This is a genomic window from Pseudoduganella rivuli (genome assembly GCF_009674485.1).
Lineage (GTDB): Bacteria > Pseudomonadota > Gammaproteobacteria > Burkholderiales > Burkholderiaceae_D > Rugamonas > Rugamonas rivuli_B.
In genome coordinates, this window is the sequence record NZ_WKJJ01000001.1 from 569,428 (window position 1) to 625,962 (window position 56,535).

62 protein-coding genes (1 of these 62 only partly in view) are annotated in these 56,535 nt (G+C 56.0%); 41 read left to right on the plus strand and 21 right to left on the minus strand.

Annotated elements, in window-relative coordinates; all coding sequences use genetic code 11:
* Positions 1-39 precede the first annotated feature (39 nt).
* From GJ700_RS02320 to GJ700_RS02340, 4 genes are all read right to left on the minus strand, one after another.
* Entirely contained in the window at positions 40-339 is a 300-nt protein-coding gene (locus GJ700_RS02320; protein WP_154371021.1) for a hypothetical protein, read from the minus strand.
* Between the two features lie 119 nt (positions 340-458).
* On the minus strand, positions 459-662 hold the full coding sequence (locus GJ700_RS02325) for a helix-turn-helix transcriptional regulator (protein ID WP_154371022.1): 204 nt from the start codon (positions 660-662) through the stop codon (positions 459-461).
* 303 nt (positions 663-965) lie between these two features.
* Positions 966-2,084 carry a hypothetical protein gene (locus tag GJ700_RS02330; RefSeq protein WP_154371023.1) on the minus strand — a complete coding sequence of 373 codons (1,119 nt, stop codon included), beginning with the start codon at positions 2,082-2,084 and terminating at the stop codon, positions 966-968.
* Positions 2,085-2,774: 690 nt separating this feature from the next.
* On the minus strand, positions 2,775-3,611 hold the full coding sequence (locus tag GJ700_RS02340) for a DUF1845 domain-containing protein (protein WP_154371025.1): 837 nt from the start codon (positions 3,609-3,611) through the stop codon (positions 2,775-2,777).
* A gap of 561 nt (positions 3,612-4,172) precedes the next feature.
* Between GJ700_RS02340 and GJ700_RS02345 the strand changes: the two genes are divergently transcribed.
* The 29 genes from GJ700_RS02345 (at position 4,173) to GJ700_RS02485 (ending at position 32,308) form a co-directional block, all read left to right on the plus strand.
* Entirely contained in the window at positions 4,173-4,721 is a 549-nt protein-coding gene (locus GJ700_RS02345; protein WP_154371026.1) for a hypothetical protein, read from the plus strand.
* Between the two features lie 131 nt (positions 4,722-4,852).
* Positions 4,853-5,872 carry a DUF7146 domain-containing protein gene (locus GJ700_RS02350; RefSeq protein ID WP_154371027.1) on the plus strand — a complete coding sequence of 340 codons (1,020 nt, stop codon included), beginning with the start codon at positions 4,853-4,855 and terminating at the stop codon, positions 5,870-5,872.
* A 133-nt stretch (positions 5,873-6,005) separates the two neighbouring features.
* Complete coding sequence (locus tag GJ700_RS02355) at positions 6,006-7,073, plus strand: DUF932 domain-containing protein (RefSeq protein WP_154371028.1); 1,068 nt, start codon at positions 6,006-6,008, stop codon at positions 7,071-7,073.
* A gap of 190 nt (positions 7,074-7,263) precedes the next feature.
* Complete coding sequence (locus GJ700_RS02360; RefSeq protein WP_154371029.1) at positions 7,264-7,707, plus strand: hypothetical protein; 444 nt, start codon at positions 7,264-7,266, stop codon at positions 7,705-7,707.
* Positions 7,708-7,718: 11 nt separating this feature from the next.
* A complete protein-coding gene (locus GJ700_RS02365; RefSeq protein ID WP_195763751.1) occupies positions 7,719-8,288 on the plus strand; it encodes a FlhC family transcriptional regulator in 570 nt (189 codons plus the stop codon).
* Positions 8,289-8,416: 128 nt separating this feature from the next.
* The gene (mobH, locus tag GJ700_RS02370; RefSeq protein WP_154371031.1) at positions 8,417-10,186 is read left to right on the plus strand and encodes a MobH family relaxase; all 1,770 of its coding nucleotides are present in this window, start codon (positions 8,417-8,419) and stop codon (positions 10,184-10,186) included.
* A gap of 2 nt (positions 10,187-10,188) precedes the next feature.
* Positions 10,189-12,078 carry a conjugative transfer system coupling protein TraD gene (gene traD / locus GJ700_RS02375; RefSeq protein ID WP_154371032.1) on the plus strand — a complete coding sequence of 630 codons (1,890 nt, stop codon included), beginning with the start codon at positions 10,189-10,191 and terminating at the stop codon, positions 12,076-12,078.
* The gene (locus GJ700_RS02380; RefSeq protein ID WP_154371033.1) at positions 12,078-12,692 is read left to right on the plus strand and encodes an IncC plasmid conjugative DNA transfer DtrJ family protein; all 615 of its coding nucleotides are present in this window, start codon (positions 12,078-12,080) and stop codon (positions 12,690-12,692) included. The genes traD and GJ700_RS02380 overlap by 1 nt, the downstream gene beginning before the upstream one ends.
* 105 nt (positions 12,693-12,797) lie before the next feature.
* Positions 12,798-13,322 (plus strand): hypothetical protein, encoded by a 525-nt coding sequence (locus tag GJ700_RS02385; protein ID WP_154371034.1) that lies wholly within the window; start codon positions 12,798-12,800, stop codon positions 13,320-13,322.
* A 16-nt stretch (positions 13,323-13,338) separates the two neighbouring features.
* A complete protein-coding gene (locus GJ700_RS36235; protein ID WP_371867797.1) occupies positions 13,339-13,860 on the plus strand; it encodes a lytic transglycosylase domain-containing protein in 522 nt (173 codons plus the stop codon).
* A gap of 631 nt (positions 13,861-14,491) precedes the next feature.
* Positions 14,492-14,845: a hypothetical protein gene (locus GJ700_RS02395; protein ID WP_229506740.1), complete on the plus strand. Its 354-nt coding sequence runs from the start codon at positions 14,492-14,494 to the stop codon at positions 14,843-14,845.
* A gap of 33 nt (positions 14,846-14,878) precedes the next feature.
* Complete coding sequence (traL, locus tag GJ700_RS02400) at positions 14,879-15,184, plus strand: type IV conjugative transfer system protein TraL (protein ID WP_154371036.1); 306 nt, start codon at positions 14,879-14,881, stop codon at positions 15,182-15,184.
* Positions 15,185-15,199: 15 nt separating this feature from the next.
* Complete coding sequence (gene traE / locus GJ700_RS02405) at positions 15,200-15,808, plus strand: type IV conjugative transfer system protein TraE (RefSeq protein WP_371867789.1); 609 nt, start codon at positions 15,200-15,202, stop codon at positions 15,806-15,808.
* Entirely contained in the window at positions 15,756-16,547 is a 792-nt protein-coding gene (locus GJ700_RS02410) for a type-F conjugative transfer system secretin TraK (protein WP_154371037.1), read from the plus strand. Before traE ends, GJ700_RS02410 begins: the two co-directional genes overlap by 53 nt.
* A 3-nt stretch (positions 16,548-16,550) precedes the next feature.
* Positions 16,551-17,912 carry a TraB/VirB10 family protein gene (locus GJ700_RS02415; protein WP_154371038.1) on the plus strand — a complete coding sequence of 454 codons (1,362 nt, stop codon included), beginning with the start codon at positions 16,551-16,553 and terminating at the stop codon, positions 17,910-17,912.
* Positions 17,899-18,663 (plus strand): DsbC family protein, encoded by a 765-nt coding sequence (locus tag GJ700_RS02420; RefSeq protein ID WP_195763752.1) that lies wholly within the window; start codon positions 17,899-17,901, stop codon positions 18,661-18,663. Before GJ700_RS02415 ends, GJ700_RS02420 begins: the two co-directional genes overlap by 14 nt.
* 3 nt (positions 18,664-18,666) lie before the next feature.
* Complete coding sequence (locus GJ700_RS02425; RefSeq protein ID WP_154371040.1) at positions 18,667-19,275, plus strand: TraV family lipoprotein; 609 nt, start codon at positions 18,667-18,669, stop codon at positions 19,273-19,275.
* A 17-nt stretch (positions 19,276-19,292) separates the two neighbouring features.
* The gene (gene traC / locus GJ700_RS02430) at positions 19,293-21,860 is read left to right on the plus strand and encodes a type IV secretion system protein TraC (RefSeq protein WP_154371041.1); all 2,568 of its coding nucleotides are present in this window, start codon (positions 19,293-19,295) and stop codon (positions 21,858-21,860) included.
* On the plus strand, positions 21,857-22,204 hold the full coding sequence (locus GJ700_RS02435) for a hypothetical protein (RefSeq protein ID WP_154371042.1): 348 nt from the start codon (positions 21,857-21,859) through the stop codon (positions 22,202-22,204). The genes traC and GJ700_RS02435 overlap by 4 nt, the downstream gene beginning before the upstream one ends.
* Complete coding sequence (gene traF, locus GJ700_RS02440; protein WP_154371043.1) at positions 22,201-22,722, plus strand: conjugative transfer signal peptidase TraF; 522 nt, start codon at positions 22,201-22,203, stop codon at positions 22,720-22,722. The genes GJ700_RS02435 and traF (GJ700_RS02440) overlap by 4 nt, the downstream gene beginning before the upstream one ends.
* Positions 22,723-22,731: 9 nt before the next feature.
* Positions 22,732-23,058, plus strand: a complete 327-nt coding sequence (locus GJ700_RS02445; RefSeq protein WP_154371044.1) for a hypothetical protein — start codon at positions 22,732-22,734, stop codon at positions 23,056-23,058.
* A gap of 2 nt (positions 23,059-23,060) precedes the next feature.
* The gene (traW, locus tag GJ700_RS02450; protein WP_154371045.1) at positions 23,061-23,687 is read left to right on the plus strand and encodes a type-F conjugative transfer system protein TraW; all 627 of its coding nucleotides are present in this window, start codon (positions 23,061-23,063) and stop codon (positions 23,685-23,687) included.
* The gene (gene traU / locus GJ700_RS02455) at positions 23,684-24,694 is read left to right on the plus strand and encodes a conjugal transfer pilus assembly protein TraU (protein WP_154371046.1); all 1,011 of its coding nucleotides are present in this window, start codon (positions 23,684-23,686) and stop codon (positions 24,692-24,694) included. The genes traW and traU overlap by 4 nt, the downstream gene beginning before the upstream one ends.
* A gap of 259 nt (positions 24,695-24,953) precedes the next feature.
* Complete coding sequence (gene trbC, locus GJ700_RS34915; protein WP_195763753.1) at positions 24,954-25,373, plus strand: type-F conjugative transfer system pilin assembly protein TrbC; 420 nt, start codon at positions 24,954-24,956, stop codon at positions 25,371-25,373.
* Between the two features lie 2 nt (positions 25,374-25,375).
* Positions 25,376-26,689, plus strand: coding sequence for a conjugal transfer protein TraN (gene traN, locus GJ700_RS02465; protein ID WP_371867790.1), 1,314 nt, complete (start codon positions 25,376-25,378; stop codon positions 26,687-26,689).
* Positions 26,683-27,057, plus strand: a complete 375-nt coding sequence (locus tag GJ700_RS02470) for a hypothetical protein (RefSeq protein WP_154371048.1) — start codon at positions 26,683-26,685, stop codon at positions 27,055-27,057. Before traN ends, GJ700_RS02470 begins: the two co-directional genes overlap by 7 nt.
* A 2-nt stretch (positions 27,058-27,059) precedes the next feature.
* Positions 27,060-27,890: a conjugal transfer protein TraF gene (traF, locus tag GJ700_RS02475; protein ID WP_371867791.1), complete on the plus strand. Its 831-nt coding sequence runs from the start codon at positions 27,060-27,062 to the stop codon at positions 27,888-27,890.
* A 9-nt stretch (positions 27,891-27,899) separates the two neighbouring features.
* Positions 27,900-29,318, plus strand: a complete 1,419-nt coding sequence (locus GJ700_RS02480) for a conjugal transfer protein TraH (protein ID WP_154371049.1) — start codon at positions 27,900-27,902, stop codon at positions 29,316-29,318.
* Positions 29,319-29,332: 14 nt separating this feature from the next.
* Positions 29,333-32,308, plus strand: a complete 2,976-nt coding sequence (locus GJ700_RS02485; protein ID WP_154371050.1) for a conjugal transfer protein TraG N-terminal domain-containing protein — start codon at positions 29,333-29,335, stop codon at positions 32,306-32,308.
* Between the two features lie 9 nt (positions 32,309-32,317).
* Here the strand turns inward: GJ700_RS02485 and GJ700_RS02490 are convergent, their stop codons facing one another.
* The gene (locus GJ700_RS02490) at positions 32,318-32,611 is read right to left on the minus strand and encodes a hypothetical protein (protein ID WP_154371051.1); all 294 of its coding nucleotides are present in this window, start codon (positions 32,609-32,611) and stop codon (positions 32,318-32,320) included.
* A 47-nt stretch (positions 32,612-32,658) separates the two neighbouring features.
* On the opposite strand from GJ700_RS02490, the gene GJ700_RS02495 reads away from it, so the two are divergent.
* The 3 genes from GJ700_RS02495 (at position 32,659) to GJ700_RS02505 (ending at position 35,448) form a co-directional block, all read left to right on the plus strand.
* On the plus strand, positions 32,659-33,234 hold the full coding sequence (locus GJ700_RS02495) for a hypothetical protein (RefSeq protein ID WP_154371052.1): 576 nt from the start codon (positions 32,659-32,661) through the stop codon (positions 33,232-33,234).
* Between the two features lie 33 nt (positions 33,235-33,267).
* On the plus strand, positions 33,268-34,281 hold the full coding sequence (locus tag GJ700_RS02500; protein ID WP_154371053.1) for a S49 family peptidase: 1,014 nt from the start codon (positions 33,268-33,270) through the stop codon (positions 34,279-34,281).
* A 78-nt stretch (positions 34,282-34,359) separates the two neighbouring features.
* Positions 34,360-35,448, plus strand: coding sequence for a hypothetical protein (locus tag GJ700_RS02505; protein ID WP_154371054.1), 1,089 nt, complete (start codon positions 34,360-34,362; stop codon positions 35,446-35,448).
* A gap of 121 nt (positions 35,449-35,569) precedes the next feature.
* Here the strand turns inward: GJ700_RS02505 and GJ700_RS02510 are convergent, their stop codons facing one another.
* The 5 genes from GJ700_RS02510 to GJ700_RS02530 form a co-directional block, all read right to left on the minus strand.
* Positions 35,570-36,103 carry a PD-(D/E)XK nuclease family protein gene (locus GJ700_RS02510; RefSeq protein WP_154371055.1) on the minus strand — a complete coding sequence of 178 codons (534 nt, stop codon included), beginning with the start codon at positions 36,101-36,103 and terminating at the stop codon, positions 35,570-35,572.
* Complete coding sequence (locus tag GJ700_RS02515; protein WP_195763754.1) at positions 36,100-36,624, minus strand: CFI-box-CTERM domain-containing protein; 525 nt, start codon at positions 36,622-36,624, stop codon at positions 36,100-36,102. The genes GJ700_RS02510 and GJ700_RS02515 overlap by 4 nt, the downstream gene beginning before the upstream one ends.
* Entirely contained in the window at positions 36,584-36,853 is a 270-nt protein-coding gene (locus GJ700_RS02520; RefSeq protein ID WP_154371057.1) for a hypothetical protein, read from the minus strand. Before GJ700_RS02520 ends, GJ700_RS02515 begins: the two co-directional genes overlap by 41 nt.
* 8 nt (positions 36,854-36,861) lie before the next feature.
* The gene (locus GJ700_RS02525) at positions 36,862-37,923 is read right to left on the minus strand and encodes a PRTRC system protein D (protein ID WP_154371058.1); all 1,062 of its coding nucleotides are present in this window, start codon (positions 37,921-37,923) and stop codon (positions 36,862-36,864) included.
* A gap of 357 nt (positions 37,924-38,280) precedes the next feature.
* Positions 38,281-38,586 carry a hypothetical protein gene (locus GJ700_RS02530; protein ID WP_154371059.1) on the minus strand — a complete coding sequence of 102 codons (306 nt, stop codon included), beginning with the start codon at positions 38,584-38,586 and terminating at the stop codon, positions 38,281-38,283.
* Between the two features lie 499 nt (positions 38,587-39,085).
* Here GJ700_RS02530 and GJ700_RS02535 point away from each other — a divergent pair, with 499 nt between their 5' ends.
* Positions 39,086-40,165: an integrase domain-containing protein gene (locus GJ700_RS02535; protein ID WP_195763755.1), complete on the plus strand. Its 1,080-nt coding sequence runs from the start codon at positions 39,086-39,088 to the stop codon at positions 40,163-40,165.
* Positions 40,166-40,317: 152 nt separating this feature from the next.
* A complete protein-coding gene (locus GJ700_RS02540; protein ID WP_195763756.1) occupies positions 40,318-40,848 on the plus strand; it encodes a restriction endonuclease in 531 nt (176 codons plus the stop codon).
* On the opposite strand, the gene GJ700_RS02545 is transcribed toward GJ700_RS02540, so the two are convergent.
* Genes GJ700_RS02545 through GJ700_RS02565 form a run of 6 tightly spaced genes read right to left on the minus strand, consistent with a single transcriptional unit; the run spans position 40,841 to position 44,322 of the window.
* Positions 40,841-41,611, minus strand: a complete 771-nt coding sequence (locus tag GJ700_RS02545) for a PRTRC system ThiF family protein (RefSeq protein WP_154371062.1) — start codon at positions 41,609-41,611, stop codon at positions 40,841-40,843. The genes GJ700_RS02540 and GJ700_RS02545 overlap by 8 nt on opposite strands.
* 1 nt (position 41,612) lies before the next feature.
* Entirely contained in the window at positions 41,613-42,368 is a 756-nt protein-coding gene (locus GJ700_RS02550; protein WP_154371063.1) for a PRTRC system protein B, read from the minus strand.
* Between the two features lie 27 nt (positions 42,369-42,395).
* A complete protein-coding gene (locus tag GJ700_RS02555) occupies positions 42,396-43,502 on the minus strand; it encodes a PRTRC system protein F (protein ID WP_195763757.1) in 1,107 nt (368 codons plus the stop codon).
* Positions 43,403-43,624, minus strand: coding sequence for a hypothetical protein (locus GJ700_RS34920; RefSeq protein WP_195763760.1), 222 nt, complete (start codon positions 43,622-43,624; stop codon positions 43,403-43,405). Before GJ700_RS34920 ends, GJ700_RS02555 begins: the two co-directional genes overlap by 100 nt.
* Before the next feature lie 7 nt (positions 43,625-43,631).
* The gene (locus GJ700_RS02560; RefSeq protein WP_154371065.1) at positions 43,632-43,838 is read right to left on the minus strand and encodes a PRTRC system protein C; all 207 of its coding nucleotides are present in this window, start codon (positions 43,836-43,838) and stop codon (positions 43,632-43,634) included.
* Positions 43,839-43,851: 13 nt separating this feature from the next.
* The gene (locus GJ700_RS02565; protein ID WP_154371066.1) at positions 43,852-44,322 is read right to left on the minus strand and encodes a PRTRC system protein E; all 471 of its coding nucleotides are present in this window, start codon (positions 44,320-44,322) and stop codon (positions 43,852-43,854) included.
* Between the two features lie 153 nt (positions 44,323-44,475).
* Between GJ700_RS02565 and GJ700_RS02570 the strand changes: the two genes are divergently transcribed.
* Positions 44,476-45,618 carry a hypothetical protein gene (locus tag GJ700_RS02570; protein WP_154371067.1) on the plus strand — a complete coding sequence of 381 codons (1,143 nt, stop codon included), beginning with the start codon at positions 44,476-44,478 and terminating at the stop codon, positions 45,616-45,618.
* Between the two features lie 741 nt (positions 45,619-46,359).
* Positions 46,360-46,950 (plus strand): hypothetical protein, encoded by a 591-nt coding sequence (locus GJ700_RS02575; protein ID WP_154371068.1) that lies wholly within the window; start codon positions 46,360-46,362, stop codon positions 46,948-46,950.
* Here GJ700_RS02575 and GJ700_RS02580 read toward each other — a convergent pair.
* The gene (locus GJ700_RS02580) at positions 46,932-47,144 is read right to left on the minus strand and encodes a hypothetical protein (protein ID WP_229506741.1); all 213 of its coding nucleotides are present in this window, start codon (positions 47,142-47,144) and stop codon (positions 46,932-46,934) included. The genes GJ700_RS02575 and GJ700_RS02580 overlap by 19 nt on opposite strands.
* Positions 47,145-47,327: 183 nt before the next feature.
* On the opposite strand from GJ700_RS02580, the gene GJ700_RS02585 reads away from it, so the two are divergent.
* From GJ700_RS02585 to GJ700_RS02595, 3 genes are read left to right on the plus strand one after another with little or no spacing between them, the layout of a single operon-like run.
* Positions 47,328-47,654, plus strand: a complete 327-nt coding sequence (locus tag GJ700_RS02585) for a hypothetical protein (protein ID WP_154371069.1) — start codon at positions 47,328-47,330, stop codon at positions 47,652-47,654.
* A complete protein-coding gene (locus GJ700_RS02590) occupies positions 47,641-48,012 on the plus strand; it encodes a hypothetical protein (protein WP_154371070.1) in 372 nt (123 codons plus the stop codon). The genes GJ700_RS02585 and GJ700_RS02590 overlap by 14 nt, the downstream gene beginning before the upstream one ends.
* The gene (locus GJ700_RS02595) at positions 47,993-48,262 is read left to right on the plus strand and encodes a hypothetical protein (protein ID WP_154371071.1); all 270 of its coding nucleotides are present in this window, start codon (positions 47,993-47,995) and stop codon (positions 48,260-48,262) included. The genes GJ700_RS02590 and GJ700_RS02595 overlap by 20 nt, the downstream gene beginning before the upstream one ends.
* Positions 48,263-48,493: 231 nt before the next feature.
* Here the strand turns inward: GJ700_RS02595 and GJ700_RS02600 are convergent, their stop codons facing one another.
* The 4 genes from GJ700_RS02600 to GJ700_RS02615 form a co-directional block, all read right to left on the minus strand.
* Positions 48,494-48,826, minus strand: coding sequence for a hypothetical protein (locus GJ700_RS02600; protein ID WP_154371072.1), 333 nt, complete (start codon positions 48,824-48,826; stop codon positions 48,494-48,496).
* 139 nt (positions 48,827-48,965) lie between these two features.
* Positions 48,966-50,330: a recombination directionality factor gene (locus tag GJ700_RS02605; RefSeq protein WP_154371073.1), complete on the minus strand. Its 1,365-nt coding sequence runs from the start codon at positions 50,328-50,330 to the stop codon at positions 48,966-48,968.
* 110 nt (positions 50,331-50,440) lie between these two features.
* The gene (locus GJ700_RS02610) at positions 50,441-51,670 is read right to left on the minus strand and encodes a DUF1173 family protein (RefSeq protein ID WP_154371074.1); all 1,230 of its coding nucleotides are present in this window, start codon (positions 51,668-51,670) and stop codon (positions 50,441-50,443) included.
* Between the two features lie 11 nt (positions 51,671-51,681).
* Positions 51,682-52,599, minus strand: coding sequence for a tyrosine-type recombinase/integrase (locus GJ700_RS02615; RefSeq protein WP_154371075.1), 918 nt, complete (start codon positions 52,597-52,599; stop codon positions 51,682-51,684).
* A 331-nt stretch (positions 52,600-52,930) separates the two neighbouring features.
* On the opposite strand from GJ700_RS02615, the gene GJ700_RS02620 reads away from it, so the two are divergent.
* Both GJ700_RS02620 and GJ700_RS02625 read left to right on the plus strand, forming a co-directional pair.
* Positions 52,931-54,928 (plus strand): ATP-dependent nuclease, encoded by a 1,998-nt coding sequence (locus tag GJ700_RS02620; protein WP_229506742.1) that lies wholly within the window; start codon positions 52,931-52,933, stop codon positions 54,926-54,928.
* On the plus strand, positions 54,928-56,535 hold the 5' portion of the coding sequence (locus GJ700_RS02625; protein ID WP_154371076.1) for a UvrD-helicase domain-containing protein. Its footprint extends 297 nt past the window's final position; the window shows 1,608 of its 1,905 coding nt (coding positions 1-1,608); it begins with the start codon at positions 54,928-54,930; its stop codon lies off the right edge, out of view. Before GJ700_RS02620 ends, GJ700_RS02625 begins: the two co-directional genes overlap by 1 nt.

The following is a 56,535-nucleotide window of genomic DNA, read 5'->3' on the forward strand; positions in this document are numbered from 1 at the left end:
AGCGACTAAGCACTGGCCGGGATGCTGTTTCTCGTTCCGTCACTCGATGGCGATATCTTCCAATACCATCGCATTGCCATGGATATGTAAGTCTTTTACGTCCATTTGCTTCTTACGCGGCCAGGCACGGTAGATTTCGGTAGCGGCGCGATTGATTGGCAGGCTAAGTGCAATACCGTTCTCGTTGACGAGCATGCACGTGCGCTTACCCTCATACATTACCCATACGAACTCCCGGCCGCCTTGCAAAAAATCCTCGCAAGCGCTGTAGTCGGGAACAGTATCAGCTGCTTCGATGCGGTTCGCGCCGTAAACTGATAAATAGTGAATTCGTCCCATATTAGATCCTTACGCCGGCTCTCGACCGGCTATTGTGCGTCTGGCCCGACGCAGTTCTTCCTTTTGGCTGTTGGTACTGCGACTGCCGCCAATTGGTAATTCTGGCGGTTTACATGCCATCACCGCGCAGCCATCCTTTCCTTCACCCAGGCGTCAATCTCTGCCCGAACCCAACCTGAGGAACGACCGGAAAGCTTGACCTGCCTGGGAAACTCCCCCTTCCGGATCGCTTTGTAGATTGCAGCCCGTGATATGCCACAGGCAGCGGCAACCTCAGGCAAACGCATGATGTGTAAGCTCGATGTCAATGGCTGTTCCTGCATTGCGACCTCCTTAAGTAAATTGAAACAAGTCTTATCGGCGCTGGAGTCAATCAGCCCCGAGCCAGCAGCCGCGGCATTGCGGCCACATGCGCAATCGAATTGCTGTCACTTGTGACTGACTAAACTGGCGATTGGACTTCACCGGAATGCACCATAAGTACGGAGCTGGATGCTCCAGCAGTGAAGCTATACCGCAGTGCCGTCGTTGCAAGGCTATGCTTGACGAACTGTAGACATGCCCCAGGATAGGCCAGGGGCACTGCTCGCAAATCTGGAAACAGCAATCAGCGAGTTGCTTTGGTATCAGGCTGTACATGTCTCAGGGTCAGTCGCCATAGCCGGCACTTCCTCCTGCCACGCGGCACCACGCGCCAGCACAAGCCGGTGGCCAGTACGCAGTATCCATGCACCATCCCGCCAGTGCGCGTCCCAAAGCGCCTGCAACGTCAGCGATAGCCCTTTCTGTCCGTGGACATCAGCCAGCTCTGCCCAGCATACTTCGGAATCAGGATCAACCCATCGCTCATGTTCGGACAAGAACTCCACTACCTCGATCCCATACCATAGCTGTGGATCGAACGTTGCGCCCAGCGTAGAAAATGCAGCGAGCATTTCGGGCCGGCAGGACAACAGCCCAGCCGAAACTCGCGTACCTCGCTCCAGTTGCGCTAGAAATTCCTGTGCTATGATTTTCCGCAGCAATACAAGTTTGCTTAGCCGGGTGCCGTTGTATTCGAATGCGGTCGCACTCAGAAGCTGCAGGAAGATGTTGGGCTTTTCGGCAAGCAGCCGATACCGGTGTATCAAGATCTCCATCCCGAGTTTGCAGTCGACCCAGGTCCAGTAATTCTGGCCCGTGCCAAGTTGCTGCACTTCGGCGGACCAGTGTGCGCGCGTATGAACAGGATGGTCGACTCGCTGCCCACAACTGTCGTGGCCAAAGCCCGCAACTAGCCATTCCCAGTTCACGCACTGTGCCGTGTAACGCGATTCAAACAGCACGTTACGGTCGGCGTTCCTGATTGCGTGCATGACGTCCCATGCGCGACGCAGATCGGCATTGGGAGAGAAATATGCGACGACGACATTGGCTAGATAGTTGCGGCAAGTTCTCAGATCCGGGATAGCGCGTGTTGCCCGGATATGCGCGGCAAACCACTCGCCGAACTGGCGGCAAACCTGGTGTTCGAAACCGCCGGAGCGGTGAAGCTGTATATCCAGATTTTCAGTAATGGCATGCTCGATCTTTGCCAGGTATAGCGCGTGTTGCGCCACCTCTTCGACCAGGTCCTTATGGCCGCGTCCATACATCGACAAAGTACACTCGTACTCTGTGGCCTGCATGCCATTCACAAAGAATGCAGCAAACACGCAGGTTGAAAGGAACACCTCGTCCGTGTCCAAGTAAGTCTTGCTATCCATTAGTGCTACCTCCGAAATACGCAGGCGGTCCCCAACAGGGAACGACCCGCTTGGGTTGATGTGTCCTGCATGACGCAGGTGCTGAAGGGGACGTAAGTACGGCGGTTAGTGAGAACACGTCGGCATGAAGCTGTGCGACATATCCCGGCGCAGCAGGAGAATCCTGTCGCCTGACCGCTGAAAGGTCTATCGAATGCTGGTTTGGCTCATGCCGAGGCATGAAGGTCGGATGCCAGCTACCGTGAAAAGCGTGCTTTCCTGGAACTGCGCTCAACAGAACGCTGCCGGGAAATGCGCCGCAAACGGTGCCGGAAATTGATATTGAGGTCTTACTCTGCCGCGTTCGCGGCTGGTCCGAAGGCTTGCCTGAGCTACAGGGCTAGCTACTGTATGTCCAATCTAGGATTGGCACGTGACGATGTCAAATCCACTGCCCCGAAAAGCACCGTCCAATGCGCTATTGCCCTCGGGGGGCGTTTCTCCTTTCGTCGCTCGGGTCAGCACCTAGCGGCGCTACACTTTCCACCGCAATAAAAAAACTATCCTGTGAATCCAGCCACCGCAGTACCCATGGAAATTGTTTAATGAACGTCGGTGCTTCCCGCTGCAGCAGCAGCGTCAGTTCCCGATTTTCATTGATACGCTTACGCAGACCGCCTTCGGTATGCGTGAGTATTTCTGTGATGCGGTTTAAGGTATATCTGCATGATTGGTGCATGGATCCTCCCCGCCACCAGCCCCATCATTTGGATCTGGGCGCACTTCCATTTCAACAGTATTCATCTGCGCCGCAACTACGGTCGTTCCGACGTCATTGTCTGCCTCCCGCGTCGGCATACTGGCGCCTGCGAACAACTCATCCACCAAAGTGTCAGGTTGGAGCGGCAGCATGGCTGCTTCATCGGGCGCTTCCGATGGTGCAAGAGTCGGCGTCGGACTGGCCGCCCGTATGCGCTTCTGCAAGCCTGCACGAACTGCCCGGGCGGTGCTCGATATTTCGCGTACGCCTCGTTTTGCTCGCGTCTTTCTCAAGTTCATGTCGTGCTTGGCCATGACTTCGTCAATGACCAGCGTCTCCAACATCGGCATTAACTGATCCACCTTCTCGATCAATTCGAGATAGCGGCGCCCCAGCTTCGAAATCACCTTCGCCTCGAGGCTGAGCACCTCGACGTCGTATGTGGCAAGCGATGCGATGCCGTTCCGGCGGCAGATTTCGTCGGCCTCTGCAATTGCTGAATTGAGCTTTTCCGTGTGGCTGGCCACCAGCTCGTATAACTTTTCTTCGGCTTTGCCGATGTCTTCAGCCGGTAGCGACAATGGCGCAATCACGGAAATAAAGTGGGTATTGAGTTGGGTTGTATTGAAAAAGCGGATATACAAGCGCTTGCCTTCAGGGCTGTAGAGTAATACAGGCAATTTTCGACTGGCGGACTCGACCCTTCTGAAATCCGCCTTCGCTTCGCGTGCGATCAGGCGGGCATTCATCTCGCCATGGTCATCTTTGGTAATCGAGCGGTCGTCCATGATGCCCTCCTGAAGTCGAACTGCGACTGCCCTCAGTATTCGCACATTGCTGCCAGCGCTTCCACCCGAAATGGTCGCGAATCGGCGCTGATTTCGACATCGCACCGGACCAGAAACATACTTTCCAGGCCATATTGATTCAGCTCATACATCGGCATCACGAATGGGCGCCAAGTATGCCTCGGGCTCCCGGAATGACCTGCATTTCCTGTACTTTTCGGAGCGTCCAAGTTGCGGATGTCAACGCTATCGCCTATCGTGAAGTCAAGCAGCAGCTAGCCCTGCCAGGTACGGCAAGCCCTCATTAGCGTCACGCCGGCCAAGCGCTCGGCCATCGTCCCTCCCTATCCCAGCACGCGAGAATGTTTTTGAGGAACAGGCTTTTTGCTCGAACCTTGAAAGTGTTTTTGTGACGGTAGCTGGCATCCCGTCCAATTGGCTCCGCCATTGCAGTCAAGCCAGTCAATTCTTCCCAAGGCCGTTTCGGCCATGATCCATCAACCCTCAGGGGACACGCATCCCTGCCAGGGGTTCGTTCGTCTCCATCAACATGGAGCGCATATGATGAATACATCGTGCCTTCGAGCGGGACACGCTGCCCCTTCCGGTATCGGTTGGCTCGCCCCTCTGCATCAACTCACCGCTCATGGCTTTCCTGTGGTGTCGGCAGACCGGACTTCTGAATCTGATCTCTATCAGGAATGGTCTGAAGAGGCCGTCGTGCGTCTGCACTGGCGCTTGCTGGAAAGTATCCGGATCCTTGCGGAACCGCGTGTCCCGCTTGACGAGAAGTTCGAAATGCTGCGCTGGATTTTTACGGATCCGGCGCGCGATCGGATGCCCTTTTCATTCGTAAGCTGCACCGAAGTCGTCAGTCGCAGTCCACTCTCTCCTACTGCCTACGTAGGGCGTGTCGACCCCGACGAAATCCGTGCCTGGATACGCGCCAACCTGCGCCGCTGGCTTGCACAGACGCTTGCACTCTACCCGTCATGGGTGCGTGAAGCCGTCATTGCAAACCCTGAATGGATCGCGTCCAGACTGGCAAAGAATGCGCAATGGTTAAATGAGCAAATCAAGCGGCATGGTGTTCAGAACAGCTTATTTTGACCCCAAACCGCCACCTGCTCATCATCCATCCAGATCGTTATTTCACCTGATGCTTCCTATCACCGCACGCGGGCACGGCCTGTGTGCCTGTCTGTACGCGGCAAACGGCGGCCAGACAAATGGAGGTAAACATGAACCGTATCGAGTATGAAGCCAGATATGAGGAAATGCTGGTTCGCGCTCACGGGCGATGGACATCGCTCCTGCTCGCGTTGGGTATCGACAAAACGATACTCAATCGCCGAAACCAGCCCTGCCCGGTCAACGGATGCGGCGGAATAGACCGCTTCCAATACACCGACAAATTCGGTGAAGGCAATTACCACTGCCGCAAATGCGGCCCTGGTGGTGGATTCAAACTGCTTTGCGGCGTCCAGCAACTACGCGCCGGTGAAGCGCTCCGCCGCATTGAGGGTGCCATCGGCTATGTCAATGGACCACCAGTCGATACCGCGCAGCGCCTTCCCGGGCATGACAAGATGCGCGCGCTGGCTCGCAAGATTTGGGCAGAGGCAGAACCGCTTCGCCACGGCGACGAATGCACACGCTATCTGGCGCGGCGCGGCCTCGAACTTTCCGAATACCCGGCCACCTTGCGGTTTCATCCTTCACTGGGTTACTACGTGGACGGTGGCAACGGAAAACCGCTCAGAGTCCGCGACTATCCCGCACTGCTAGCCAGTGTCCAGGGTCCGGAAGGTGAAATGATTACGCTGCATCGCACTTACCTCAGTAATGGATGGAAGGCGCCATTACACGACGCGAAAAAACTGTTAAGCAGCGGAATCGACGGCGCAGCAATTCGCCTCGGCGAACCATCGACGGAGCTCGATATCAGTGAAGGCCTGGAAAACGGCCTGGCGGTATTCAAGCGCACCGGTGGCCACCCCGTGTGGAGCGCACTCAATGCCGGCAACATGCGCGTGCTCTGGATTCCGCAGTCTGTGGAAAGACTGCGCATCTATGGCGATAACGATGCCGACGGTGACTTTTCCGGACAAGCGAGTGCTTACATTCTGGCCCAACAAATGGTCCGGAGGCGTGTGAATAACACCCCTATACGTGTAGAAGTATTCATTCCGAAAAAAGCTGGCACGGACTGGGCAAGCGTCTGGCTCGCCAGCTTGAAGCGCATCGCCCTGGCTGCGTGACCGCACCCGCCCAGATAAACCCAACCCCACTGCAGCATGGCCATCACCTGGCCACACAACCGATGGTCACCCGACCACCGATGCCTTGTGCCGGTTAAATTTTCCGGCACTTCAATCAACAGGAGATTTGAAGATGAAAACAGGACGTACCCTGCCCAGCCTGGCCGCGGAACTGCAGCGCCAGCACGACTCAAAACTGGACCTGATGGTCTCGTCGAGCCTGATGTCTTGCGAAACAGATTCCGCAGGTGTCTGCGCCCTCACTATCGATGCGCCCGACGAATTGCAGTCCTATCGAATCAGTGAGATCGCTCAACGCCAGATTTCCGACAAGCTGAAAATTCCCTGGGCTTACTTCGAGCGGATGCGCGATGAACAACCAGCCCTGCTGGACAGAAACATCAATACATGGCTGCACGTGCCAGACACCAAAAACAGGCTCATCCGAATTCTCGATGGCCGCGTCCGGGCATTCTTGTCCGAAAACTATCGGCTCATCGATCATTTTGAGCTTGCCGAATTCATCCTACCTGTACTCATGGATCTTCCGGAGGCCGAATTCGCGTCCATCGAGCTCACCGAAACCCGCATGTATTTAAAGGCGATTACGCCGCGCGTCAGCTTTGAAGTTGCACCAGGCGACGTGGTGTATGCCGGCGTCACTGTCAGCAATTCGGAAGTTGGCTGGGGTCATTTATCGGTGGAACCATTGATCTACCGGCTGGTATGCAAAAACGGCCTTATTTGCGCTGACGCGGGCCTCCGGAAAAAACACCTGGGGCGCCAGCTCAGCACAGACGATGGAATAGGCATAGTCTACAAGGACGACACGCTCATGGCCGAAGATCAAGCGCTGTTGCTCAAGGTGCGCGACATGGTCGAATCCGCTGTCTCGGAAGTGACGTTCCAGCTGGCAGCGCAAAAGCTGCAGCGAACCCTGGGCATCAATTTGGCAGCTGACCCCGTCAAGGCAGTCAATGTCGTTGCCCATCGGTTTGCATTCAACGAACGTGAGCGCTCCGGCATTCTGCGTAGCCTGATCAATGGCAGCGACCTGAGTGGCTACGGATTGGTCAACGCCGTTACTGGATTTTCCCAGCAGATTGCGGACTATGACCGGGCCACCGAACTCGAAGCGGTCGGTGGCAAAATGTTAGAAATGTCGACTAGCGAATGGAACGAAATCGCTGAAGCCGCCTGACACCATATGGTGCCATGCAGAGGGGACTGAAAGCATGCTGAAGTTTATGCATCTTTCAGTTCCCTGTTTCAGCCCGCCTGATTACAAATAAATCAATCTATTCGCACATGTTCTAACCACAACCATTGACGGACATATATCTCTGACTTAGGCTAAAACCGCAAGAATCCTGCACGGCTACGCAGGAGAGTTGAAGCCAGTTCTGACCGGCGTCAATGCTGTCAACGCCGTAAATGGCATTGACCAAATAGGCAGCCGCGACCACGCCTTACAAAGGCAAATTCGGAGTTCGACCATGGACACGCATTTACGTTCGTCTGACGTTCAATACATCAATTACCAAATGCTGATCGCGATATGGGCCAGCCTGCAGCGTGATCCGCTGTCGACCGCCTATCAGTTCCATCTTTCAGGCGAACAGTTAAGCAAGCTCAAAACCATGTCACTGGAGACGATTGAACGTCTCGTGGCCTCTATGAAAAATGAATGCCTGTTCACGCTAAGGGACAATTTCCTGAGGCTGCTGGATTCGCCGCCTGCCTTGACTGTCACGCTGTCAGCGGTCAGCATCAATGACAATCCGCAAGGCCGGCAGCTGCCGCGGGACAAGCACGCGATCTGGTCCGCACCGTAACAGGAATGGCCATGTCTATCGGATATGTCGAACGCCACATACGTGCACTGATTCTGGCGAAGCAATGCGTCGAGTTTGGCGCCCGGGTTAGAACGATATCATTCATCACCGGGATGTCGCATGCTGATCTCAATGAATTATTCTATGCGGGTGAATTCCGGCGCCGCCGTGGCCGCGCCCCGGATGCCACCGACTGGCTACACCGCAGAGCCAATATCATCGTGCGTGCTGAAGCCAGTGTGTTCGCTTCGGTCTTCGAAAAAATTTTCAAAGCAGGCTTCGATCCCGCCGAAACCATGGTCGGCGCCTACCGCATATACACAGGCCTCTGTGCTCAGTCCCCTCGCATTTCATTTGACAGGGCTTTTGACCTGGCATGTCACCTTAAAGGATGGTGGGCACACAAGCAGCCCAGCTTTGCCCTGTATCCCTGCCCGGCGTGCAATTCTTTGTACGTCGCAGCACTTGGCGACCAAACCACCGGCCGTATCGGGTGCATCTTCTGCAATCTCGTGAGCCGCTATGAGAGGGAAAAGCGTTTACAGAATGTATTCCAGGTCGACGGTACCCCACCGGACTGAATTTCCATTTCGCTTTCGGAAACGAGCCTGCCGTCGAAATACCGCTTTCTTACTGCGCATTTCGGATTGATGGAGTCAGCCTGGCGCTGCACACTGAGTCTGTCGCCAATTCCGTTGCAGCTGCGGTTATGTCTATCCTGTCATGGTTATCCTGGAAAAATCCAGATGAAGTGCCAGCACATACCGGAACGCGCCAAGAGCCATCGCTGGATAAGTCTCAGTCCGGCGCGACCGGAGCGATGCCCCGTCCTGTGCAAACGACAGGCGACCTGCTGGAAGACAACCGGCAATTGGTCGAAAAAATCCAGCTTTGTTATGGGTGCGAAGAAAGCGCGTTCAATCACGACCTGTTGACGCTCATTGCACGCTACGCTGACTATGTGGGCGCGCTGCCGGCAAGTGCCGATAACTACTTCGCTGAAGATGGCGGCTTATTCCGGTTGGGTTTGGAAACCGGATTCTACGCGCTACAGGCAGCCGACACGCAAATTTTTGGCGGTTGTGCAACCATCACCTCCCGCCAGCACCTCGAGTCCAGGTGGAGGCACGCCGCCTTCATTGCCGGAATGTGCGCCGAGCTGCATCGAGCGTTGGCCATCTACACCGTCAGGGACAGCAACAGCACCACTTGGCCGGCTTTTCTTTGTGCGTTGGGACCATGGCTTGCGGAGCAAGAGGCAAAGTATGTCTATTTGGAATGGCATCCGAATCCACCAGTCTGCCGGCAACTCAGCATCTATGCATTGCCACATGTCGTACCGACGTCCATCTTGCAGCATCTGGCAAAAGACAATCAGGCCGTCATCCCGCAAATGGTTGCATCAATCTGCGGCACTGTTACCTTTGACGGACCGAATGTCCTGGATCAACTGGTGCGCCGTGCCGTGGCCTTGGTTGTTGACAAAGACCTGCGTGAATGTGCGAAGCGCACTGGCGGTGCCAAGCCGGGTACCCACCTGGGCCAATACCTGGTCGACACAATGCGCCGCCTGGTCGCCAGCGCCAGCAGTTGGACACCGAACATTGAAAAGTCCAGGGTATGGCTGGCACAAGACGGACTTTTCCTCATATGGCCCAATGCTGCGGCAGACATCATCCGGCAGCTCGACACGGAACAACTGGCAGGCATGCCAAAATCACCGGAACAAATAGCAAATGCCCTGGCGGCAGACGGCGTCATCGTGGCAGACCGAAATCGAAACCTGATCTGGATAATCAGGCCGCCCGGGACCAGCGCGAATGTGCAGGCCCTGAAATTTTCAAATCCCGCCACACTGATGCCTCCCGAGCCGCACGGCATCGTGGCGCTTTCGGCTAACCTTGGCCCTGAACCCGGAGGCGCTGGGCAAGCCACGCCGCCCATGGAGTCACCGGATATGCCGCCTCCGCCGCAATACCACGCATGCCACCCTCCCCCGCCATACCAGTTATCGCTACTGGCACCCACAGTAGAAACATCGGCCAGCACCGGTCATGACTCCCATAGGCACCCAGAAAAGGTTTCCGGCAGCACCAAGCCACCGATATCACCAGATCACGCATCTGCGGCGCCAGCCACGAAGTACGGGCTGGTTGATTGCCTCCGCCTGAACGTGCAGGTGACGGCCGCGCTCCGGGACATCATCGAATCGTTGAACCGCGGGGCGTATTTAGCGTGCCGTATTGTACCATCAGGATTGTTTATTCCTGCCTCATGCTTTACGGCACGAGGGATCGACACGCAAAAGGCAGCCCGCAGCCTTGCAGATGTCGGCATGCTCATTGCAGCGCCCGCAGGTGGCAACTTGCATGAATATGAATGCGATGGCGCAGTGGAACGCGGATTCATCGTTGCGCCATCATTTATCGCCGGCTTCAATGCGGCCGGACTGGCTAGCTCCGAAGATTTGGGAGCTTAGCCATGCTGGCACGCCGTTTTGAAGCCCCATGGCGGACAGCATATGAGTTCTACGCCGGATGTGGATGGGCGCTGGTCGCCGTTTCATCGATGGCCCTAACCCCAGACCCAGTTCCAATACAACTTGGCGCAGCGATTGCAAGCACGAGCGCCAGCATGACCATCTTCCGATTCCGGCAAACCATTCACTTCGTGGACAGGCGCGTTGCCTTGTCGGGAAAAGCGATGGGGAGAATGACGACACGCCAGTTTGCAAAATTGATCAAAGACCCCGACTATGTCTTTCTCGGCTACGGTTTCGAATGGAAGCCGCAACATTCCCAACGGCTATATGAACTGGTCAAAGTCGATTACCGGGAATACACCGTATCCCCGTGGCTGGCCCGGGCGCTGGGCTACGTAATCGACCCGCAGCCGGATGCTGAGATAGGCATGCCATTCATCCATGGCGTGGAGCCGGACGAAACGCCACTTTACCGGCCTCTCCAAAACTTTGAGGGGGGCACGCTCGTAGTCGGCAGCACTCAGACCGGCAAAGGGGTCGCCTTCGGGTCACTCATCACTCAGTCGATAAAGCGCGGTGACGTGGTCATCATCATCGATCCGAAGAACTCGAAACGGCTTAAGCTCATCGTCGAACAAGCTTGCCGCGATTATCGGCGGCCCGGAACATTCCTATGGTTCCATCCTGCCTTCCCTGAGACCGGCGTGCGCCTCGATTTCACATTCAACTGGCAGAAGCCAACCGAAATTGCGTCTCGAATCCAATCGATCATGCCACCCGATACCGCGGGCGCCTTCTCTGCTTTCGGCTGGGACGCGATCAACGTGGTCGTGCAAGGCTTAGTGACACTGGAAGAACGGCCCAACCTGGTCAAGCTGACCCGATATATCGAAGGAGGAATTGAGCCAGTGCTTGAAGCAACGCTGCACCGCTACTACGCACGTACCTTCGGTGCGGCATGGCGGCAATCGCCGGAGATGCAACGCCTGCTTGACCGAGCAGCAAAGGGGCTAATCAAGTCGCCGACGCCCGCCGCTGGTGCGGAATTGCTAGCCATGGTCGAATTCTACGAAAAATACATACCGTCCATGCAAAGAGAAAAAGTCATTGATTCGCAGGTACGGACATTCAGGCACAACCGGGAGCATTACCAGAAGATCACCGCCAACCTCCTTCCAATCCTGTCGATGCTGACTTCCGGCGACCTGGGAAAAACACTCTCGCCAGACCCGTTTGATCCCGATGATGATCGTCCCATCATGAATTTTGAAAAGGTAGAACGCGCCGGACACGTTCTACTGATGTGCCTGGATTCCTTGCCGGATCCATCCGTCGCAACAGCCATCGGTGCGCTGGCGCTGGCCGACTATGCAGCACGCTCTGGCATGCGCTACAACCTGAACAGCCATCGCCGCATCGCATTGTATGTGGACGAAGTTTCCAATGTCATAAACATTCCCCTCATCGAAATTCTTAACAAGGGCGCAGAGGGCGGCGTTTACACGACCGTGGCGATGCAGACACTGGCGGATTTGGCGCAGCGCCTGGGGAGCGAAAATGCAGCGCGCATGGCCCTGGGGAACCTCAACAACCTGATTGCCTTCCGTACCAAAGACAGGCCCACGCAAGACTTTATCGTAGAAACGTTTGGACGTACGGGTATCCACACAACGCGTGTCGGCCGAACCACCGCAACCGATGGCCACCTGGGCGACTTCACTTCTGCCGACTCGGCGCAAATCACCGAAACGTTCGAAGAAACCGTACCTGCGGCCATGCTTGGGAAATTGCCCAACATCCAGTATTTCGCATCGATATCAGGCCGGTTGCTGAAAGGCCGCCTCACCTTGCTGGAGCCACCGGCCAACATCGCAAGGAAGGCAGCATAATGCGAATTATTGCCGCCACTTCCCTGATTCTTCTGCTGGTGCTGGCCCTCTGGATTCCAGCTTACCGCCCAGCGGAAGCATTTCGCGAATTAGTCCGCGTTGAATACAAGAGCAACTCCACCTATTGGGGCAAGAAATATGCGGTGCATGCGTTGGAGCAGGCCCTGGCATTCCAGAACAGCACTTCACGTGCGGCATTGCCATCGCCACCATCGCATCTTCCGTCACCAATCGACACTGCCGTACAGTCCCATCTGGGACAAGTGACTGATCGCTTTATGCACAATAGCTATTTTCGCTCGGTCGCTACAGCAACAACGCTCGCAGCATTTCGCCTTGCACTTCTCGCAAACCTCTTACCGGCAATCGCCGCCTTCAACTGCGCCGCGTTTTTCGACGGAATTTGCCGGCGCGCCGTGAAATCCGTGGAGTTCAGAAAACACCATCCTGAGCTATTTACATTGACCATTGGCGGCGTAATCGTCACGCTTTGCGTCATTACACTGGCGCTGATCGCACCATTTCCGCTTGCTCCGCCACTACTGCCAGGCCTGCTGACTCTGGCAGGCTTGCTTGGTAATGTCGCCGCTGCAAACTATCATCGCGCCATTTGAAGGGCTGGCATTGAAATCGTGCGCGAAGGCGCACTAATGCGGGGTGCCTGGTGCAATGGCTCGCAATATGATGCCACCATAGCCATGCAACGGACACGCAAGCACATGGATACCTTACATCTTGAGCCGCGCGCAACTGCACCCGACCGATCCCCAGCCGCCGAACACGCCGACGGCATGCAGCACACCACTGTCGACGCACGCATTTGGTTGACCGAGTTTGAACAACTGGCGCAGGTGTACGGCGATTCAAACAATTCGTCACCGCGGTTTCGCTTTCCAGACCTGATTAGCGCATGCATCTCCGTGACGCTTGCAAGCGCAAATGCGGAGCAGCGGATTTTCGAATTCCTGCACGCGCATCTTATCTTGCGTGCCCCCGGGAAGTCCCGGCGCCATGTGAGCTTCTGGCATGACCAGTATGAATTGCTGCAACGGCTTCAGCGGTCTGAACGAAACCGCCATCCGCATCCGAATTTTCAACTGGATCACTTTACGACCGCATGTATTCACCTTGCGATGCAGGAACAAGACGCGTCGCAAAAGATTTTTAGTCAAGCACGGAGCAATACGGCAACCCGAGCACTCACGATTAACTGCAACTCCGTCCAGCGCCATGACCTTCCATAAAATAGCGCTTGCCAGCATGCTCGCATTCTTAACTCGACACGCTAGCGCGTGCTGGAGTGAGGCCGCGGCATCCTATGGCGGCAGCGCCGCATTGCTGCAAGCCATAGCCTGGACCGAGTCCTCAATGCGAAAGAGCGCTGTCAATGATTCCCACTTTCACATTACCGGCACGCGGGACATCGGCCTAATGGGCATCAATAGTGCAAAGTCCGTTCTTAAGCGCCTGGGCATCCATGAATCCGACCTTTTCGATTCATGCACCAACATTCGTATCGGTGCCCGCATCCTTGCTGAAAAATTTGCGCGCTATGGGCCTACGTGGGAAGCTGTGGGCGCTTACAACGCGTCCTGTACAAAGCTCGCACCCCGCGAATGCCAGGTGACACGGTCAGCATACGCATGGAAGGTCTATCGCAATATGCAGCGCGCCAAATTCGAAGGGGCCAGCGCAAATTCAATAGTGCATAAACACCGGAAGTTCGTCCTCAGGCACGGAGAGCCTCTTCCCCCACCGACCGTCGTCACGCTGCAGCCATGAGCAAACTGACATGTCAACTAGCACGGATTGCGACCGGGGTACTTGCTGCTTCTTTCGTCACCGCGTGCGTGACAAACGCCGCCAACCAGCGCGTGACTACTGCGAGCAGTAGCAAGGACAGCGTGCGGATTAACAGCTTACACATCGTTCAACTCGGATTCGGCGGTTCGGCCTATTTCGCACTTTGTCCCCCGCCTGCCTGTCCCAAAATCACTGTAAAGTCGCTTGCTCCACAGAGCATGCCTGATAATTCCTCCACCACACCAGCGCCGCACTCGTCGACGGTTCCCAACCCGGAACTGGATGTCTCGATGTTTTCGCAGCCTAGCGACACCGTCCAGCGCGCTGCCTTCATCGCAAAAAAACACCGCAAGTCTCGGCATACAGTCCGCAGCGCGGGTACTAACTGCGGCCCATCCGACTTGGCGCCTAAATAGGCGCGATTAGCACACTCTTTCGGGTGTTTCAGCTGACGCGAGTGCGCGACCATTAATTGCGAAGTTCGAGCCGGAAAACCAGTGCTATCTAGCCATACGACATCAACGCATGGCGCCGCCGGAAATAGCCATCGGACTTCACAGCGACATCAATCCAAGCACCAGCAATTCTTTCAATGGAGTGGAAATACATCATGAACATTTCGTACATTGGCGCCATGCAGCGGCGTGCCAGCAGTAAAGCCGGCCGGATGGGGATCACAATCGCAGTGACAACAGTACTGCTCTTTGCTGCTGCATTTCCAAGCCGCGCAATTGACCTGGTGACCTTTGCAGGCATTACCGGCCCGCTGGTGTCGGCACTGACACAACTCGCGGCAGTGACGCCCGGCGTTAAAGCCATCGTCGGCGTCGTGACATTTGTTGTCGCGATGATTGCATTGACTGTCCTACGCAGCTTCAGCCCGGTCCTGATGTATATCGGCGTTATGATTTTCGGCGCTGTGGGGCTCGTCATCGGTGGCGCAATTATGGGCGCTGTCATCTGACCTCGACTCGGATGAAAATCAGGCGGAGCCGCAATGAACATCGCAACGGACACCTACATTCCGCGACGGCTGGACGATCAATGGAAAATCGGTTTTTGGGACATGGATGTCGCCATGCCGGTGCTCTTCGCGATATTCGTCGGATGGCTGGCTGGGACCCGCACTGCGTTCTGCATCTGCGTCGCCATCGGCATCACTATCAGTCGCAAGCTGAGTAAAGTTAAAGCCGACAAGCATGAAGCATATGTACTGCACTGGATGTACTGGTGGTTGCCATGCACACCACTCACCGCGCTGGCCTCGACCCCGCCATCGCACTGCAGACGCATGATTGGCTAGTAAAGAGGCTGCATCGTGGACGAGGCGCGCTATAAGGCCGATCTGAAAGACCTCCGGTCACGCAACAGGCGGCAGGGATTTGCGATCGGCGGTCTGATCGCAACTTTGCTGCTAACCCTTTCCACACTCAATCAAACGATTGGGAGTGTCCGTACCGTGGTTGTCCCTCCATCGATAACGAAGTCGTTTTGGGTTACCTCGGACAAGGCAAGCAACGAATACCTTGAACAGATGGGTGGATACATGGCGTGGCTCATACTCGATGTAACGCCATCGACCATCAAATGGAAAACAGACACGCTGCTGACCTACGTTGGTCCCGAAAATGCTGGCGCCATGAAGATCAAGCAGGAAGTGGAAGCGGAGCGCCTCAAACGGCTCAATGGCAGCACTTACTTCTTGCTGCAGCAATTAACCCCAGACGAAACCAAGCAATCTATCGTCATGGTTGGACGTCTTCGCACCCAGATCAACGGGATGGATACATCGACTGAACAGAAGTCCTATCTGGCCGAGTTCCATGTGAAGGGCGGAAGGATGCACCTTAAGCAGTTCTTGGAGGTTCCAAATAATGGACATGCCTCTCTTGCCATTGCAGCTGGCGACGCTGCTGCTGTACGTTAGCCTGCCGGCGCCGGCCGCGCAACCGCAGCGAAAAGAGGTGCGCGACGGCCTCACGGTTGAAGCCATCATTGCGCAAAGAGAAACCACGCGCATACGCATTGAAGGCGCGAAAATTTTGAACGTGGTGGGTAACGTCTACTCCAGCGCCAATTGCGACAAGAAGGCGGCCGACGTTCCTGCGCCGGCATCTCCAGTCAATCCGGCCGGTGAATTTGTACTTTCATGCGACACCATTCGCGGCGATGTCTATATCAGGCCAGTGGGCACAGTAAAAAAGCCGCTCAACATATTTGTGTCTTCGGATGCAGGCACCTACACGCTCATTTTGCGCACTGCGGATATCCCTGCCGAGACGATCACATTGGTGGACCCGCAGGCCAGGCTTTCATCCAGCAGAACGTCCGGAAATAAGGGAACGTCTACAAGCCACATCCGCGCACTGAAGAACATGCTGGCGGCTATGGCGACAGAACGGACGCCAGACGATATACGGGTCGAAGAGGTCTATATCCCATTACAACTCTGGCGCGAAGCCAGCCTGGTTCAAACACGCCGTTACGAACGTGATGGCCTGACCGGGGAACGGTACACGTTGACCAATACCAGCGACCAGGTCTTAACAGTGGCGGAACAGGAATTCGACCGTGCAAACGCAGAGGTATTAGCCGTTGCCATCGAAAACATGAACCTGCAGCCAGGTGCAACTACCCAAGTGTACGTCATTCGACGGGGAGAATAAGCCATGGCCTTCGCCGATAAACTGAAGAGCAAGTTCTCAAAGCTGCCGCCCCGGCAGCAGCAGCTCGTTACTGCCGCCACGCTGCTGGGCGGCGGCGTGATCACATTGTGGCTGGTCCTATCAATGGGAAGTACGCCAACGGTCAGGCCCCACTCCGTAACGCAAGCCCAAGCTTCGCCCACCAATTTGGGAATACAAGCGCCCGGGCAAATAAATCCGCAGGACAGCTGGATTGGCAGTGCTGGCCGCGACTTGGCTGGACTCAAAGCCAATCAGGAGGCGCAGTCGCGCGATTCCACCGAACTGCGCGCCAGAGAAGACGCGATGATGAAACGGCTGGCCGAACTGGAGCAGCGCCAAGCGGCTCCCGAAAGCAGCATACCCACACAAGCCGCCTCTCCGGCACCGGCAACAAAAGCACCGCTGCAATATCCACCGGGTAGCCCATTGCCCACCCAGGCGGTCCCTTATGGAAATCCTGCGCAGCCCGCCGCCCCGGCAACGGACCCACCGCGTGTCGCACCGCAATTGGATTCTCCGCCCGTCATTATTCGCCTTGGCGACTCGCCTGCCACCGCTGCGCCCAGCGCGGGTCCGGCAATGTCGCAACCATCTGGCGCGGCCGACAAGAACGCGGAAGGTGGGGCACGGGATCTCGGTTCATACCTGCCTGTAGGCTTTATTCCCGGCATTCTGCTAGGCGGCCTCGATGCACCGACAGGAGGTCAGGCACAAAGTAATCCGCAGCCGATCATGATCCGATTAACGGACAATGCAATCCTGCCCAACCAGTTCCGTTCAGAGGTAAAGGACTGCTTTGTAGTCGCATCCGGATATGGCGACGTGAGTTCGGAACGGGCCTATGCCAGGACCGATCGCCTTTCATGTGTACGCATTGACGGTAATAACGGCTCAGCCATCGAAATCCCGATTCAAGGAAATATCTATGGCGAGGATGGCAAACTGGGGATACGGGGCAGACTGGTCACCAAGCAGGGACAAATCCTTGCCAACGCATTGAGGGCTGCGATAGTCGGCGGCATCGGTCAGGGATTTTCACAGGGCGGAACGACCTTCACCAGTTCTCCGTTTGGCACGCTGACCACCACCACAGGCAGCACTTCGGAACAAATGCGCCGCGGCGTCGCGGGAGGGTTTGGGCGTGCCCTCGACAATCTGGCCAATTACTACATCAAGCTCGCAGAACAAACCTTCCCTGTGATAGAGGTTGACGCCGGCCGCAGGATCGAGGTCGCCCTGACAAAAGGTGTCGCTCTCCCGCCGATGGCAAGCGTTCCAAACCCGGATGGAAATGAGACTATCGGCGCAAAGAACTATCACGGGAACCCAAATGAAATCGATTAAGCCCGCCCTGATGCTCACTAGCGTCCTGCTGGCATCGGCTGCATACTCGGCACCCGATGACGCCGCGCTGCGCCGGAAATTGAACAAGGCCTATCCTGGCACACAGTTCACAGAAATCCGGCGCTCTCCGATTCCTGGCCTCTACGAGGTATGGATGGGGCAGAATCTTGCCTTCGTATCTCCCGCCCAACCACGGTATCTGCTGTTCGGCCGAATTTTTGACACGCAAAACCGGCGGGAACTGTCTCACCGCAGCATACCTGCGGCCTCCATTCCTCCGCAGGAAACCGGCAACGGGCCACTCGCAATCGATCCTGCCATGCTGCCCCTGGACGATGCGCTAGTGATTACCAATGGGACTGGACTGCGAAAGCTGTTCGTCTTCAGCGATCCACGCTGTCCATATTGCCGCCAACTGGACCAAGAGCTGGCTGAAGTGCCAGACGTCACCATTTACCACTTCATCGTGCCGTTCCAGGACCGTGAACTTGCGGCAGCAATCTGGTGTTCATCGGCGCCAGTGCATGCCTGGCGCAACGCGCTGAAAGATCCGAGCTACGTGCCGGTGCGAACGCCGGCATGTCAAGACCCGCTAGAGCGCAACTTGGCGTTGGCGCGACGGTTCAAGATTTATGGAACGCCGACCTTGATTTTCCCCAATGGCAAGCGAGTCGACGGGCTGATTGAGGCGAAGGAAATATTGGTGCAGCTTGCTGCGTCCGCCCCCATCGCCTCGTCAAAGGAGCATTAGGCCATGAATAACAAGTCCACCAGGAGAATGTTCGCCTTAATGAGCGGGCCGGTATGGTTACTCAGCATCGTCGGCTGCAGCAACATCTCTGGTATTGGCGGCACGGCAGAATTCGCCTGCAAGGCGCCACCTGGCGTCCAGTGCGACTCATTGACCGGCACATATTACAACTCGCTACATCACAATCTTCCCTCCCAGCGCGGTGCTGACAAAGCCCCGAATGGGAAAACTGCATCCCCACCTGACCGGGCGGGGGCTATTACTACTCAACCGCGAATATCACCGCCCAACACTGGCTTTGAACCCGTGTCGATCCGGTCTCAGGGGCGCCTGCTTCGCATGTGGGTGAAGGCGTGGGAAGACAGCGACCACGACCTGATAGATCAGTCGTTCGTTTATATCCAGGTCGACAAAGGTCGGTGGCTGGTGGAGCACGCCCAGCAAGCAACCCGCGCGGCCTACGCAAACATTAAGCCGCCAATTTCTGGTTCACAGTCCGGCAGCATTAGTTTACCGGCGCCGCAAGCTGCTTCCGAATTTTCAACACGTCCGTCTATCTTGCCGAAAGTAGTACAGGAAGAGGACTTACAGCCGTCTCACGGCGATCGTTAGCGGAATGTGGAGGCGACATGTTCGGCTTTCTACAGCAACTCGATAGTTTCAGCGGTCTTTCTGCGAAGGTCTGTGATCTCGTCGGGATTGAGCGAAACGAAGAATCCCCAGCCGACCAGTTCGCCTCATGGCTTCCGTATCTATCCTATATGGACGTGGAGCGGCTGTTCCGCTTGCAGGATAACCGCCTCGGATTCGCGCTGGAGGTCATGCCGCAATCCGGGGCGGACGAAGCAATGGTGGAAGTACTTGCCAGCCTGTACGTGAATTGCCCTCCCAGCACGGGCATCCAGATCCAGCTTTTTGGTTCGCCGCATGTTTATCGGCAGCTCAAGGAATATGCGAATCTGCGGGCGGAAGATGCCGACCAATACGAAAATTCGCTCAGGCTTGGACGACCGGTTCGCAACGAAGGGCTCTATAGAAAGCTGGCGCGGCAACGTGTAGGTTACCTTCATCGAGGCGCACACAATTCGCTCACCCCCGGGTTCCATCTAGCGGTGCGGGACTTCCGGCTGATGCTAAGTATCAGCATCGACGGCAATCCGGATGATCATGCTCGCTGCCAGGAAGTCCTAGCACTACGGCAATCCGTCATCTCCACACTGAACGCCGCCTCACTACCAAATAAGGTCTGCAATGCAGACGACCTGATTAACTGGTGTGCCCCGTTTGCTAATCCTGATCGAATGTCACAGACCGACACTGCCACGATGAAGTACGACAAAGGGCGCGAGGTGCGGGACCAGATCGTCGACTTCGATACGATTCAAGACGCAGAACCTGCATGCCTTCTGCTGTCCAAGCCGGGAGAAACAGACGTTCTCGAAGCGCGATTCTTTTCCGTTAAGTCGTATCCCGAAGACTACCGGCTTTGGCAAATGGGCGCGTTGATAGGGGACCTGATGCAACCTGCCCTCCAATATAAGGCGCCGTTCCTCATCAGCCTGGGGGTCTTTATTCTTGATCCAGAAACAACGAAGACCGTCATCGATGCCAACCATGTCCGCGCCACACAAAACGCGAAAAGCAAAATGGCCGAAGTGATGCCGGATGTGGAACGCAAAAAGAGAGACTGGAAAGCTGCCGCGGATGCCAGCGACAAAGGCGGCATGTTGGTTTCGCTGTATCACAGAGTAGCAGTCTTCACCAAACCATCGGAGGCTGCTTCGGCCTGCGAAGCAGTGAAGGCAATTTGGCGGGCCAATGGCTTCACGCTGAACGCCGACGTGTTCATGCACCGGCAGTCCCTGATCTCCTGCCTTCCCATGACGCTATCCCGGAGTTTTCATTCCGACCTGAAGAAGATGAAGCGCGTCACCCGCAAGTCCATTGCAAACGCTATTCATATGGGACCGCTGATCGCCGAGTGGCGTGGCACGGCAACACCCACCCTGCTCTTCCTGGGGCGGCGCGGGCAACTGACGACGATCGACTTATTCGACAACGAACTGGGAAATCCCAATTTTGCCCTAGCCGGCACGACCGGTTCTGGCAAGTCCACCCTACTCCAGGAAATTGCTTGGTCGTACCGAGCATCGATGGCGCAGGTATGGATGCTCGACATGGGGCGTTCGTTCGAAAAGCTATGCACCAAGGCGAAGGGAACACATATCGATTTCGAACCTAGTTCGAAGATCATTATCAACCCCTTCACCAAAGTCATCGACCTGAACGAAGACATGGACATGCTGGTAGCAGCCACTGCAAAAATGTGCTCCCGGCAGCATACGCTGGAAGAAGTGCAGTACAAAGCGATCTCAAAAATGATCGCGATACTTTGGAATAAATATGGCCAGGACATGACGATCACGGCACTGCAGCGAGCGTTTGTTACCGGCTCCATTCCGGACTTGGAGTTGAAGAACGACCAGCGTATCCGCGACCTCGCCATCATGCTCAGTCCCTTCGCCAAAGGCGGCCAATACGAACGTTTTTTTGAAGGAAAAAACAATATCGACCTCACCAATCAGCTGGTCGTTATCGAGAGCGAACATCTGAAACGCAAGGTGGACTTGCAGGTGGTGGTGAACATCCTTTTGCTCTATCAAATCACGGGCCAGATGTATCTCACCCGCAATACGAGAAAACTCCTGATTGTAGATGAAATCAAGCAGCAACTGGCCGATACAGGGCGGGACGATCCGACATTGGCGCTGGTTCTGGAGGAAGCATCACGGCGGGCACGCAAATATGGTGGTGCGCTAGGTACAGCGACACAGGACGGCGATGACTACTATGGGTCAGTCCAGATGCAAGCGGCATTCAACTGCTCCGACTGGCTCTTCCTGTTGAGGCAAAAGCAGGAATCCATCGAGTCGTTGGCATCCAAGAAAAAACTGTGCATCGACGAGACGAAGAAGCACTTGCTGGCGTCCTTGCGCAAGGAAGATGGGGCATATGCCGAAATGTATATCTCGTCACCAATTGGCGAGGGTGTGGTGCGGCTGGTGCTGGACCCAGCAACACATCTGCTGTTCTCGAACAGGCTGGAGGATAACAAGCCTCTCGACGAATTACGAGCACGTGGCCTGAGCATTGATGAGGCGATCAGCACACTCCTGACACAACGGGGGGTGTCATGAAGGTCTATATGGTTCACCTGCTGTTGCAGGCATTCTTGACCTTGGTTTTCCTGTCAGCGTATGACCGGTTCATCATCCGCCCCACCCGTGTCATCGGCATAGTCGATACCAGTGCGGTGTTCCGCATCAAGGAAGCCCAATTGATCAAGCAGCTCCACGGCAGCGAGCAAGAACAAGCGAAGGCAAGTGCAGAGGCGAAAGCTTTTGCCTCTGCGTTTTCCACAGCCCTTGAGGCGCTACCCGATCAGTGTGGGTGCCCGGTCATCGACCGCACGGTCGTCATCGGCAGTACCCCCTACATGGTTGACCTCACGCCTGCATTAAAAAGGAGACTGGGATTATGATCCGCGATTTCATTACGCACGCGGCCCACCGGTGGTATGTCTACCTGCCCCTTACCGCTATCTGGATTTTTGCTCTGGTACGCCTGCTGGCCGATCCGGTTCCTCACTTGCCGGTGCTGTTCAATGTCAGCCCAAGCTTACCGTTCTGGATCGTAAGGATCGACTACCATCCGACCACGTTGCGGCGCGGAGACTACATTGTTTATCGATTCGAAGGCAATGCCTGCCGCTATTTTCCGGGCTTATGGCATCAACCGTTCCTCAAGCGAATTGCCGGCCTGGAAGGCGACCATGTCACGGTGTCCGGGCGCCAGGTATTTGTTAATGGCGCCTTATTGGGATACGCCAAGCCTTATGCGGTGACAAAACTGCCGCTGGCCCCCATCGCGCCGTCGGTAATTCCTGCCGACCACTTTTACGTCGCGGGGACAAGTCCAGACAGTTTCGATTCCCGATATGCACTGAGCGGCTTGGTCGCCAAGAGCCAGATTGTCGGCCTCGCTACGCCTGTTTATTGAGAGGCTGCCATGAAATACCTGATTCAACTTGTAATGTTCCTCGGTTCTTTAGGCGCCAATGCCCAAGAAAATAGGATCGCAGATTCTGTAACGATGGAGCAGTACCTGACGCTGCTCCAGCAGATCGCACCAGCTGCGCGCGAGGGTGCGAACGCCTATATCGCAGCCTACCGGAGTGCATGCGGTCGAAGCCTGACAGTGCTGCAACTGCGTAGAGCTGTCGCCGACGGAGCAGGTGACCCTGCACTGATGAAAATGATCCACGCGGCCGAGAAGCACGACACGTCCACGATTCGGCGCCTGGCTGCGGATATCCGGTGTGTACAGGAGAAATAGCCATGCATGCCATGCCTATTCCTTTATGCATCCTGCTGTTGCTTAGCGGCTCCGCAGTTGCAGAAGACCTGGGGGCGCTGGGTAAAACATACCCAGTAACCGAACCGGACTTCCTAAAAATGATTGAGCAGCGGCTCAAAGAAAAACAATCGACCGGCGAACTTCAACGGCTACAGGAGGATGCCGTGCGACGCGGGCGCGATGTGGCGCTGCATCCCGCACCTGTGGCGAATGTCGTACCGTGCACCAGCGCGCGCACCCGCTATCTCGATCCCAGCGTTGTGTTGAGCCGAAACATATTGGATGCTCAGGGGCGGCTATTGTTTACCGCCGGAAGCCGTTTTAACCCGTTGTCTGTCACGGAGATGCATAAGAAACTGCTGTTTTTCGACGCCCGGGACAAGCGGCAAGTCGATAAAGCCTTGCTATTACTGCGCGATGCGGCGGACACGATCAAGCCGATCCTGACCGGTGGGTCGTATCTCGATCTGAGCAGGGCCTGGCGCCGTCAGGTCTACTTCGACCAGCAAGGCCTGCTGATCAAGCGCTTCGGAATCCAGCAGGTACCCGCCGTCGTCTACCAGGAAGGGATGCGGCTGCGGATCGATGAACTGGAGCTGCGGCAATGAGCCAGAAAATAACCAAAGCGCTCGTCACCATCCTCCTCGTGCACTGCGCAAATTCCGCAATCGCCGGCGTTCCATCGACATGCGTTGGCCGCTTCCCTAACCCAATTACCGACATATGCTGGAGCTGTATCTTACCGATCACGCTGGGCCGCTCGGCTATCGGCAACATCGGGGGACAGGAAGACACCGGCAACCCTGCCAATCCAATCTGCAGCTGTACGGTCAATCCAACGATCGGTCTCTCAATCGGTTTCTGGGAACCGGTCAGGCATATTGAAGTGGTACGCAAACCCTTCTGTCTGGTATCTCTGGGCGGGCTGGATCTCGATCCCGGCCTGCCGGCACCAGAAGCGGCACGATACACGGATGCCGCCGGTGCCAAGAACGGTTTTTATCAAGCCCATTATTACGTCAACCCCATCATGTATTGGCTGAAGGTCATCGCCGACTTCCCCTGCCTGGAAGCCGGATCATTCGATCTATCCTACCTGACGGAAGTGGACCCGCTATGGAATGACGATGAGTTGACGCTGCTGTTAAATCCAGAGGCTGTCCTGTTCGCCAATCCGGTTGCCGTTGCAGCCTGTGCCGCCGATTGCGTAGCCGCCACTGCGGGATTTGGCCAGGCGAGCCTCTTCTGGTGCGCGGGATGCCAGGGCAGCCTTTACCCGCTCGATGGCTGGGCGCCGGTGCATATGGGCGGCGTGCGTACAGCGGAACTGATGATGGAACGACTGACCGCCAAGATGCACCGGGAATTGCTTGCCTGGGGTTGGCATGGTTCTGCGGGTTTGTGCGGGCCGTACTTTCTACCGGTAATGGACAAGACCGCCTACAAATCCCAGCTGACCTACCCGGTCGCCAACACCGAAAAGCTGACTGGCAAATGCTGCCAGCCGTTTGGCCGCACCACGGTGCTGTGGGGGGCGGCCAAAGAGTACCCCGTGAAAGGCGAGGATTTCGCGTTCATGTTATTCAGAAAGAGGAACTGCTGTGTGGGCTACTAACTCGATCACACGCCAGCTGCCCGGTACGCCCAGTGGCGCAATGTGTCCCATTTGCCTTGCCGTGGCGCTGGCGCTAGGGATGCCTCCATCCCACGCAGGGCAACGCTCAACGCAAGGGTTGGCACATCCATCGCTGGCACCCAACAATGCGCCTGCAGGGCCGCAAAACCTGCCCCAGCCTCGATCCACGCCACCCATCGACATTGAAGCATTGGCACGCGGCTACGACCAAGCGTTGCGCACTGCGGCACCACCCGAAATGGACCTACGTACCCAACTCATGATCTTTGTGAGTTTTTCCATGCCCGAGGCCTCACTACGCCGGCTAGGTGAACAGGCGTCAAAAGCAGGCGCGGTACTCATTTTGAAAGGGCTGAACGAGGGTTCCCTGGTTAAAACCGCAGCGGCCGTGCACCATCTTTATGGCGACCAGCCTGCACCATTCCAGATTGACCCGCAGGCGTTCTCCCGCTTTGCGGTCGCCAGCGTACCCACCTTTGTATTGATTCAGCCAGGTGCACAGTGGCGAGAGTGCGCCGGCGGCTATTGCCTGGCCCCTGCCTCCTATGCCAAGGCGACCGGAGACGTCTCACTAGATTACGTGCTTGAGCATATGACCCGGACTTCCACGCCCATCGCCACAAGCGCGCGCAACATCTTGCGTAGATTGGGGAGGTGATCGTGTATAAGCAGATACTTTACCTTTCCTTGTGCAGTTTCCTGGGCACACAGAACCATGCGGCGTGGGCTCAGGTGGAGCCGGAAATGGAAGCGGGGCGCCAAGCCAATAGGTTCGCCAGCGGCAAAGTAAATGGCTCTGATGCGGCAACTGTCGTGCCGGGTTATACCGCCACTCCCCCTGAACGCGTCTACTATGGAAAGCCAGACTTGCGAAGCGATAGCAACGCCCGCTTAACTCTCTGTGCGCTGCTTCCGAGTGACCCAACGTGCGCCGCCCAAACCTCAGCAATTGCCGCGGCAGCCGCGCCACGGCCTGGTATACCGGGCACGGATCCGTCAATAAGCGCCGCATCAGCTATAGCAAAAAACCCGTTCGGCACCGTGAGCACACTCGCCGACTACTATTCGGGCTGCTCGTCGTCAGGCGCCTGTTCGTCCAGCGTATTTTGTCTGGGTTCGAAATGCTTTGACACGACCAGGCCAGACGACCCGGATTTTGCCCAGGCAATGACCTACATGGAAGCGGTGCGCGAAGCCGGCATCTATCTGGATCCCGCGACCATGCGCGTCTTCACCGGCGAAGACAACCGGTGCCGCAACCGCCTGCTCAAGAACTGCTGTACGACCAACAGTGCCGGCGCCGGCTATGCCAACCAGTCGGTATTCGGCTTTGGCTCGAAGCTGGTATTCGACATCCTGATGAATTCCCGCAACCGTCAATTCGTCACCCAAGGTCTGCAAGCCATGTTTACCGGCGCAGGCTTTAGCGGGACGTTTACCAGCTATGGTGTCACGATCGCGGTAAATGGGACTGCGGTACCAGCGGGTTCCATCACCATCGCCAGCAGTGGCAATATGGTCATTGCGGTCGATCCGTATTCGCTGGTCATCGCCATCATTATTTATGTCGTCCTATCAGCCCTGTCGTGTAACGCTGGCGAAGGAAAGCTGGCGATGAAGGAAGGCGCGAGTCTGTGCCATACCGTTGGAACCTGGTGCTCGTCCTGCATCCGTGTGCTTGGCAGCTGTGTGAGCTGCATCGAACATACCACGTCGAAATGCTGCTTTAATTCCCGGCTCGCACGCATGATTAACGAGCAGGGACGCCAGCAGCTAGGTTTAGATTGGGGGCCGCCGAAAAATCCGCAGTGTGATGGCTTTACGGTCGCGCAGTTGCAATCGCTGGACTTCGCTCGCATGGACCTCACCGAATTTTATGCATCGATCGTGCCGACGCTTCCTAACGTGAGCGCGATCCAGGCGGCGAATGCGGAACGGGCGGCAACCTGTTACTACGGGAGGGGGAAATGCTGAAACTCTTGCTGTCGGTGGTGCTCGGATCGGGAGATGCAATTGCCGCATCGGAGACACCATTGCTTATCAACAGCCCGCAAGAATTGATGCAGGTTGCGATTGACGCCCCCGATGGGTCTGCACAAGGCATCTTGACAGGCGAATTGGCGAGCGCCATTGGCCGCCAATTCCATACCACCGCGCCGTTACAAGTCCAAGTTACAACATTGAAGCGCTACAGCCAGCCCGGATGCCGGCGCCTAAACGTCGCGATCATCCAGGACGCTGTCGTCATACCTGGCAATTCGACGCCGGAAAACAAGCGGATCGACTTTGGCATTGATTATTGCCGCGATGGCAGTCCCCCACGCAGCAAGAGGGAGGAATAGCCGTGAGAAATCCGGCCCTCGTCGTGACGTTCTTGACGGTGGCGATGTCCGCGCTCGGAAGGGACTTGTCTACTCCAGGTGCCAACTGGACTGCCGGCGATGACGACAACAAGCCGCGCAAAGGATGGCATTTTTACGAGGATCTGCAGCCAGTTCCGTCACCCGCCAGGCTACCTGCCTCACCGTCGAACCCAGCACGGCCAGAACTGGCGCAGTTCAAGGCGTTGCAAAAGGCAGTTGAAGAGGCCCGCATCGTGGCAATCATGCGGCCAACCGTGATTAACGTGCGCCACTATATGGAACTGGAGGCCAGCATCATCCGGCAATCCTCCAGGTTCGCGGACGTCGCCCAGCGCGTCGCCTGGATTTCGCCTGCACTCGACCCGGCGGCACAGGGCCGCCCTACCAACACCTATGCGATTGAGGTCTTCGATCGGGAGCAGAGCAAGCAACGTGCAGACTATCTGAGTACGTTATCCAGAGACCACGTACTGATGTTCTTTTATCGCGGCGACTGTCCTTACTGCCACGCATTCGCTCCCGTACTCAAAGGGTTCGAGGCCCGATTTGGGCTACATGTCGAAGCAATCAGCATTGATGGTGGAAGCTTGCCTGAATTTCCCCGGCCTCGTCTCGACAACGGCATCTCAACGACCTTGAACGTCAAACAAGTCCCAGCTCTATTCCTCGCCCAGCCATTTAGCGGGCGCATCGTTCCTGTTGGATTCGGTGTCCTTTCGCAGGCTGAACTGGTTGAACGGGTTTATCTCACCGCGACAAATGCACAAGACGATGCGGCCGCCGCGCTCCCTGCGGCGTTGCCGCTTCGTTAGGAGAAGATCATGAAATTTGAAACCAAGCTGCTTGAGCTAATCGCATGCATGGCAATGTCCATACCGTTAAACAGCATCGCTGGTGATCTGAATGCGGAGACCAACACGATGTTCAGCAACCTCGGCACAATCGGCAACTATACGAAGCCAGGCGCCTTCCGCGGTCAAGTATTCAATACCTATAGCGGCGGCAGCCTAATGCTACGGGCTCCAAACAAGACGTACCAGTTGCTGTCTATCGAACTCCCGGAAGCCCATGGCGGCTGTGGCGGCATTGACGCGTTCGGGGGAGCGTTCTCCCACATCTCATCCGCTGAACTGAAGAACATGCTCAAGAATATTACCGCTGCCCTGCCCGGCATCGCATTCCAGATTGCGCTCGATACCGTGTCACCACTTTTGGGCAGCATCAGTTCACGATTTCATCAGCTCGCGGAAATGATCAACGGACAAAATAAGAACTCCTGCGCGCTCGCGACGACGTTGGTCCGCAATGCTGCGGAGGCTACGAACTTCAGCACCAATAAGGCTTGCCAGGACATTGCCGTGACACTTGGGATTGCTTCCGACTATGCTGATGCGGAAGGACGCTGCAAGACCGACAAACGCTCGATTCTAGACACCGCCAAGACCAGCAGCGATGCCGGCGTCCGCACCAAAGTCCCGTTCGTTGGCAATTTAACCTGGCAAGCGCTAAAAATGACAGGTTCTCGCCTCGACGATCAGGAGCGGGAAATGATCATGAGTATGATTGGCACCGTCATTTTTTACGAGACGCGCGATCCGAATCCCATTGCCCCCACGCTGACTTCGATCAGTCACCTGCTCTACGGCCAGTCCGATGCAGGCAGTGGTGCGGTTCACCTTCAAATGTTGAAATGTAATAACTACGTGACATGCGATGCGGTCACCGTCAACGAGTCATACAAACACATTCCATTCACCGAGCGGGTGGCAAGGATGATGCGATCGATTTCTGAAAAGATACTCACGCGGACACCTATTCCAAATAACTCCGCAGAGGTCGGCTTCGTCAACCAAACGTCGGAACCCGTGTACCGCATGTTGTCCATCGCAGCCATCAGCAATTCCAATAATTTGACCGAGGATTTGATTGGCCGGTTCCGCGATGTTATTGCTGCCGACTACGCGTACGTCTTCTTGGACAAGAATCTGCGGCTTGGGATGAATGCATTGGATAAGGACTATATGCTCGACCGGAATCAGCTGGATTCCGTGCGCAATATCAGGAGCCGCGCCCTTGCCATACTCGCTCAACTGGGAAGGGAGAAGACTTTACTGTATCAACGGGTCGGATCGGTTTCCGCAGTGTCCAGCCAAATCGAACAGCTCGAGAGGCAGTTGCGCAGCACAATGCCACAACATGTGCTTGATCTGCTTGGCCGCCAGGCGGCCTATCTAAGATAGGCAGGGAGATTCCCATGTGGGAAATATATTCCTACCAGGGAGCCGACACACTGGCAGGTGTCTTCAATGCCATCGCTGCAATCGTTGGGGCTGGCACTTATATCGGCGCCTTAGCCCTTGCAGCTACAATGGGTTGTCTCACCGCCTTCCTGGCGTACGCAATTGCTCCCCAGAAGATGCAGGGCTGGCAGTGGATTGCATCGGTAACACTGGTGTACGCAGTACTGCTTGTACCACGCCTGACCGTTGGTGTAGTCGACAAGACTGGCGGAAGCACCGTACGTGTCGTCGACAACGTACCTTTCGGCCTTGTCGTGCTCGCATCTATGACCAGTTCCGTCGGCAATGTCCTGACCGAGCTGTTTGAGACTGCCTTTCAGAGCATTCCGGGCCCTGCGAGCCTGCCGGCGGAGCTAACCTATCAAAAGAACGGCCTGATGTTCGGCAACCGTCTGATTCGGCAAACGACGCGCGTTGTCTTTCAGGATCCGGCATACCGCACGGACCTCATCAATTTTATCGGCAACTGCACCATGTACGACCTCGCCGACGGGACGGTAAATCCCGCTACCTTCGCCACTACAGACAACGTCTGGCAACTAATGGCCACGCCCAACCCCGCGCGATTTACGCCGATGACGAATGCGTCAGGAGCATCGGAGATATTGCCCTGCCCCGATGCCTATCGAGCGCTTGACCGCGTCATGCCCGTGCAATTGACTCGAATTCAGGGCAGTCTTGCACTACAACTGAATCCGACGTTACCAGCTAGCGTCGTCGGTTCAGTCATAGCCGGACAGATCGAGCAGACCTATATCAAGAACCGCATCGCTGATGCCGCAGCCAGTGCCGCTGACCTGATCCGTCAAAACGCCATGATCAACGCGATCAATGACGCCAGTCTGATAATCGGGCAAAAGATAAACGATGCGCCAGCCATGATGCTGGCGGTCGGCCGAGCACAGGCCACCGCCCAAACCAATGCAATCTGGATCAACTCCGGTAAAACTGCGGAACAGGGCCTGCCTGTCATCCGTAATGTGATTGAGGCAGTCGCATACGCGATCTTTCCCATCTTCATTCTGTTGCTCTTCCTTACTAGTGGGAAGGACACCATGACAGCGATCAAAGGATATGCAGCCGTCCTAATTTGGCTACAGCTATGGCCAATGCTTTATGCAACGATGAACTACCTTGCGACCCACTACGCAGCAAAAGAACTTGCCGCGGCAGCGGATGTCGGGGGCGGCCTGAAAGCGCTGTCCCTGACCACGGCATCGGCAATCTATTCGAACGCAATCTCGTCAGAAGCTGTCGTTGGTAATTTGACGATATTTATCCCGTTCATCGCGTGGGCTGCCTTAAAGCGAATGGAAAATCTAGGCACCATCCTTGCCGGCAGCGTGAATACGCTGCAATCGGCAGTTTCCGCTTCATCGAGTGGGACAGCACTCGGCAACACCAGTTTCGGCAATATCAGCATGGACCAGATGACGTTGTCGCCGGTCCGGAACTCGCCGTTCTTCCGCAGCCAGCAAAACGATGTTTCGGGCCATACCTATACGGAAAATGTGAATTCAGGACGCGCTGTAATGAAAGCGTTTGCCAGCGAGGGACCTGTATCGCGATCTACCTCTGCCGGGTCAGGGACGCAGCATGTCCTGGCCGCACAGCAGGCTGTTACAGCGGCACTAACCGAAGCAAGAGCGGCAAACACCGAACGCAGTTCTGCAATAGCAAACGTGATCAGCAAATCCTCCGGGACCGTTACGGGTTCAGGAAATACCAGCAGCTCCGGGTCAAGCAGCAGCGAGAGCCTTGGTACGCGGGTCAACGAGCTGAAGCAAATCGCGAAACGCATTTCGGATATAACTGGCGTCAGCGTGGACCAAGTCACAAAAATTGCATTGGGAGGGTCAGCACATGTTGGCTTGAACTTCGGCGGTTCCTCGGTACTGGGAACTTTATTTCCTCTATCCGGCGGTATGCAAGGCACGATCAACGCTGAAACGGCGCATTCCGCCGGGATCAGAACCCAGGATGAAAAAGTACTTTCCGCCCTTTCCACTGAAGACACGGCCAAGTTCAAAGATTTTTCGGATACCGTGAGCCGGGATAAACGAGCTGTTGAATCGCTGATGTTCGACACACGTACTGGCAAGGAGTTCAGCAAAAGGATTGCAACTGCCGTTTCACGCGCTGAACACGCCGAAGCGAATTTACGTGACCAACTTGAGTTCGCTGAACGGCTAATGGCAACCCATTCGACGGGAGAGTCGATTTCAGCCGATACGCTCAAGGATCCGCAGAATGTGCGGGAGTTTGAAGCAACCGTTGGCGCCATGCGAAATGGCAGCGCTGCAATGCAGCGCTTATACGAAAGCTTGGTCGGTAGCCGGGCAATATTTCCCACGCCGGCGACGGCCCCAGGCTCCAATCTGCCCTTCTCTTTCGATGATGTACGAGCCCGCCATCGAGAAAACTTACAGTCTCCAAAACTCACACCTGCGAGTAACAAACTGGGGAATGACAAGCCGAGCGATCCGGTTCCACCTACAGAGAAAAAATCAGACGCAACATCAGTACATCCGATGCCAGCGACTGAAGGGAAGAACAGGAGTGCCCACGCGCATCGTCCACCCGCAGAGAAAAGCACGCATTCAGTCCCTGTAGCAAACCCTTCAGCAATACCCGCGGATCGCAGCGACAACCATAAAATCGGTACACCAACGTCACGAACGCCCGCATTCGGCGAAACACGCAAGGACGTCGAACGACAAGCGGAAAAGATCAAGAACGAGGTGGCCGCGCGAGAACAAGGGTTCGATGCCAAGGCCGGATTACAAAAAGGCGCCGACGGAAAACCTAATGCTGCCGAGGGACGCTCTTTGGCAGGGCGGGTCAAAGAGAATATGGAAAATACACGCGACCCAGTGAGCGATACGGTCCGCAGCTTCATCAACAAACTCAGAGGGAAGTCAGACAAATAGCGTCAGATTTCAGCGATAGTCATTGGTTAGTGTGACTTCGACATGCCGGCGTTCTTCAGCATCAAGTCCGCTATCCAACAAGGTCACTATGAAGCTAAGCCGGCAGTGACTGGCAACGACAAGGCAGAGACAGTAGATGAGCAACATGATGGCAGCGCCGATCGACCCAGCAAGCACCATGGCCAGCAGTCCATCCTGGACCAGGAACGCTCCGCCAACGATAAAACCGAGAACTGCAACCACCGCCATCTGTCTAAATGTATTCATGAGATCCCCCTGGCAAAGCAACAGGCAGATCTTCATCTTATGGCGCAGTAGGGCCTAATTCAAGCAAGCAGGAGGAATGCATCATGAAACAAATTTTGACTATGCTTTTCATGTTGATCAGCCTGGGAAATGCCGTTGCGGTTTCACTTAACGGGCGCCCGACAGACGACTCGGTTTGCGATCTGGGAACGATGACGACCTACCGGCTTGGTCGCATCACTTTCGTTGATGGAAATACTCAGCAGATCGACAAAATTTTTGTCCGCCTCGCTTTGCGCTTCATTAGCAAGTCATGCAGGGATGGCCAGGAATTAATCATGCATTCCGACTTCGGAACGCAAATGGACGAGAACTATTTTCGGGACGTCGCCACGCTACTCTGCGGCGCAGCGAATATTAAACGTGAGGTGCTTGCAACGTCGGAGCAACCCCACGCATTTCAGGTGAAGTGCACGATTGTAAAATTAAGAACGGCCACGGCGTGGCTTACCAACGCTGAAAGCGATAAAAGCACTGAGGCCATGATCGCGGAAGGTGCGCCATCCAGACAGAGCGGCGTACCGCCAGACGATAAGACACCGACACTGCCCAAGTGTTCCGAGAGGCCCAGGTTCGGGCCCTTCATTCTTGGAGTAGGCGGCGGCGCTTGTCGAGACTAATCAAAGGAACACGTACGATGCGAGGAGGTCAGCATGCGATTTACACGGAACTTTGCGGCTCGACGAAATAGTTCATCGTCGCCCGGCATTGGGGGCACTGAGCAGCTATCCCAGCTCATTGCTGAACTCAGCGCGCAACGCATATCACTGGAGCAAGACCGAAAACAATTTGCCGCCGATCGTCGCGCTGAACGACGCTGGCGCATGGGGCTGCGGTTCGTGCTATTCGTACTTCCGGCGCTGTTCGGCGCGGTCCTGCTTGCCAGCACGTTGGGCCTGCGCCTTGGCCCATTAGGCAAAGTTGCAGGCGTGGTGCACATCGACGGCGAAATTGCGCCAGGAACCAACGCTTCGGCCGACAAGGTCATCCCTGCTCTCGAAATGGCATTTGAAAGCGACAACGTTACCCAGGTGGTACTTGCCATCGATAGCCCTGGCGGCGCACCAGTCGAATCCGAACGTATCAACAGTGCGATCGCATCTCTTCGCGCCCGCCATCCCAAACGCGTGACCGCAGTGATCAACAATGTTGGCGCTTCTGCCGCATACATGATCGCGCTGCACGCCGACACCATCGTCGCCGGCAAGTACAGCCTGGTCGGCTCCATTGGGGCCATCATCGCCCCCTGGCAATTGGATCAAGCCATGTCGAAAGTCGGCATCACGCAGCGCGTCTACTCATCGGGGAAGCTAAAAGCTTTCCTGAATCCTTTTACACCAGTCACACATGACGCTGATGCCAAAGCCCAGGAACTGGTGAATCGGATTGGCTATACCTTCATAGAAGAACTCCACCATCAGCGGGCCGGGAAGCTGAAGCCCGGAGTGGACTTCAGCACCGGCGAAGTCTGGAGCGGCCAGGATGCGAAAGAATTGGGGCTGGTGGATGCGGTCGGTACCATCGACAATCTGACGCTCGGGGATGGCATCAAGGCTTACAACCTGGGGCCGCATCGGGACATGATGTCTGTGCTTGGCGGTGCGGCCAATTTGCTGTATCAGCAGTCTGTCTTTGGCATCAAGGCACAGGCTTTGACGTTGCGATAAAAGAAATGGCCGCAGGTATTGAAATCAAATCAATCGATGATGTAAGCTCGGCAAAGCCATTTACATACCGGAGCTTTGATGACCTTTGTCGCCGTATTGTATGCCGATTATCATCCTCTCATTGTTGCAGACTCTCTGGTTTCCCGGCGTGACAATACCGCCCCAGGTATTCCCACACCGTTACTGAACGATCCGGATGCACGGCCAGGGCAAGGCTACCGGCCCGTCGGGCTTGGTCGCAAATTCTGGCTGCTTCCTGACCGAAGTCTATTCCTGTATTCAGGTACGATCGGGTCTGCGCAAAAGTTGTTCGACCACTTACGCTCTTGTGTTACGGCGTCCCAGTGCTATGACAATGCTACGCACTTACATGCAAGGGAATTTCGTGAAACCCATACTCAGTGTGACTTTTCCTTTTTGGTGATCACCTCAGCTACAGGGGAAATCGAACTTTTTGCTGATGGAACAGTGCATCAGGGCGATATTCCGGGGTACGGATATGTATTGGCAATAGGCACTGGAGCTAGCCATGGACTTGACATCCTTCGGCGGTATCCCGGCATCTCAACGGGGTCGATAAATGCTTTGCTGGGCAATGCGTTGAATGCCGCAGCCATACTGACACAAGACTACAAAGATGACTGGGGGACCGGCTCGATGATGTCAGCAGCTTCCTGTGGCGGCTACTTCGAAGTTGTACCGCCGACCCTATACGAAAAGGGCTTCGAGCACTTATATCGCGGTACGGCCCAGATATTTTTGACCAGCGACAGTCTGGGAACCATGGTATCAAGATTCGTCGCAGCCAATCAGGGAGATGAGGAGACCGTTATCGTTGTTGGCGGCAACCTTGACATGCCACTTACCCCCCAGCATTTTCCATTGATGGCGCAAGCTTACGCCAGTACAACATTCGCGCCGACAGAAATGATACTGTTAATGACGCCCCCTTCGACGGCATCTTATCGTTTGCACACATTGCGTTCATGGTCATATTTGCAAACGTCGTGCCGGATTGCGGTCTCCGCGAACACGCGTTCCGGACACATAGCATTTCACTCCGAAATGGGAACCCTGTCGCAACCCTCCTTGAAGATGACAGTCCTGACCTTGTCGATCACGCTACCGGTTCGAGGATCGGTGCCGGCCGATTACATTTCGAGGTGATGACGAACGATAAAGCGAACCCTCTAAACCTTATGCTCGCCCGGATCGACGCGCACAGGCATTGCCCACTGTGTGCAGCGTGCGCGTAATCGTAACCTCATGCGCGTACACCCGATGGATACTAAATCTTGAAGGTGCCATTACATTCTCGCTGGTATAGGCACGAACGGCACGTGCCGATCGAGCTCGCATGCGTCGGGAGTACGCTGCCACGCAGAATTTCTTCCCGCCGGAGCGCAAGCCCCAGGACCGTTCGCTGATCCAGCAGCCACACCTTTTTTACGGTACGCCTGCCGCCGGCCGGCCGCTGCAGCAAGAAAATACCGAAATCGCTGACCTTCATCCCGGTAGTCTTCTCGACCACAAGGCGTTGTGCCGACATTTCAATCACATCCGACATGAACAGACGATGTCCGTCGCGTACCTTCAGTTCAACCAGCTGAATATGATCTCCAACCTGGTAAGCGCGGTCGACCCGTACACTTAACCGCACAGGACGCTGAATCGAAAATGGTTTTTCCGAATAGACCAGCCGGCCATGTCGAAGCTCCGGCGGAATCCATTTTTTCTCCGACCACATGCTGAGCAACACGCTAAGCCATACACCGCCTATCGCAACGCCCGCAACAAGCAGCAGCCAAGCAAACCAGCTCATGGCGTTCCTCCGCGTAAAGTGGCGATGCGTTTCACCCGCTGCCGTTGCAGCGCCAGCGACGCAAGTCCGATTACTGGGCGGAGCACCACACGCGTAACCCGCGCAGCCAGTGGATGGCGATCTAGCCAATCCGCGATCACCGGGGAGACCTGGTAGTAACGGACAATGATCTGGCGTCCAACAACCGTGCGCCGCAACACCTGGTCCCGGAATTGGCGCAACACACTGGTTTCGGGAGCTTTGCCGCCATACACCGCTGTGGCGATGAAGCACCATGGCTTGCTACCACTGGCCGTGACTCCGGCAATGGTTCTGACGCCATCAAGATGAAACGCCGCGTGTGCCTCCAGACCGCGTTGCTGCGCATGGCGGCGTTCCAATGAGGTCCGCTTGCCATACCGGGCCTGGAGCAGCACCCGCTTTTCACAGAACCCCATTTCTGCGAGGTCCGAGGCCGTGACCTGTTTAGTTTTCTTCATTTTATTGGCCGCCACTTTCAATCGCAGGTTCAAAAAGCTCAAGGGCGGCCATGGCCCGGTCGCCGACGTTGCCGGAATTACCCATACACGGTTGCTGGCCATCGTGGGAAGCCGCCTCCGGGGCGTGCGGCACCAGCGCAAATTGGCCAATGAACCCGTCATAGGCCAATGTCCGCAAGCGGTTCACCCTCCTTGGTCCCTTGGGAAATCTGGCAAGTTCGTCAAATAAACGCGGGTTATCTGCGCGTTCCAGTTCCAGGCTGATACGCATTGTGGTACTCATCGTGCATCCCCTTCAGCAATGGCATCCAGCACAGCCCCTGACTGCGGTGCAGCTCCCGTAAGCGATTTCGCCAAGTCAAGGCCCGCATATTGAAAGCCTTTGACGTTTGCATATAGTGGCTCCCGCAGTTCCAGAATCGCATGCTGCGGAAATGCTGTCTTAAGGGCTGGCTTAAAGAAGAATGCGCCACCGCCCACAAGGATAATGTTCCTGATATCGCCGGCGTCTCCGACGTAGTGCATCATCTCGGCCACCGCCTGCTCCGGGATCTTACGTGCCAGCGGTAAGTGCTGGCTGATGTCGTACTCCTTTTGAAAAATGACCGGATTCTTCCTGGTGCGCAGTGCCGTGTCGATCAGGTCATAATCGCGGAACTGGGAGTTCGTCGCCCGCCCGATGCCATCGGCAATCGACTGCAGCACATCGAACATGCCGCGATTGACAGAATTGCTGCGCTTCTCCACCTGGTGCATGCCTTGCGTAACCAGCCAGTCAAACGTTCTGCGTCCAGGGTCAACGATCAGGCTGCGCTCCTTGCGGATTTCTGCAAGCCGGTTATGCGCCAGGCCATATGACATCAGCGCGCCGGAAGGCTGCGCGATCACCCGCGCCTTGGCAATGCGAATGCGCCGGCCGGCAGCAAGCGCGTGTTCTCCCTCGACGCGTTTCTCGACTAGGCTAACCAGCTTTTTCAATTTGAAGCTCGCTACCGGCACACCGATGATCAGCAAGTCGATACGCTCGACATTCATGTAGTACAAGGCACCCAGCAGCAACGCCAGGTATTCGTCGGTCTCGCAGTAACGGTCGTGCTGCAAGACGTTGGCGTTGAACACGTCGGCCGCCAAATGTACATCCGGACCCACCTCATAAATCAAATCGCCGACAGGAATGCCGATGGTTCTACGTTTCGCGCCCCACCCCTCTTGCAGGTGCTGCGTTTCTGTGGGATGGGCTTCGGACGGAAACATCTCGCACTTCGGAATACCATCCTTACAGGTCACAACGAATTTGGTGTTGCCTCGACCGACGTCGACGGCACGAACGATCTGTTCCATTGCATCTCCTGTCTCCGTGATGAACACCAGATTATTGGAAGTCCAGCGATCCGGCTCCCCAAAAAAGCACCTGCTCCTGGCTGATTTCGCATTCGGGCCCGGATACACCGCGCTTGCGGAACCAGTGGGGTGTATTTCCAGCACAGCGGCGCGCTTGCCGACGGTAGCCGGCCGCAGCGCTCGTGCCGGGTCCGCGCTGGAATTCAACGACTTGGTGGCTTCCCACATCCTCGGCCTAGACACGCCTCCCACGATCAACAAACAGAGGTACACCACACCGGTGGCCTGTCAAGGGGGCGCTGGCGCGGCCACCGGCCTACTAAGTAAATTCGCCATAAGCTACAAATTTCAAGTGAATCAAGCCGCCTTGACTTTCGCTGAAATCCTTCCTAACCTGAATCCGCTGTCTGGAGCCGCCTCCATGGATATCGCATCCAAAATGCGGCCGTCGCAGTCGTTACCTGCCCTTGGATTGGTTTGCACAAGCAACCACGCCGCATTGAGCAGCGCCACCATCAGCAGCCGGTTCGCCGCCATTGAGCGCGGACCTGATTCGATTTCGGCTTGGACGAAATCCAGATCGCTAGCCCACGAGGCAGCGAACAGCACCTTCTCCGGAACGCATTCCGGACTCGCCACCGCCGGCCAGACCGCGATGGCCAATATCTGCAAAAGGCCAGACCGATTGCATATGCCGACAAGTCAAGTATTGGCGGCATTCCTTCAGAGAAGTCCTTCACCCTTGTGATCATCGGATTCCGATGGCGGTATGCCGCGTCGCCTTAAAGGCGTCGAGTATGTCGTTCAGCATGGGATCGTCCGACGGCTTGGTGGTAGAGCCGAGGATAGCGGCGAGAAGGACTCAACATTCAAATCCAGTTTTGGCCCGGTCAAGCCGGGGGCCAGCGTGGCGTCACGCCACACTGCCCGCTTTCAAAGTGGGGGAATACCTGCCGGAGAAATCACGGGGGTATTTGGCTGGAGCATTTTTAAGATACCACTCGCCCTGCGAGAAACCCTATCCAACCGGCGCTGTGCTACAGGCGGCATCAGCGCGGCACTAACAGCCTGACATCGATGCCGGGTGACAGGCGACCTTCGCGTGTCACAAGTCAACTGACATGCCGCGACCATGAAAGCGCGGTGTACTGAAAGGCGCACCATGTCCAGCAACAGCGATTGGAAGGCACAGCTCGACACCATTCTGAAGCGGCATAACGGGCAACATGCCGTTCGCGCAAAAGTCGTGTCACACAGCACAATGGAGGCGCGGGGAAAAGGACTATTCCGTTCTTTTGCACTGCTCCGCTCCCTGGGATACGAACCTTCACCATACAACTTGAGGAACCAGCACATTGGCGCATTGGTGAGATACTGGACGGCGGAACCGCCATCCCCATCCATCGCGCTGTCAGGCGGCCGAAATGCTTCTCTCCGAAGCGCACCGTACAGTGCCGCATACATTCAACAGCAACTAAGCTTTCTCCGCGTCTTCGCCGGATGGATTGGCAAACCGGGCATGGTATTGGACGCCGAGAAATACACCAAGAATCCAGCCACCGTACGCCGAACCTATACCGTCACGAAAGACAAAGGATGGAGTGGAAACGGCGTGGATATCAACACGACCATCGATGCTGTGGCAAAGCTCGACGAATATGTGGCGGTCCAGCTGCAAATGATGATCGCATTCGGCCTGCGGCGCAAGGAGGCCATCATGTTCCGTCCGCACGCCGCCGAAGTACCAGCCTATGCTCTCCCCGCCAGTTGCGCAGTCCTGGACCGGTACATCAGCTTCCTGCGCATCAAGCGCGGTACAAAGGGTGGACGCCTTCGCTTCGCAGCAATCCGAACGCCAGAGCAGGTCAAAGCCTTAGCCGTTGCACGCACCGTCGCGCGATTCCCGCACTCGCATCTGGGACGACCTGGACTGACGCTGAAGCAGTCGCTGGACCTGTTTAGCAATGTCGTCCGCAGTGCCGGTATCACAAAAAAGGAGTTGGGCGTGACGCCCCACGGTCTACGCCATGAATTCGCAGGCGATCTGTATTTCGAAATCGCTTCCATCCCGGCTCCGGTACGCGGCGGCGACCCCTGCTCGGACCCGGACACGTTGAAGGCTGCGTACCTCGAAGTTGCAAATCAACTAGGTCATGGGAGACGTCAAATTGTCAATGCGTACCTCGGTTCGCCGAACACGCCCAAACAAGTTGCATCGGACCATCAAGAGACATCAACATGATGAAGCACAAAACATACCGCATAGTACGGTCTGATGGCCCACAACACGGTGCCGATACCGTACCTGCACTTAAGAAAAGAGCCTATCTGCAAGATACAACACACACGCCAGCACCATCAGACCATTTCTGGAATAGCCGGATCGGAAGGTTCATGCTCAAGATGATTTCCAGATTGGTCAACACCGTACGACTTGTGGGAAGGGATAGGCATCATCAAAACATCCGTACGTCGCGCAAGGTACTGCGAGCGGTCCGCAGTTTTTCCGAACCTGGCATGGCCGCGCGCTGCCTTGCTTATCTACGCCAGGTGGAGCCGGCCGTATTTGAAGAAGTCGTGTTGTCAGCACTGGAGGATGCAGGACTATTCGTGCTGCGCAGCCGCCGTTACTCCGGGGATGGTGGCATCGATGGAGCGGCGTGGTTGCCGACCTGGGGACTGTGTGCGATCCAGATCAAGCGCTACCGAAGCCATGTTTGCGCCGCCCATGTCCGCGAATTCTGCGATGCGGTGCGCCGCCAGTCGTATAGTGGCGGGCTATTCGTTCACACCGGACGTAGCGGCGCATCCGTGTACGATTACCTCGCTGCGGGAAAAATATATCTTGTCAGTGGTGACCGGCTGACGCGACTGGTACTGAACCACGTACTGGAGTATGGCTGCCTGCGCAAAACATCTAGTTAGCGGAAGAGCCATCAACCGCTGCGCAAATCGGGGCGCTACGCTTGCTGGCCAGATTGCACACCACGCCATGTTGGCAAAGGCCCCCTGTTGAAAGTAACTCAAACAACAGCTGGACGCCATAGCGGACCACGATGTCGTTGGTGAACAAGCCTTGTGCTTCCAACGACATCCGTGCCGAACACGAAGGCCGTGCATCCTCGTCAGCCGAGACATCCAGCAGTTCCGGGTAAAGTTCCGTGACGCATGGCAATCGCGTTGCGCCATGTTCTTTACCCGGTTGCCCCAACACGACCTGACCGTCATGCGACCTGTTGCCGAGGTCCAGCCAATAACGGTACCGGTTTCCGGCAAATAGGTATTCGTGCATGGTACGCCGTGCCGCCCGTGTATCGACACAGCTGATCAGCACGTCCGCCAGATAACCTCCCGTCATGCGCTGTTGCCAATGCTGCTCAATGCGGCATGGCCAAGCTTCCCAATCCAAACCATAAAACAAGTTCAAGCGTGTAATGGTGATCAGCGATTTGTGTAAGCCGACGTCGGACTGACTAAAGAGCTGGCGGCCGAGGTTGGCCTCGTTCACCTTATCAGGATCGAAAGCCTGTACCATCAAACCATATGGATGGCCCAGTGCGCGCATGGCGATATCGAGCCGCGCGAGACAGGCTGCCATTTGCGCTCCGTTTCCACCGACGCCGGCCAGATGTATGTGCACGCGACGCTGCAGCAGTGCAGCATCAACGGTATGCGTGGGATGCGTCATGCTATGGCCTCCTCTCCGAGGCAGCCAGCACCTGGGCCATGTGCAGCACCTGCTCTCCCAACGTGCGTTTCAGCGGCACCAACAAGTGCTGCGGGAAGGTCTTGTAGCGGCCATTCAGCATGGCACGCCAAAAGGCAAATGCGCCACGCCGGTGGGAGACCAACTTTGGTGCGCTGGGATGGGTGAACTGCGAACGAAAGAATACGTCTTCCCACTCGTCGATCTGTTCGATGGCAATACCTCTTGGAACGGCTGCCGTGCCAGTACAAACCTGCCCTTCCCGATTAACGTTGAAGTACGGTGCCTGATATAACGCCGTTTCTGGAGTCGGACGGACATCGTCGCTTAGAGCCCACACCCGCCAGCCATGCCGTCCTGCGCAAAACAACAGCGCTGGATGTGGCACGACACCGCCTCGCACGCCCAGCGTGTCGGCACTGCATTGGAATGCGATATGGCGGCGGCAGGCTGGCTGCCACCACATCAGAAGGTCAGCTTGCGCATAGAGCACATTGGCGGGAAGGAAGCCATTCGTCTGCGTGGTTGGAGACAGCGCCCTTGCCAAGCTCAGCGCGGCGCGTGGCATCAGCGGTTTGCCCGCCATGAGATATGGTTGGCCGCCTTCCATGGCGATGGAATGGATGCTGGCGTAGGCCCCGCACTCCCGACCATTATTGGCATGGTAGATCAGTATGGCGCTGGTGAGCGTCAGTGCAGCGCTTTCGCGCAAATCGAGATGCAGGCGGGAAGTAGTCATAGTGACCTCCTTCGATGGTTGACCTGTCTATTCTCGCTCCGTCAGGTGCCATAGCAAGCGGTCGATCAAACCGATGGCGCGCAGATTGGGGCGCATATTTTCCATCCATCTCCGCAAGGCAGTTGGTGCTGCAAGCGGAAAAACCACTTCGCCGACAGTGTCGCTGCTGTCTCCCTGCCACGCCATTTGGGCGCAGTCGTCGGAGACCCGTACAGCCAGATCGCCGTCATGCCAGCACAGCACCGCGCCGTATCCAATGAATGGAGCCTCCCATTCAGGCATGTACTGCCCGGTCGTGGCCAGCTTGCGCAGCGCCAGCACCAGCACTCCCGCTTTACGAACGTAGGGGCAAGCATGTTGGCGTAGGCTCGCCAGCGCGCGCAAGGACAGGCAGGGTTTGTCCAGCGCCAGCGTCCATGCTGGAAAGGCCGCATCGATGTCGGCACGCGTCACCATGTTTTGGCGCATCGCCTCCTTTGCAGCTTCATCATCGCCGCATTCCTCCTCCAGGTACATCGTCTCGTCCTCCTCGCCCAGCCAATACAAGCCACATGCTTCATCCATCACGACCTGCGGCGAGAACAGCGGACAGACTTGCAAGCCCTTGCGTTCCAGCGTTTCCAGTATGGTCGTCCCGAGCATTGGGACTGTATGTTCGAGGTAATCGAGCCCGCAACCGATACCCCAATGAGCCACGTCCGACATGCACCACGTCAGCTTGACACCAGCGGGTAGAACACGCTGCACCGCGTTCACCGGCGCATTCAGCATGGGAGGCATTTCCTCATAGGTCAGCAGTTGCATGTCAAAGCAAGGCGTCAAGCAGCGCAGCTCCCCAGTTCGCTGATGCATCCAGCGCAGTAGCGACGACTGGCAATATGCGGCCAAATCCCCGGGGGCCACGCTATGGCGCGGCACCGGCAACACCTGTGCCGCAAGCAGCCATTGCGCAAGGTACGCCGCATTGCGCAGTCCTTGTGACGATGAAATTCTTACGGGGATGTCCGGCCCAATATGCGCCAGTGTGGGCTGCGTCACACCGCCGGCGGCAGATGACTGGCCGGCCAGCTTTGGCGCGCGCAGCGCTCCGCGTTGGGGGCCGCCTGCAGACCGGCGTTGCAAAGTTTGCTCCATGCATGCGCGCATAATGCGATCCTCCGATGGCGCAGCGCTCGCTCGATATGGGCTTCGTTGGCCGAAAACCGACCATCTGCCTGCGCTGCAAGTATGGTTGCGAACGCGGTGCGGTTCATCATTGCTCCGTCACCCTTTGGTGCCGACTGCGCGGCGGAATGTAATTTCCTGTCTGCCGTCAACCGGCTCTTCCGCGACGACTTCAGCATTCAGTAACTCCGGAAAGCGCGCACTGTGTAGCGCGCGCACGTCTGCTTCACTCATGCCGGGCGGTGTCGGCAAATCGACGCCGTTGTAGCGGTAACGCTTGACGATGGGGGAAATTGCGATGGCCATGGTTTTCTCCTAGTCAGAACAGTTCGGGCTGGCGATTTTTCATCCAGTCGGTGTCGGGGTCGCCGTTCGCCTGCTTCGGTTCATCGGTAAGCTTGCTCACCGCCGGTGATTTACTCCCTTGGACAGGTACCGGCGCGGACTCTCGCGGAAGCTGCTTTGGCTTGGCCACAGGCTTGGTTTCCAATGTCTGAGTCAACGCCGCCTTGGCAGCTTCCGCTTGTGCCATGAGTGGGAGTAGCGTGTCCCGGTAGCCTGTAAACGCTTGCAGAAAGCCTGCGTCGAATTCGTCCGGTGTACTGGTCATGGTCAGGTCTTTGAATGCGTCGAGCTTGGCACCTGCTTTAGCGCGTGGCATGACACTGATGGTCAACGTGCCATTGGCCGTGTTTGCCGATATCAGCAGCGTCAGGTGCATTTCCCGGCAAAGCGGATAGATTTCTGTGAACAAGCCCATATGTCCTCCCTTGATGAAGTAGAGGTTCATCGTATCGCGCGGGACGTTCTGAGCAACCCGGCGCTTAGCGAAGCAACGGCAGCATTCGCGCAAGTAGCGTCTTGGCCACGATCACATTTCTCGAATAGACTGCAGGCTAAAATGAGACCTAATGAGAAAACCGTGCTCAAACAGGAGAACAGAATGCAAGAGGCCAACATGGACGGCATTGCCGTCCTTCGTACGGAATGCTCTCCCCAAGTCAGTGCAGCGGCATTGGAGTTCGTAGACATTAAAAATGAGTTGGACCGGTTGAGCCGGAGTGCCGCCGGAGCTCGGATCGTCGCACAGTGTTACCCGACAGATTACCCCAATCAAACAATAGCGCCATTCGACTTCATCAGCACCCTGCTGCCGTTTTTCAAGTATTGCAGGCCCGCATCCACTCGGGTCCGCCGCTACAAAGCGCTCGTTCCAACAAATATGGTGATTGGCGACAGCTGGCGCTGGCGGCCTGAACATCTTAACGAAACAAAGCGCGCCAAAGCCATCCAGACGACCTATGACGCGTTTGCGGCTTCATCTCCCGAACATGCGAAGACGGAATGTCCGCGATACTTTTTCATCGTACCGCTGGGAATCGTCGCCGCGCACGAGGCAAAAAACCGCGTTGCGCTCTTTCGGGAACTTGCAATCCCACACATTCCAGCCTTGGTTTCGGAGGAATCCTATCCAGCTGCGGATCGCATCAGAATATTCAGCTTGCCCGACGCCGACCTTGCTGTACTCGATGGGCGATTTGTCGAGCGCGTGCAGATGCTTCACTTGTCCACCAGGCTGCTCAATGCCTACGGGATCAGTGTCGAAACGCATTGGCCCGAGGATTATCCCGAACCAGCAAGATTCATCTGCGAATTGAATCGGCCGCGTTACCATGACGTCACCAGTCCCATTGTGGCGGATATGTACCAGCTGAACATCGATTCGCAGGCCGAGCAGTTCGAAGTCAGGGCAACGTTGATGGAGATCGAGGCCGCGAGACTACCCGGCTGGTCCAGATGGCTGCAATTGGCGCTGTTCATACTGGGACTGGCGTTCGCGCTTGAATTTTGCAAACCATGGCCCAACGCAAGAACATTCATTGCCGCGTTGATGGGGGGGCTGCTGATGCTGTTTGCAATACCCGTACTGCCATTCCTTCAGTGCCGTATTCGAGACTTGCGCGATCCCTATCGGGCAACACATTTGTTCGATCAGAAGCGCAATTTGCGCTCAAACGCCCATGTAAATACGGCCCCCATTGAGCATGCAACACGCGCCCCGGCACGGTCAGGCAAGGTAGGCTGAGTAGGCTGTTTAGTCGGCCATGCCGAAAAGTACACCAACGGATGGGGGTTTCCGGCAGGGGCCAGCGAACAGGGTTGCGAACATACCTTCCACGTGCAACACTGAACGTGCTATTTGTGGGAATCGCTCTCACATTGCTCTCTCCGTGGTTTATCGCAAACCACAAGAGATCTGGTGGTTCTCTGAGCCATTGGCGTTGCGGTCGTTACCCGCCTTCTGGAATGGTCGGAAGTTATTCCGACGTTGTCGCTTTCGCGACTGCCTCATCTGACTGACCGCGGTCAGCCATCGACATCGGATTGCAGCTACACCGATGAAAATGGATTGGACAGCTTTGCTGAACAAGCCATTAGTAGGCCCCGTTTCGCTTTTGAATCGTGGGCCTTTTCTTTTGACAACAGACCACCCCGGCCGTTTACGGCCTTATACGCGGGAGCACATCGTATCCCGCCAGGGATAGCTGTGTCTCCGCTTGCACAAGGAGATCATGATGCTTCCCAGAACACAAAACCGTAGTGCTACCCCCACCACCTGCCGTTGCTTGATAGGCGGTACCGAAATTCATTCGCGCGCAGCATCGGAAGTGCGTTTGTGCGCTTTATTGCGGCCTAGTGCATTTTCACCGGCGCCAGTGAAGTACACCGGCAGATTCCAACGATGGTTGGCAGCCGTCGCGCTGTATGCCCGCCGCCATTTACTCACGTGGCGGCCAGGAGCCAGGCATTTCACGGAGCCCAGATCATGAACAGCAAACTGCAACATCAGGGCGCTGAAACAGTTGACCCGGAACTCCCGGCAATCCACGAAGAACTCATCTCGGAGGGGATCCTTGCTGGACCACCTGCCAAAGCTCGAAAAGCGAACGGGAGGCAGTCGGGCACCGGAAGAAGCACTTATCCGGTCCGCACCACTCTGGAGCGCGAGGAAGCGAAAATCTGGGTCCGTATTTACGGACAGGCCAATGACCCCGTACTGGCGGCAGAGCTGCTGCAGCTCTTGAATTCAGACGCGCATATCAAGGCAAAACATCTGGGGCTTTATCTTCGCTGCAGGCAATCGCTAAGGCTTCACAAGGAGCGCCAGGCCCGGGTCAAACGGATGGCGTATATTCTGCGCTTGGCCATGCGCTGTCTCTTCGTATTACCGGCACATATAGTATTCCGAATTGGGGTCGGCCTACGTCGGGCATTACACTTCGGCAGAGACGTCGCTCTGGAAGCGTGTCCGCAAGAAGGTTCTGCCGCCACGTTGCCACGCAACTTGTACCAACGGCAGTCACAAACGTCGGCGCAAGCCAAGGCGTCCACCGATAGTCATGCGAAGTCCGCATGATGCCCGGAGGATTGGGTCAGCAACTCCTCTATTTGATCGTCAATCAGCCCATGCAGGCGTACAGCGTCTTTCGAGTCGCCCCAGTAATAACGCTTGCACCGCTCAGCAAATTCCCACAGGTCGTCGATCTGCTCGATTCCTACCGGTTCAAAGCCGGTCAGGTTAGCGAGCAATTCGACTTCCTGCGGCGTCAATCTGATCTGTTTTCCACACCTGAGCATAACCATTGGCAGCCCACGCTGCCCTCCACTTCTGTATGAACCTGCTGGGATACCACCGCAGTCAAATTCGGTTGGTCACAAGTTAGCAGAAGAAGCGCCTGACGCGGCCAGTGGAAACAGCATCACGCACATTTCATTTTTTATTTGGAGGCGATCATGAACCGTCACCGTCACAACATCATGGAACTTCCGCCCGGCGCACATACTCCGCTGGCTCAAGCCATTTCCCACCTCATTACTCAACTCGGCAGGCTTCCCCCAGGTTGCCGGCTCTGCGCACACGATGGTACCGAATATATCCGGACTAACCTGATTTGCTATGGCTTCTGCGACCTGCACACCGGTGTCCTCTGTTCTGCCAGGGACATTTGCTTCAGGCATGGCGGCGTCGACGCGGTGGACACCAGCGTCGCCTCGCCTGTTCAGCCCAAACCTGCCCTTACCGGCACACTGCGCCGGGAGAAAAATCATGGAACAGACTGAATGCATACGCGGCCTTGACATACGGGTCGCGCTGGCTTTGGCACGCGTTGATCGGATATCCGATCCGGAGCTGGCCGATCGTAGTATGGGAGTCATCCTGTCGGATTCCTACCTCCTTGGCTTTCGCGAAGCTGGTGCTGGCCTGTATCAGCCCCCGAGGATGTTTCATGACGAACGTGAGCTTCTCGGAGCATGGTATCGGGGCCAGAACGACGCGGCGCTGTGCGCGCAGATGCTCACCTGCGACTGCCATGACGACCGGTGCTTAAAGTCGTGGCGCGAGCAACCGCAATGCCTGCGTCCATTTGCCCGCACCTGCATTCTCCGGGGTGACGGCCATGGCCAAGCTCACCTTTAATAAAAAGGCCCAGCGTGCAGTACTCGACACGCTGAAGCGCCTTGAAACAGGGTCGTTCATCAGCGCAGTGCTGGGCTCGTTCGGTGCCAATCCTCGTGTCACCGCACTGATGGCATTGGCGCTATTCCTTGTCTGCAGGGTTTGTCAAACCATTGTGCTATGCATTGAGGAACCAAACCGCCCCGCCATACGGAACGGCAGAGCGGATGCTGAACGCCGCTCGCAACTGGATGCGGACGGCGGAAAATAACTGCCTTGCCACTTCGCTTCCGGGACCTACAATGAATCGAAGCACCAATGGAGGATCGGTATGTCCTTGACCATTATTATTATCGGCTGCGACATTGCAGCAGTACTCGGAGCTATTGCGCTGACCTGGCGCTACGCGCGTGGGCGCGCAGCATAGTCACGGCACAATGTTCCCCGCCTGAAGCATCCGCCAGTGACCGGCCACGGTCATTGGCGGATGCGCGTCAATCCATCAATTCGCTTGATGCACGCCCATTACGTCGCCTTGTTCCAGCACAAGTTGAATCCACCGTTCCGCATCCTCGTGCGTGCCTCGCAAAATCCGAACAGGAAGCTCCCGATCATTTGCAGCGCCTAGCATATTGTTCAGCCCTAGGAAGGCGACCAACTGGTAGTGCATCGCCTGGTGCAGTTCACTCGCCAGCTCGGGCCGAGCGCTTGCCAGCGCGTTCAGGGCCAGAATGGCATTGCTCAGTTTATCCGCGACATAGTCGAGCGGAACACCGTAACGATGTTCCCCTTTTTCATACGCAGGGCCATTGGCTTTGATATTCGGGGTTTCCATAAATAAGGTTCCTTAAGGCTGGCAGCCAAATGGCTGATGAGCAGCGTTATGGTAGTACCCGTCAGCATCGTGCGCAAGCGGAACCAACGACCAATCCATTGCGACTACCTCAGCTCCCACTCCAGCCACTGCGGTCAGGTTACTGGTTATCCAAATCAGCAACCGGGCCCAACACGCGATCAATTTCCGCATGCAACGCCTCAGGATCATCGCCAAACCCTTCCAGCGAATTCAGCACACGCACACGGCCGCCGGCATTCCGAATCCAGCCGGCGCCCCATTTCTTCGCCGCGTAGGCCTCGAAGCGGTCCTTATCCACGCCAAATGCGTCTGCTACGGCAAAGATGTCTGCGACATGCGAGTCATCCCCGCCATCCCTGCTGGCGTCAGCGGTTGCTTGTGACGCACTCGTAGAGCGCTGCCAGCCCTTTCGGTTAGCGTTCTGGCTGACGTCATTGCGTGCGGAAGCCATCGGCGCGCTGTCGCTGCCATCCCTTATACCCGGAGCCAGAGACGAAACGTCGCCTTCCGGTGCTGGCAAGGGAATGACCTCCGACTCGGGAATGACTTCCGCATCACTGACATTCAGGAGCGCAGCCACGTCGATCGGTGCCTCCAGTTCGATGAGCCACGCCATGCTGCGAACAGTTCGTCCATCGTCCCCGACGTGCGGAATTTCCCGCTCCACCTTCGTGATATAGAACGGTGTACGCTTTTCATCCAGAAAGCCTGAAATCCGACCGCCCCGCATAAACGCCAAGGTCTCGAATTTTTCGATCGCGCGCATCATCGAATACATACTGTTGGTACGGAGCTCAAACGCATCGGAGGACTTAACCCCGGGAATATAGAACAGGAAGCGGCCAGACAGATTGCATTTACGTGCCTGAAATTCCGGGCAGTTCTCCGGGTCGCACATGCCGTTGTTCTCCGCCCGCAACTGGGTCTTGCGCCCACCGAAGATACGCACTGGTCGACTTGCTGTGCGGTCTATTGGCACGGGCGCGTAGCACTTGCACAGTCGGACTTTGCCATCCGGTGCGTATTCGCTCCAGTACTTCCTTTCGTTGGCACCCCAGGTGACCAATTGATGCGGCATTACAGCTTGCCAGGCATCTGCCGGAAAAATGACGGGGAACCGGTACAAGCGCCGGACACCGTCGCCGCGGTCTTCTCCATAAAGGTCCAGGATTGCCTGCGCAGTTGCAGGGTTGGGAAAGTCTGCCGAGCGGACTGTAAAGTAAGGGACATTTTTCGGCACCATCGGATACTGAAGGTCTGGCAGTGCTTTCGCCAGCGTGCGTTCGATGTCGTCGAAGCTTTGCCCGGCAGCGACACCGGCTTCATATATTTCCCGCGCGCGCGCGTTTTCCTGCGCCCTACGGGTCAGTACCTTGATACCGGAGCGGATTTTGCCAGCAGTCGGGATGCGTGCGCTCTGGCGCCCCAAGATGGTTGCAGCCGGTGCGCGGGTGTCTTTCACTACTGCGATGCCGTTTTTCATGATGGCCTCCTTATTTATGCGTGACTGATCGCATAGTCAGGATCTCGCGCCTTTCTCCTCCTTCAAGTGCCCCTCTCGACGAAGAACAGTTCTCTATTTGCGTGGTTCCATCAAATGCTACATGGCTGGACCGGCCGAAAGACCGAAGGCGGGAATGGTGGCATGGGTGTACCTGAAAGCCAGGACCAGTCTGCATCGCCACCTGCTGCAATACACTTTTCTTTTGCCTTGCGCTCTTCCTTGCCCATGAAGTCACTGGCAATGTGCAGCGCTGTCGGTACTGGACCTGTATCTAGCAGCAGGAAGTTCGGCAGCGCAACCCCGGAATTGGCGTCGAAGCGCAGCGGCTTGATAAAGCGGCGCGCGTCAAGCGTCAGGCGCTGCACGACGTCGATTTCGTGCGCGCCATCCAGTGGTACCCAGTTTGCGCTGGCCAGCATCAGCGTAGCCGTGTCAATGTGAAACGTGTGCTCTTGGCGGGCATAGACCACGCCTGCGAACAGCACCCGCAACTGAGCTTCCGGTCGCGCACTGCGTAATTCCAGCATCCAGCCAAAGTTCTTGGTGAACCTATTCCAGGTCTTTGCGTCCAGCAGCAACGGCATGTCCGGCATGTGCTTGATCCAGAGCCGCACGCCGATTGCGCTGACCTCCGCGCTTTTGAATTCACCGATGATCAACGCCATGTTATAGCCGCCGCATTCGTCGGACTTGCACAGTGCGGCAAGCTTCTCGCGGCGACGCTCCGCAATTGCTGCTTTGGCCTGGTCGTTGAACGGCTCCGGCACATAGAGGCGGTCCGCCAGCGAGGCCCCTTTCAAGCGGATTTCGCATGCCGCGCCCATCAGGTATTTCTCAATCACGCCCTGATGTCGCTTGCCGGCCATGGCCGGGGTCCAGCGATTAAATCCCGCACGGTGGAACAGGTACTGTGCCAGTGCACGTAAGGACATCCTGCACTTCGGTGCATTGACTTCGGCCAAAACGCCTGGCTCACCATGCGGTACCGGCCGGCCTGGTGCACGCGCCATGGCGAAGTCGACGCGCAGTTCAACCTCGCCGGGGCCATGTTCGATCACGGCGTCGCCCAGCAGCGCCAGCCCGGACTGACTGGCATCTGGCTCAAAGGATTCACATGTCGGGTGATGCAATGCGCCGGTTCCCGGCATACGTTTGATCACGTAGAAGCGGTGCTTCGCAATGTACATCTCCACGCCATCGGCCACGCACATGCAGCGGGGGCGCTCCGGCGTGTCATACACCTGCGCCAGTATCTGCTGCAGGCAGGGATCGCTTGTGCTGTAGCGTCGGCCCCGAATGAGATAGCCAAAAGTGTCCATGCTTTCTCCGGTTACACGAGATCGCGCACCGCCACTTTCAGTTGCGGGTCGAATCGCCTCAGGAGATGCCGGATTGACGCCGGATCGCTCAGACCTAGCAGCGATCCGATTTCCGCCATTGCGGCGCCTCGCGCGCGTAGTTTAGTTGCCACCGCACGCCGCGCGCTCATTGCCGTCAGTCCTTCGACACCGGCATAGTTAAATATCCGGCGGTAGATCTCATGGATCTCTCTGCACAGGAACTGGTGCTGACCTTTCTCTGTCTTGGCAATGATCTTAAGGGGGCCGCCGTCGACCGAAAGGAACAGGCGTGAATCAGCGGCCAGTCCACGAAAGGCGCTATCTGTGGTCGTTCCAAAGCTGTTTGCGACCCGTTCGGCCAAGTATGCGTCAATTGCAGCATTTGCTTTGCTGCTGCAAAAGTACAAGGGCCGGGATCGCTCGTTGACTGCCGCTTCGGGCCGTAAAACGGATTCTTCCCTAACGTTGCCACATTCGGTGAGATAGTCACGAATTTCAAGGCGAGCAATTTCGATGGGCCTCGCCCCGGTTGCGAACAAGGTCAGCAATAGCGCTGCATCGCGGTTTGACTGCGGACTGTATTCCTCAATCTTGCGTAACAGCATATTGAGCTGTTCGGACGATATGACTGCGCCTACTTGGTGGCTACCGTTACAAGGCGGAACGTAATGTGCTAACGCTTCGAGATATGCTTCCTTTTCCTGACGGAGGAGCGGTATCGTTGGTGTTACCCATTCGTCGACCCCAACTACGCCAACAACGCTTTGCAGTGTTCGGGCCAGCGACTTGATGCGCTTGTCGACCACGATTTCAGCGAGTCCGAAACAAGCTGCGGTCTTTTTTATGGTCGAACCGTTGAGCACGGATAGAAACAGGTCCTTTGCCTCATCAAATTTCTCGGTGTGCATTCGACGCCTCGCGCATGTTGCGTGACATGCAAAATCATTTCACCACCAAGGACAGTGGACCACCCGAAAGAGACTGTGGCATTGCTACTTTTCGCGGTCATGGTAGAGGCCACGTGTGCGCACCTGAGTATGTGTCCCCAGTTCAATGCCAGCGCTGGTTATATGAGCCCGAGCTTATTGCAAGTGCGTGCTATACGCTGCTCATCACGTCGATAACACCGCACATTTCGACATGGCAAGATGATATGCTATGAACTAATAGTTAGTCGCTGTTGTACCGGGAATACTGCGATGAAATCGTAGCAAAACACCCCTCCCCAGCAACACAAACATGGAATTTGACATGCATATTGAAAGTATCGCCTTAACAAAATTTCGGTGCTTTGGTCCTGATACTGAAACTGTGCTGTTACAGTCCGACCTGACAACTATAGTAGGGCCAAATGGCTCGGGAAAAACCGCATTACTGCAAGCCTTGATGCGGTTATTCGGAGTAACGCGAGCGCAACGGACCATCGCGACATCCGACTTCCACATCTCCTCCGACCCGAGTGTTGACCAAGATGCAGTAGAAACCAGGGAATTGTCCCTTGATGTGGTAATCCGCCTTCCTGAGCTCGTTGATGGAACGGCGATGGCATCAACGATCGCCCCAGTATTTCGAAGAATCTACATTAGTGCACCAGGTGGGATACCGGCCTGTCGTCTCCGTCTAGAAGCTCGATGGGATTTCGATGGAACGGCAGAAGGTTCAATTAGCCAGCAGCTTTTTTGGGTCAATACTCTAGGCTCCTCTATAGCTGATGGCCAGAAGACCGGGGTGAGCGCCGCCGATCGTGGTCTCATCCAGTTGTACTACACTCCGGCCAGCCGCGATCCGCAATCGCAAATCAAAGCAACGACTGGTGCTCTGGCCGCGCGCCTGCTTAAAGCAATCGACTGGTCACAAGCCACTGCGAATGCGGTAAGTACAGCAGCGCAAACACTAAACGATGCGTTCGATGATGAAGATGCGATCAAAGCAATTGCAGGTGTTCTGGAAAAGCGCTGGCAAAGCTTGCATGACGGCGACATCGACACTGCGCCAGGTCTGAGTCTCATGAGCCGCCGCTTTGAGGAAGTTATCGCGCGAATTGGCGTTGTATTTAAACATGGTCCTGCCGGCGAGGACCGCGGACTAGAGGCTTTGAGCGACGGCCAACAGTCCCTTTTCTATTTCGCACTTTCTGCCGCCGTCTTCGATTTGGAACGTGACGTCGTCGCAGGTAAGGCTGATGGGTTTCATCACGACACACTGACCATACCAGCACTAACGTTATTTGCGGTTGAAGAGCCTGAAAACCACCTGTCGCCGTATTACCTATCACGAATCATAGAACAAATTAAGAGTATGGTTACGAGCGGCGCCGGTCAGGCCATCATATCTAGTCACTCACCTTCCGTGCTTAGTCGCGTCCCGCCAGAGAACGTACGTTACTGCAGGCGTAACGTAGAAATCAGCACATCGTCAGTTGTTCGGATTCCAGTGCCTGCCGATGGTGCCGAGGCAGTAAAGTTCGTGCGTAGTGCAATGCTCGCATATCCCGAGCTATATTTTGCAAGATTTGTCCTGCTTGTCGAGGGAGATTCAGAGCGAATCGTTTTACTTAAATTAGCGGAGGCGCTTGATTTTTTTATCGATCCTTCGTTTGTCGCAATTGTTCCCTTGGGCGGAAGGCACGTTGAGCACTTCTGGCGGCTTCTCGATGGATTGGGCATTCCGTTCGCTACGCTGTTGGACTTGGATTTAGGTCGAGAAGGTGGAGGTTTTGGACGAGTTAAAAATGCAATTCAGCATCTATTGGAGAATGGCGCTCCCAAAAGTCCATTGCTCGATGTTGACGATGGTGAGTCCCTAAAAATGCAAGAACTAGCCAAAATGCATACTTGGAAGACGGCTAATGTGGATATTAGACTCTGGCTCAAAGATTTAAGAAAATACAATGTCTTCTATTCCGCCCCGCTGGACTTGGACATGGCAATGCTTGCCGCCTTCCCAGATGCTTATCAAGCCACCATAGAAGGCACCGGGCCTCGGATGAAAAATGAAGACGCCGCGGAAGTGGTCTTAGGCTCCGGTGGCGAAGGGTTGGCCGCATACACGGGTGACCTCGAATCCTATAAAGACCAAATGGCGGCCTATCGCTACCACTTCCTCACGCACAGTAAGCCCGCAACGCATTTGCGCGCGATAGCACATATCGACAACCAAGCGCTGAAACGGGATATGCCGAAATGTCTCAAAGCTATTCTGCAGCATGTTAAGGATCGCCTATCGAGGAGTAAGTAATGACTTTCCCGCCGCGCCGGATTCGCCCCGAAGCTTGGTTACCCGTCGGAGTAACTGCGCTAGAAGCAAACGCGTTGAAAGTTGTTCGATCCGATGCACATCGATCGGTGCTTGCAGGACCCGGTGCTGGAAAAACCGAATTACTTGCGCAACGGGCAGCCTACCTACTTCAGACGGGCATCTGCCCTTCACCAAGGCGGATTTTAGCAATTGCATTTAAACGTGATGCCGCGCGAAACCTTTCGAGCCGAGTGGCGACTCGCTGCCACCCAGGCCACGCAAGCCGACTTGACTCAGTGACCTTTGACGCCTTCGCAAAAAGCCTATTAGATCGTTTCGGGCAAACGCTACCTAATGAATGGCGACCGACTTCCGACTATGAAATTGTGTTCTCCACAGATGCAATTATTAGGCAAGTTCTGCAATCTACTTCAAAAGAATGTACGAATGCCGAAACAGCAGCTCGTATACGAGCTATCAATATAAAAACATTCGAACGGCGTCATGTTGTTCATCAACGACTTCCAAATTCGAAATTGCCGCTAACATCTTGGCAAAATATAGCCGCGAAGAATTACTGGCAGCGTATGCTGCGCGGCCAGAAGTGTAGCCAGCTTACCTTCCCCATGATAGGCCGCTTAGTTGAGTTGCTGCTTCGGTCCAATGATTCCGCAAGGCTCGCGTTTGCACTCACATATTCGCACGTGTTCATGGACGAGTTCCAAGATATCACTCCGATTCAGTACGACCTCGTTTACACACTCTTTCGTAGCAGCGATACGATACTCACGGCCGTGGGCGACAACAAACAGCAGATAATGCGCTGGGCGATGGCAATGGACGCATCCTTTGATGTATTTGAAAAGGACTTTGGCGCCAAGCGCGTCCGACTATTGAACAACTATCGCTCTTCTCCTGAATTGGTGCGAATTCAGCATATACTTGCTCAGGCCCTAGATGACAAAGCACCTCAGCCAGAATCGCAAACAGAAACAATGGTTCCAGGAGATTGTTGCGCTGTATGGGACTTTACCTCGCCCGAAGAAGAAGGCAAGTGCTTGGCTGCTTTTATCGCCGATGAAATAGCCGCACATAACCTACACCCTCGAAATTTTGCCATACTCGTGAGGCAGAAATCAGATAGTTACGCCGGAAGTCTTGCGTCTCAATTCGCAGCGGCCGGGCTACTGCTACGCAATGAAGACGCAAGCGTGGGCGCACTCAAAATCCAAGAACTACTAACTGAAGATCTATCCATCAAGTGTATGCAGCTTCTACGCGCTGCATTGACCCGTGGTGCTGGTACAGCCTGGACTAACACACTTTTAACGCTGCAAGAACTTGAGCCGACTGGCTTCGATTATAGTGATATCAATTCCCGACGTTTGGCTAAACTGCTCGACGAGTTCGCATCACAATTAGCACAAGACTATCCTGCGCCCCCCAGTTCAAGCAAGGCGATGACGGCCCTGATAGCGAAAGTGATTGATTTTCTAGGCCGTTCACGTATGCGAGCCATTTACCCAGCTTACGCCCAAGGAAATTGGCTTGAAGAGGTCGAAAAATGCATTACTGAACACCTACAAGCAAGTGCAGATTCCAAAACT

Bases quoted from the DNA above. Each gene is read 5' to 3' on its own strand.
- GJ700_RS02320 (WP_154371021.1), bottom strand. From the start codon at position 339: ATGGGACGAATTCACTATTTATCAGTTTACGGCGCGAACCGCATCGAA.
- GJ700_RS02325 (WP_154371022.1), bottom strand. From the start codon at position 662: ATGCAGGAACAGCCATTGACATCGAGCTTACACATCATGCGTTTGCCT.
- GJ700_RS02330 (WP_154371023.1), bottom strand. From the start codon at position 2,084: ATGGATAGCAAGACTTACTTGGACACGGACGAGGTGTTCCTTTCAACC.
- GJ700_RS02340 (WP_154371025.1), bottom strand. From the start codon at position 3,611: ATGGACGACCGCTCGATTACCAAAGATGACCATGGCGAGATGAATGCC.
- GJ700_RS02345 (WP_154371026.1), top strand. From the start codon at position 4,173: ATGATGAATACATCGTGCCTTCGAGCGGGACACGCTGCCCCTTCCGGT.
- GJ700_RS02350 (WP_154371027.1), top strand. From the start codon at position 4,853: ATGAACCGTATCGAGTATGAAGCCAGATATGAGGAAATGCTGGTTCGC.
- GJ700_RS02355 (WP_154371028.1), top strand. From the start codon at position 6,006: ATGAAAACAGGACGTACCCTGCCCAGCCTGGCCGCGGAACTGCAGCGC.
- GJ700_RS02365 (WP_195763751.1), top strand. From the start codon at position 7,719: ATGTCTATCGGATATGTCGAACGCCACATACGTGCACTGATTCTGGCG.
- mobH (WP_154371031.1), top strand. From the start codon at position 8,417: ATGTCTATCCTGTCATGGTTATCCTGGAAAAATCCAGATGAAGTGCCA.
- traD (WP_154371032.1), top strand. From the start codon at position 10,189: ATGCTGGCACGCCGTTTTGAAGCCCCATGGCGGACAGCATATGAGTTC.
- GJ700_RS02380 (WP_154371033.1), top strand. From the start codon at position 12,078: ATGCGAATTATTGCCGCCACTTCCCTGATTCTTCTGCTGGTGCTGGCC.
- GJ700_RS02385 (WP_154371034.1), top strand. From the start codon at position 12,798: ATGGATACCTTACATCTTGAGCCGCGCGCAACTGCACCCGACCGATCC.
- GJ700_RS36235 (WP_371867797.1), top strand. From the start codon at position 13,339: ATGCTCGCATTCTTAACTCGACACGCTAGCGCGTGCTGGAGTGAGGCC.
- GJ700_RS02395 (WP_229506740.1), top strand. From the start codon at position 14,492: ATGAACATTTCGTACATTGGCGCCATGCAGCGGCGTGCCAGCAGTAAA.
- traL (WP_154371036.1), top strand. From the start codon at position 14,879: ATGAACATCGCAACGGACACCTACATTCCGCGACGGCTGGACGATCAA.
- GJ700_RS02410 (WP_154371037.1), top strand. From the start codon at position 15,756: ATGGACATGCCTCTCTTGCCATTGCAGCTGGCGACGCTGCTGCTGTAC.
- GJ700_RS02415 (WP_154371038.1), top strand. From the start codon at position 16,551: ATGGCCTTCGCCGATAAACTGAAGAGCAAGTTCTCAAAGCTGCCGCCC.
- GJ700_RS02420 (WP_195763752.1), top strand. From the start codon at position 17,899: ATGAAATCGATTAAGCCCGCCCTGATGCTCACTAGCGTCCTGCTGGCA.
- GJ700_RS02425 (WP_154371040.1), top strand. From the start codon at position 18,667: ATGAATAACAAGTCCACCAGGAGAATGTTCGCCTTAATGAGCGGGCCG.
- traC (WP_154371041.1), top strand. From the start codon at position 19,293: ATGTTCGGCTTTCTACAGCAACTCGATAGTTTCAGCGGTCTTTCTGCG.
- GJ700_RS02435 (WP_154371042.1), top strand. From the start codon at position 21,857: ATGAAGGTCTATATGGTTCACCTGCTGTTGCAGGCATTCTTGACCTTG.
- traF (WP_154371043.1), top strand. From the start codon at position 22,201: ATGATCCGCGATTTCATTACGCACGCGGCCCACCGGTGGTATGTCTAC.
- GJ700_RS02445 (WP_154371044.1), top strand. From the start codon at position 22,732: ATGAAATACCTGATTCAACTTGTAATGTTCCTCGGTTCTTTAGGCGCC.
- traW (WP_154371045.1), top strand. From the start codon at position 23,061: ATGCATGCCATGCCTATTCCTTTATGCATCCTGCTGTTGCTTAGCGGC.
- traU (WP_154371046.1), top strand. From the start codon at position 23,684: ATGAGCCAGAAAATAACCAAAGCGCTCGTCACCATCCTCCTCGTGCAC.
- trbC (WP_195763753.1), top strand. From the start codon at position 24,954: ATGGACCTACGTACCCAACTCATGATCTTTGTGAGTTTTTCCATGCCC.
- GJ700_RS02470 (WP_154371048.1), top strand. From the start codon at position 26,683: ATGCTGAAACTCTTGCTGTCGGTGGTGCTCGGATCGGGAGATGCAATT.
- GJ700_RS02480 (WP_154371049.1), top strand. From the start codon at position 27,900: ATGAAATTTGAAACCAAGCTGCTTGAGCTAATCGCATGCATGGCAATG.
- GJ700_RS02485 (WP_154371050.1), top strand. From the start codon at position 29,333: ATGTGGGAAATATATTCCTACCAGGGAGCCGACACACTGGCAGGTGTC.
- GJ700_RS02490 (WP_154371051.1), bottom strand. From the start codon at position 32,611: ATGAAGATCTGCCTGTTGCTTTGCCAGGGGGATCTCATGAATACATTT.
- GJ700_RS02495 (WP_154371052.1), top strand. From the start codon at position 32,659: ATGAAACAAATTTTGACTATGCTTTTCATGTTGATCAGCCTGGGAAAT.
- GJ700_RS02500 (WP_154371053.1), top strand. From the start codon at position 33,268: ATGCGATTTACACGGAACTTTGCGGCTCGACGAAATAGTTCATCGTCG.
- GJ700_RS02505 (WP_154371054.1), top strand. From the start codon at position 34,360: ATGACCTTTGTCGCCGTATTGTATGCCGATTATCATCCTCTCATTGTT.
- GJ700_RS02510 (WP_154371055.1), bottom strand. From the start codon at position 36,103: ATGAGCTGGTTTGCTTGGCTGCTGCTTGTTGCGGGCGTTGCGATAGGC.
- GJ700_RS02520 (WP_154371057.1), bottom strand. From the start codon at position 36,853: ATGCGTATCAGCCTGGAACTGGAACGCGCAGATAACCCGCGTTTATTT.
- GJ700_RS02525 (WP_154371058.1), bottom strand. From the start codon at position 37,923: ATGGAACAGATCGTTCGTGCCGTCGACGTCGGTCGAGGCAACACCAAA.
- GJ700_RS02535 (WP_195763755.1), top strand. From the start codon at position 39,086: ATGTCCAGCAACAGCGATTGGAAGGCACAGCTCGACACCATTCTGAAG.
- GJ700_RS02540 (WP_195763756.1), top strand. From the start codon at position 40,318: ATGCTCAAGATGATTTCCAGATTGGTCAACACCGTACGACTTGTGGGA.
- GJ700_RS02545 (WP_154371062.1), bottom strand. From the start codon at position 41,611: ATGACGCATCCCACGCATACCGTTGATGCTGCACTGCTGCAGCGTCGC.
- GJ700_RS02550 (WP_154371063.1), bottom strand. From the start codon at position 42,368: ATGACTACTTCCCGCCTGCATCTCGATTTGCGCGAAAGCGCTGCACTG.
- GJ700_RS02555 (WP_195763757.1), bottom strand. From the start codon at position 43,502: ATGGAGCAAACTTTGCAACGCCGGTCTGCAGGCGGCCCCCAACGCGGA.
- GJ700_RS34920 (WP_195763760.1), bottom strand. From the start codon at position 43,624: ATGATGAACCGCACCGCGTTCGCAACCATACTTGCAGCGCAGGCAGAT.
- GJ700_RS02560 (WP_154371065.1), bottom strand. From the start codon at position 43,838: ATGGCCATCGCAATTTCCCCCATCGTCAAGCGTTACCGCTACAACGGC.
- GJ700_RS02565 (WP_154371066.1), bottom strand. From the start codon at position 44,322: ATGAACCTCTACTTCATCAAGGGAGGACATATGGGCTTGTTCACAGAA.
- GJ700_RS02570 (WP_154371067.1), top strand. From the start codon at position 44,476: ATGCAAGAGGCCAACATGGACGGCATTGCCGTCCTTCGTACGGAATGC.
- GJ700_RS02575 (WP_154371068.1), top strand. From the start codon at position 46,360: ATGAACAGCAAACTGCAACATCAGGGCGCTGAAACAGTTGACCCGGAA.
- GJ700_RS02585 (WP_154371069.1), top strand. From the start codon at position 47,328: ATGAACCGTCACCGTCACAACATCATGGAACTTCCGCCCGGCGCACAT.
- GJ700_RS02590 (WP_154371070.1), top strand. From the start codon at position 47,641: ATGGAACAGACTGAATGCATACGCGGCCTTGACATACGGGTCGCGCTG.
- GJ700_RS02595 (WP_154371071.1), top strand. From the start codon at position 47,993: ATGGCCAAGCTCACCTTTAATAAAAAGGCCCAGCGTGCAGTACTCGAC.
- GJ700_RS02600 (WP_154371072.1), bottom strand. From the start codon at position 48,826: ATGGAAACCCCGAATATCAAAGCCAATGGCCCTGCGTATGAAAAAGGG.
- GJ700_RS02605 (WP_154371073.1), bottom strand. From the start codon at position 50,330: ATGAAAAACGGCATCGCAGTAGTGAAAGACACCCGCGCACCGGCTGCA.
- GJ700_RS02610 (WP_154371074.1), bottom strand. From the start codon at position 51,670: ATGGACACTTTTGGCTATCTCATTCGGGGCCGACGCTACAGCACAAGC.
- GJ700_RS02615 (WP_154371075.1), bottom strand. From the start codon at position 52,599: ATGCACACCGAGAAATTTGATGAGGCAAAGGACCTGTTTCTATCCGTG.
- GJ700_RS02620 (WP_229506742.1), top strand. From the start codon at position 52,931: ATGGAATTTGACATGCATATTGAAAGTATCGCCTTAACAAAATTTCGG.